Source organism: Pseudarthrobacter sp. MDT1-56 (assembly GCF_059383555.1).
Genome location: NZ_JBWZCK010000001.1, coordinates 623,496 through 666,627 on the forward strand (window position 1 = coordinate 623,496; position 43,132 = coordinate 666,627).

39 protein-coding genes and 4 pseudogenes (1 of these 43 running past the window's edge) are annotated in these 43,132 nt (G+C 66.9%); 26 read left to right on the top strand and 17 right to left on the bottom strand.

Going from position 1 to position 43,132, the window contains the following annotated elements:
- From AC50YC_RS03015 to AC50YC_RS03025, 3 genes are all read left to right on the top strand, one after another.
- Window positions 1-857, top strand: partial view of an ABC transporter family substrate-binding protein gene (locus tag AC50YC_RS03015; protein WP_494952122.1) — the 3' portion only. The gene continues 925 nt to the left of window position 1, outside the view; 857 of the gene's 1,782 nt are visible here — the last part of the coding sequence; its start codon lies beyond the left edge, outside the window; the stop codon is at window positions 855-857.
- 180 nt (window positions 858-1,037) lie between these two features.
- Entirely contained in the window at window positions 1,038-2,579 is a 1,542-nt protein-coding gene (locus tag AC50YC_RS03020; RefSeq protein WP_494952123.1) for an ABC transporter permease, read from the top strand.
- Entirely contained in the window at window positions 2,576-3,673 is a 1,098-nt protein-coding gene (locus AC50YC_RS03025) for an ABC transporter permease (protein WP_494952124.1), read from the top strand. The genes AC50YC_RS03020 and AC50YC_RS03025 overlap by 4 nt, the downstream gene beginning before the upstream one ends.
- Window positions 3,674-3,706: 33 nt before the next feature.
- Here the strand turns inward: AC50YC_RS03025 and AC50YC_RS03030 are convergent, their stop codons facing one another.
- The gene (locus AC50YC_RS03030; protein WP_494952125.1) at window positions 3,707-4,336 is read right to left on the bottom strand and encodes a PH domain-containing protein; all 630 of its coding nucleotides are present in this window, start codon (window positions 4,334-4,336) and stop codon (window positions 3,707-3,709) included.
- Between the two features lie 79 nt (window positions 4,337-4,415).
- Between AC50YC_RS03030 and AC50YC_RS03035 the strand changes: the two genes are divergently transcribed.
- Window positions 4,416-6,245, top strand: a complete 1,830-nt coding sequence (locus AC50YC_RS03035; protein WP_494952126.1) for an ABC transporter ATP-binding protein — start codon at window positions 4,416-4,418, stop codon at window positions 6,243-6,245.
- Between the two features lie 140 nt (window positions 6,246-6,385).
- Here the strand turns inward: AC50YC_RS03035 and AC50YC_RS03040 are convergent.
- Window positions 6,386-6,556, bottom strand: a pseudogene (locus tag AC50YC_RS03040) (ABC transporter substrate-binding protein); the annotation flags it as partial.
- Here AC50YC_RS03040 and AC50YC_RS03045 point away from each other — a divergent pair.
- The 4 genes and pseudogenes from AC50YC_RS03045 to AC50YC_RS03060 all read left to right on the top strand — a co-directional run bounded on the left by AC50YC_RS03045 (window position 6,540) and on the right by AC50YC_RS03060 (window position 11,820).
- Complete coding sequence (locus tag AC50YC_RS03045) at window positions 6,540-8,081, top strand: peptide ABC transporter substrate-binding protein (protein WP_494952127.1); 1,542 nt, start codon at window positions 6,540-6,542, stop codon at window positions 8,079-8,081. The pseudogene AC50YC_RS03040 and the gene AC50YC_RS03045 overlap by 17 nt on opposite strands.
- Window positions 8,082-8,220: 139 nt before the next feature.
- A pseudogene (locus tag AC50YC_RS03050) lies at window positions 8,221-9,150 on the top strand (ABC transporter permease).
- A complete protein-coding gene (locus AC50YC_RS03055) occupies window positions 9,140-10,090 on the top strand; it encodes an ABC transporter permease (RefSeq protein ID WP_494952128.1) in 951 nt (316 codons plus the stop codon). Before AC50YC_RS03050 ends, AC50YC_RS03055 begins: the two are co-directional and overlap by 11 nt.
- Before the next feature lie 11 nt (window positions 10,091-10,101).
- The gene (locus tag AC50YC_RS03060) at window positions 10,102-11,820 is read left to right on the top strand and encodes an ABC transporter ATP-binding protein (protein WP_494952129.1); all 1,719 of its coding nucleotides are present in this window, start codon (window positions 10,102-10,104) and stop codon (window positions 11,818-11,820) included.
- Between the two features lie 223 nt (window positions 11,821-12,043).
- On the opposite strand, the pseudogene AC50YC_RS03065 reads toward AC50YC_RS03060, so the two are convergent.
- A pseudogene (locus AC50YC_RS03065) lies at window positions 12,044-12,850 on the bottom strand (SGNH/GDSL hydrolase family protein); the annotation flags it as partial.
- Between the two features lie 279 nt (window positions 12,851-13,129).
- On the opposite strand from AC50YC_RS03065, the gene typA reads away from it, so the two are divergent.
- The 3 genes from typA to AC50YC_RS03080 all read left to right on the top strand — a co-directional run bounded on the left by typA (window position 13,130) and on the right by AC50YC_RS03080 (window position 16,621).
- Window positions 13,130-15,058, top strand: a complete 1,929-nt coding sequence (gene typA, locus AC50YC_RS03070) for a translational GTPase TypA (protein WP_354169547.1) — start codon at window positions 13,130-13,132, stop codon at window positions 15,056-15,058.
- 34 nt (window positions 15,059-15,092) lie between these two features.
- Entirely contained in the window at window positions 15,093-15,470 is a 378-nt protein-coding gene (locus AC50YC_RS03075) for a hypothetical protein (protein WP_494952130.1), read from the top strand.
- A gap of 341 nt (window positions 15,471-15,811) precedes the next feature.
- Window positions 15,812-16,621: a type IV toxin-antitoxin system AbiEi family antitoxin domain-containing protein gene (locus AC50YC_RS03080; RefSeq protein ID WP_494952131.1), complete on the top strand. Its 810-nt coding sequence runs from the start codon at window positions 15,812-15,814 to the stop codon at window positions 16,619-16,621.
- Between the two features lie 256 nt (window positions 16,622-16,877).
- Here the strand turns inward: AC50YC_RS03080 and AC50YC_RS03085 are convergent, their stop codons facing one another.
- On the bottom strand, window positions 16,878-17,123 hold the full coding sequence (locus tag AC50YC_RS03085; RefSeq protein WP_494952132.1) for a putative acetyltransferase: 246 nt from the start codon (window positions 17,121-17,123) through the stop codon (window positions 16,878-16,880).
- Window positions 17,124-17,290: 167 nt separating this feature from the next.
- Between AC50YC_RS03085 and fdxA the strand changes: the two genes are divergently transcribed.
- The 5 genes from fdxA to AC50YC_RS03110 all read left to right on the top strand — a co-directional run bounded on the left by fdxA (window position 17,291) and on the right by AC50YC_RS03110 (window position 21,804).
- Entirely contained in the window at window positions 17,291-17,617 is a 327-nt protein-coding gene (fdxA, locus tag AC50YC_RS03090) for a ferredoxin (RefSeq protein ID WP_282384023.1), read from the top strand.
- A gap of 11 nt (window positions 17,618-17,628) precedes the next feature.
- Window positions 17,629-18,777 carry a succinyldiaminopimelate transaminase gene (gene dapC / locus AC50YC_RS03095; RefSeq protein WP_494952133.1) on the top strand — a complete coding sequence of 383 codons (1,149 nt, stop codon included), beginning with the start codon at window positions 17,629-17,631 and terminating at the stop codon, window positions 18,775-18,777.
- 228 nt (window positions 18,778-19,005) lie between these two features.
- Window positions 19,006-20,289: a citrate synthase gene (locus tag AC50YC_RS03100; protein ID WP_494952134.1), complete on the top strand. Its 1,284-nt coding sequence runs from the start codon at window positions 19,006-19,008 to the stop codon at window positions 20,287-20,289.
- A 186-nt stretch (window positions 20,290-20,475) separates the two neighbouring features.
- Window positions 20,476-21,135: a TetR/AcrR family transcriptional regulator gene (locus tag AC50YC_RS03105; RefSeq protein WP_494952135.1), complete on the top strand. Its 660-nt coding sequence runs from the start codon at window positions 20,476-20,478 to the stop codon at window positions 21,133-21,135.
- Window positions 21,136-21,192: 57 nt separating this feature from the next.
- Window positions 21,193-21,804: a hypothetical protein gene (locus tag AC50YC_RS03110; RefSeq protein ID WP_494952136.1), complete on the top strand. Its 612-nt coding sequence runs from the start codon at window positions 21,193-21,195 to the stop codon at window positions 21,802-21,804.
- 39 nt (window positions 21,805-21,843) lie between these two features.
- Here AC50YC_RS03110 and AC50YC_RS03115 read toward each other — a convergent pair whose 3' ends face one another.
- Window positions 21,844-22,695: a hypothetical protein gene (locus tag AC50YC_RS03115; RefSeq protein ID WP_494952137.1), complete on the bottom strand. Its 852-nt coding sequence runs from the start codon at window positions 22,693-22,695 to the stop codon at window positions 21,844-21,846.
- Window positions 22,696-22,763: 68 nt separating this feature from the next.
- Window positions 22,764-23,774: a 2,3,4,5-tetrahydropyridine-2,6-dicarboxylate N-succinyltransferase gene (dapD, locus tag AC50YC_RS03120; RefSeq protein WP_494952138.1), complete on the bottom strand. Its 1,011-nt coding sequence runs from the start codon at window positions 23,772-23,774 to the stop codon at window positions 22,764-22,766.
- Window positions 23,775-23,856: 82 nt separating this feature from the next.
- Between dapD and dapE the strand changes: the two genes are divergently transcribed.
- Window positions 23,857-25,011 (top strand): succinyl-diaminopimelate desuccinylase, encoded by a 1,155-nt coding sequence (gene dapE / locus AC50YC_RS03125; RefSeq protein WP_494952139.1) that lies wholly within the window; start codon window positions 23,857-23,859, stop codon window positions 25,009-25,011.
- Between the two features lie 117 nt (window positions 25,012-25,128).
- Here the strand turns inward: dapE and AC50YC_RS03130 are convergent, their stop codons facing one another.
- From AC50YC_RS03130 to AC50YC_RS03145, 4 genes are all read right to left on the bottom strand, one after another.
- On the bottom strand, window positions 25,129-25,962 hold the full coding sequence (locus AC50YC_RS03130; protein WP_494952140.1) for an amino acid ABC transporter permease: 834 nt from the start codon (window positions 25,960-25,962) through the stop codon (window positions 25,129-25,131).
- Window positions 25,959-26,609, bottom strand: a complete 651-nt coding sequence (locus AC50YC_RS03135; protein ID WP_494952141.1) for an amino acid ABC transporter permease — start codon at window positions 26,607-26,609, stop codon at window positions 25,959-25,961. Before AC50YC_RS03135 ends, AC50YC_RS03130 begins: the two co-directional genes overlap by 4 nt.
- A gap of 98 nt (window positions 26,610-26,707) precedes the next feature.
- On the bottom strand, window positions 26,708-27,589 hold the full coding sequence (locus tag AC50YC_RS03140; RefSeq protein ID WP_494952142.1) for a glutamate ABC transporter substrate-binding protein: 882 nt from the start codon (window positions 27,587-27,589) through the stop codon (window positions 26,708-26,710).
- Between the two features lie 58 nt (window positions 27,590-27,647).
- On the bottom strand, window positions 27,648-28,403 hold the full coding sequence (locus AC50YC_RS03145) for an amino acid ABC transporter ATP-binding protein (RefSeq protein WP_494952143.1): 756 nt from the start codon (window positions 28,401-28,403) through the stop codon (window positions 27,648-27,650).
- A 204-nt stretch (window positions 28,404-28,607) separates the two neighbouring features.
- Here AC50YC_RS03145 and AC50YC_RS03150 point away from each other — a divergent pair, with 204 nt between their 5' ends.
- The 4 genes from AC50YC_RS03150 (at window position 28,608) to AC50YC_RS03165 (ending at window position 31,711) form a co-directional block, all read left to right on the top strand.
- A complete protein-coding gene (locus AC50YC_RS03150) occupies window positions 28,608-29,540 on the top strand; it encodes an LOG family protein (RefSeq protein WP_494952144.1) in 933 nt (310 codons plus the stop codon).
- A 44-nt stretch (window positions 29,541-29,584) separates the two neighbouring features.
- Window positions 29,585-29,947, top strand: coding sequence for a DivIVA domain-containing protein (locus AC50YC_RS03155; protein WP_494952145.1), 363 nt, complete (start codon window positions 29,585-29,587; stop codon window positions 29,945-29,947).
- Between the two features lie 95 nt (window positions 29,948-30,042).
- Entirely contained in the window at window positions 30,043-31,311 is a 1,269-nt protein-coding gene (locus tag AC50YC_RS03160) for a putative hexosyltransferase (RefSeq protein ID WP_494952176.1), read from the top strand.
- Between the two features lie 232 nt (window positions 31,312-31,543).
- The gene (locus tag AC50YC_RS03165) at window positions 31,544-31,711 is read left to right on the top strand and encodes a DUF3117 domain-containing protein (RefSeq protein WP_160664543.1); all 168 of its coding nucleotides are present in this window, start codon (window positions 31,544-31,546) and stop codon (window positions 31,709-31,711) included.
- Window positions 31,712-31,843: 132 nt separating this feature from the next.
- On the opposite strand, the gene AC50YC_RS03170 is transcribed toward AC50YC_RS03165, so the two are convergent.
- Window positions 31,844-32,476 (bottom strand): O-methyltransferase, encoded by a 633-nt coding sequence (locus AC50YC_RS03170; RefSeq protein WP_494952146.1) that lies wholly within the window; start codon window positions 32,474-32,476, stop codon window positions 31,844-31,846.
- Window positions 32,477-32,793: 317 nt separating this feature from the next.
- On the opposite strand from AC50YC_RS03170, the gene sigE reads away from it, so the two are divergent.
- From sigE to AC50YC_RS03185, 3 genes are all read left to right on the top strand, one after another.
- Window positions 32,794-33,429 carry an RNA polymerase sigma factor SigE gene (gene sigE, locus AC50YC_RS03175; protein WP_494952147.1) on the top strand — a complete coding sequence of 212 codons (636 nt, stop codon included), beginning with the start codon at window positions 32,794-32,796 and terminating at the stop codon, window positions 33,427-33,429.
- 8 nt (window positions 33,430-33,437) lie between these two features.
- Entirely contained in the window at window positions 33,438-34,517 is a 1,080-nt protein-coding gene (locus AC50YC_RS03180) for a hypothetical protein (RefSeq protein WP_494952148.1), read from the top strand.
- Window positions 34,518-34,599: 82 nt separating this feature from the next.
- Window positions 34,600-34,995 (top strand): twin-arginine translocase TatA/TatE family subunit, encoded by a 396-nt coding sequence (locus AC50YC_RS03185; RefSeq protein WP_494952149.1) that lies wholly within the window; start codon window positions 34,600-34,602, stop codon window positions 34,993-34,995.
- On the opposite strand, the gene AC50YC_RS03190 is transcribed toward AC50YC_RS03185, so the two are convergent.
- The 3 genes from AC50YC_RS03190 to AC50YC_RS03200 are packed head-to-tail and all read right to left on the bottom strand — an operon-like array spanning window position 34,992 to window position 38,222.
- Window positions 34,992-36,158: an Mrp/NBP35 family ATP-binding protein gene (locus AC50YC_RS03190; protein WP_494952150.1), complete on the bottom strand. Its 1,167-nt coding sequence runs from the start codon at window positions 36,156-36,158 to the stop codon at window positions 34,992-34,994. The genes AC50YC_RS03185 and AC50YC_RS03190 overlap by 4 nt on opposite strands.
- 11 nt (window positions 36,159-36,169) lie before the next feature.
- Window positions 36,170-36,958 carry a DUF1003 domain-containing protein gene (locus tag AC50YC_RS03195; RefSeq protein ID WP_494952151.1) on the bottom strand — a complete coding sequence of 263 codons (789 nt, stop codon included), beginning with the start codon at window positions 36,956-36,958 and terminating at the stop codon, window positions 36,170-36,172.
- Complete coding sequence (locus tag AC50YC_RS03200; protein ID WP_354169589.1) at window positions 36,939-38,222, bottom strand: magnesium transporter MgtE N-terminal domain-containing protein; 1,284 nt, start codon at window positions 38,220-38,222, stop codon at window positions 36,939-36,941. The genes AC50YC_RS03195 and AC50YC_RS03200 overlap by 20 nt, the downstream gene beginning before the upstream one ends.
- A 77-nt stretch (window positions 38,223-38,299) precedes the next feature.
- Between AC50YC_RS03200 and AC50YC_RS03205 the strand changes: the two genes are divergently transcribed.
- The gene (locus tag AC50YC_RS03205) at window positions 38,300-39,223 is read left to right on the top strand and encodes a YflT domain-containing protein (RefSeq protein ID WP_494952152.1); all 924 of its coding nucleotides are present in this window, start codon (window positions 38,300-38,302) and stop codon (window positions 39,221-39,223) included.
- A gap of 97 nt (window positions 39,224-39,320) precedes the next feature.
- Here AC50YC_RS03205 and AC50YC_RS03210 read toward each other — a convergent pair whose 3' ends face one another.
- Window positions 39,321-40,904, bottom strand: a complete 1,584-nt coding sequence (locus AC50YC_RS03210) for an aminopeptidase P family protein (RefSeq protein WP_494952153.1) — start codon at window positions 40,902-40,904, stop codon at window positions 39,321-39,323.
- Between the two features lie 92 nt (window positions 40,905-40,996).
- Here AC50YC_RS03210 and AC50YC_RS03215 point away from each other — a divergent pair, with 92 nt between their 5' ends.
- The gene (locus AC50YC_RS03215) at window positions 40,997-41,842 is read left to right on the top strand and encodes a PHP domain-containing protein (protein ID WP_494952154.1); all 846 of its coding nucleotides are present in this window, start codon (window positions 40,997-40,999) and stop codon (window positions 41,840-41,842) included.
- A gap of 109 nt (window positions 41,843-41,951) precedes the next feature.
- Here the strand turns inward: AC50YC_RS03215 and AC50YC_RS03220 are convergent, their stop codons facing one another.
- Together AC50YC_RS03220 and AC50YC_RS03225 are read right to left on the bottom strand one after the other, a co-directional pair.
- Complete coding sequence (locus AC50YC_RS03220; RefSeq protein WP_494952155.1) at window positions 41,952-42,821, bottom strand: DNA-methyltransferase; 870 nt, start codon at window positions 42,819-42,821, stop codon at window positions 41,952-41,954.
- Window positions 42,822-42,829: 8 nt separating this feature from the next.
- Window positions 42,830-43,132 (bottom strand): annotated as a pseudogene (locus AC50YC_RS03225) (DEAD/DEAH box helicase); the annotation flags it as partial.

Here is a 43,132-nt window from a genome sequence, read left to right on the forward strand (position 1 = left end):
TGCAGGCGCTCAAGAACGGCGAAGCCGACATCATTGCACCGCAGGCTTCGGCTGACACGGTGGAGCAGCTCAAGGCCCTCGAAAGCCAGGGCGTCACGGTCGAGGTCGGAAACCAGCTTTCCTACGACCACATCGACCTCAACTACAGCGGCGTATTTGCTGAGAAGAGTGTCCGCGAAGCGTTCATGAAGAGCGTTCCGCGCAAGGACATCGTCGACAAGATCGTCAAGAAGCTGGACCCCGAGGCTAAGCCGCTCGACTCGCAGCTGTTCGTGCCGGACCAGGCCCTCTACGCCGACTCTGTCAAGGCCAACGGATCCTCCGCCTACCAGGACGTTGACATCGAGGGTGCAAAGTCGCTCCTCGCCGGTGCCACGCCTGAAGTCCGCATCATGTACAACAAGGACAACCCCAACCGTGCGGACATGTTCGCCCTGATCAGCGAGTCGGCCACCAAGGCAGGCTTCAAGATCGTCGACGGCGGCCTCGGCAAGTCGGACTGGGGCAAGGCCCTGGGCGACGGCAGCTACGATGCCACCATCTTCGGCTGGATCAACTCGGGTGTCGGCGTCTCCGGCGTTCCGCAGATCTTCAAGTCGGGCAACGACTCCAACTTCAACCAGTTCAGCGATCCGGAAGCCGACAAGCTCATGGACGAACTGATTGTCACCACCGACAAGGGCAAGCAGGATGAGCTGATCAAGCAGATCGACCAGAAGATCTGGGCTTCTGCCTACGGCCTCCCGCTGTTCCAGGCAGTTGGCGTGGACGCGTACAGCGACCGCATCACCGGCGTGAAGTACATGCCGAACCAGACCGGTGTCTGGTGGAACTTCTGGGAGTGGGCACAGAAGTAGCCGACGACCGCAAGTGACACTTGCTAGCTAAAGGCGTCGGGACCGGGCATTTTGGTCCCGACGCCTTTCTAGCGAAACCCCCTGACGATGCCGGGTCCTGCCCCAACATCCGCGGGGAAACGGCCAAACTCTGCGACCGGTCCGGGCAACCCCTGGGCCCGAATACCGAGGTTCTATCCCATGGTGACCTACATAGTCCGGCGGCTCATCACTGCCGCCCTCATACTTCTCGGCGCATCCTTCCTGGTGTATCTCCTGACAGCGGCGTCAGGCGATCCCCTGGAGGAATTCCGCGCCAGCAGCGCCCCCAACAAACAGCAGCTCATGGACGCACGCACCGAGCTGCTGCAACTGGACACACCCGCCCCCATCCGGTACTTCCACTGGCTCGGCGGTGCGGCGCAGTGCCTCATCCCCTTCGCTAACTCCTGCGACCTGGGCAAGAACATCGCGGGCCAGCCCATCACCGATGCCCTGGGCCACGCGCTGGTCCAGACCCTGACCCTGGTCACCGGGGCCACCGTGCTGGCGATCCTGATCGGCATCACGCTCGGCATCATCACCGCCCTGCGCCAGTACAGCACACTGGACTACGGCGTGACGTTCATGGCCTTCCTGTTCTTCTCCCTCCCGATCTTCTGGGTCGCGGTGCTCCTGAAGGAGTACGGCGCCATCGGGTTCAACAACTTCCTTCGGAATCCTGATATACCGATACCGGCAGCCCTCGCCATCGGCGCCGTCCTGGGTGTCCTGACGGCCGTGACCGTCGGCGGCGAAATGAAACGCAGGCTGCTCATCGGCGGCGTCGCCTTCCTGTTCGCGGCCGCCGTGCTGATGTACTTCTCCGCCACCGAATGGTTCAAAACCCCGGGTCTGGGCCCGGTCGTCATCGCGATTGCCGGCGTCGGCATTGCGTTCGCCGTGACCCTGCTCTCGGCAGGGCTCAAGAACCGCAAGGCGCTGCAGTCAGCGCTGATCGCCGTAGGGGTCGGGCTGGTGGTCTACTTCGTCATCCAGCCGCTGCTCAACGAGGCAACCATCCTGATGATCGTGCTCCTCGCGGTCGCAGCGGTCCTCGTCGGGCTGGGCATCGGCTACCTGATGGGCGGCTACGACCGCGGACAGTCCATGCGGGCCGCAGCGCTCACCTCGTTCCTGGTCGGATTCCTGATCCTGCTGGACCGCTACATGCAGGCGTGGCCCACGTACTTCAACAACAGCCGGGTCCGGGGCCGCCCCATCGCCACCATCGGCGCCAGCACCCCGAACATCGAGGGCGACTTCTGGATCCTGAGCCTGGACTCCTTCACGCACCTGATCCTGCCCACCATGGCACTGATCCTGATTTCGCTGGCCGGCTACACGCGCTTCACCCGGGCCTCGATGCTGGAAATCATGAACATGGACTACATCCGGACCGCCCGGGCCAAGGGCCTGTCCGAACGGACCGTCGTCATGCGCCATGCCTTCCGCAACGCGCTGATCCCGATCGCCACCATTGTGGCTTTCGACATCGGCGGGCTGATCGGCGGCGCCGTCATCACCGAAACGGTCTTCTCCGTCCGCGGAATGGGATTCCTGTTCCTGGACGGCATCTCGCACGTCGATCCCAACCCCGTGATGGGCGTCTTCATCTGTGTCGCCATCACAGCCATGGGTTTCAACCTCATTGCGGACCTTGCGTACTCCGCACTTGATCCGCGCGTAAGGGTAAAAGCATGAGCCAGCCAAGTCAGCAGGACGAAATCATGGCAGAAGAGGCGGGGCTGCCGCCGGTCGGCATCGAGCCGGTGCTGGAGGCCAAGGGCCTGAGCCAGGGCCAGATCGTCCGGAAACGGTTCCTGGGCCACTCCGGCGCCATCATCGGGCTGGTCGTCTTCGCCATCATCTTTGTCACGGCCTTTACCTCCGTGGGTTACTGGGGCATTCCCGGCTGGTGGAAATACAGCCACGACCAGGTCACCCCCCTGGTCAACGACGGCGTGCCCACCGCCTCGCTCTGGCCGCTGGCCTGGGGCGAACACCCCTTCGGCCAGGACCGGATCGGCCGCGACCTCTTCGCCATGACCATGCGCGGCGCCCAGCAGTCCATCACCGTCATGTTGGTGATCGGCCTCATCGCCGGCCTGGTCGGCGTCGTGGTCGGGGCCCTGTCCGGCTACTTCCGCGGCTGGACGGAAGCGGTGCTGATGCGCCTCACAGACGTCATCATCATCATTCCGGGACTGCTGCTCGCCGCCGTGATGGCGCAGATGGCCGGCCGGCGGGACTCCGGAAGCTGGTTTGCCTCCTTCGCCAGCAGCAACGGTATCCTGGCTCTGGGTATCTTCCTCGGCCTGATCACCTGGGTGGGACTTGCCCGGTTGATGCGCGGGGAATTCCTCTCGCTGCGCGAACGCGAATTCGTCGACGCGGCCAGGATTTCCGGGGCCAGCAATGCCCGGATCATCTTCAAGCACATCCTGCCGAACGCCGTCGGTGTGCTGATCGTCAACGTCACGCTGACCATGTCCGCAGCGATCCTCACCGAGACCGCCCTGAGCTACCTCGGCGTCGGCGTCAAGGCGCCGGACACATCGCTTGGGCTGCTCATTTCGCAGAACCAGGAGGCTTTCGCCACCCGGCCATGGCTGTTCTGGTACCCCGGCCTGTTCATCGTGCTGATCTGCCTGAGCATCAACTTCATCGGCGACGGCCTGCGGGATGCGTTCGATCCGCGCCAGAAGAAGTTCAACGCCAAGAAGGCCAAAGACACAGGCCTGCATCCCCTCGAAGCTGCTCCCGTCACCGCGTTCAAAGAAACCAAGGGCGACTAGATGCCAGCACCCTGCAGTGCCCGCACGGCCCGGCTACCGGGCGGCGATCGACCAGTAGCTGGCCACCAGCAACAGGACGACGACGGCGGCCGCCGCCCAGCGGTAGGTCACTTTCACCGGTGTGGTGGCGGCATCGCCGGCGGCCAGTTCGCCGCTTTCCACCAGCTCATGCCAGCGCTCCCGCACCATCCGGGCAGCCTGGCCGGAGTCCGTGCTCTTCAGATCCCCGGGCCGCACGGACTGGCCGGGACCGTACGTAGTTGCCGGCAGGCCGCGGAGGTCCTCCGGGCGGGCATTGCGCCCGCCCCAGATGCCCGGCGCCGGTGCGGCCCAGGCCACGTAGCTCTTGCGGGCCGTGACCAGGGTGAGGGCAAAACGGGTGTCGACATGCACCAGGGCCTCCCACGGCACATGGATCGACCGGAACGGGTTCTCCAGGGTGACGCCGTCGTCGTGCACCACAACGGCGGGCATCCAGAACAGCTGCCAGCCCAGGAACGCGACCAGCAGCAGCGGCGCCGTTCCGGCCAGCGCCGCCGGGCCGGCGGTGAATGCCGTGACGGCGATGCCGAGAGCGGCAACCGTCCAGGACAGCCAGGCGAACCAGGCGTTCGTTCGGGCCTTGAAGATTTCAGCGGTACCGGCATGCGGCGCAGAGCTCATGCTCCCAATAATTCAGTATTCCGAGCCGCAGCACTAATCCCCGGTGGACCGGCGGCCCGGGTGGAAGGAAAGCCCCATCATGACTGACTTCATCACCCTCGATCCGGCCGTTACCCCGGCGCCGGGCAAGAGCGAACCCGTACTGGAGGTCCGCGGCCTCAGCGTCGACTTCGGTGTGGACAAGAAGTGGGTGCCTGCCGCCATTGGATTGAACTACGAGGTGCGCGCCGGTGAAGTGCTCGCGATCGTGGGGGAGTCCGGCTCGGGCAAGAGTGCCAGCTCGATGGCCCTGCTGGGTCTGCTGCCGACCAACAGCCGGGTGACCGGAAGCGTGAAGCTCGCCGGGAAGGAACTGCTGGGGACGGACGAGGCCAACATCCGGGCGGTCCGCGGCAAGGAGGTGGCCGTGATCTTCCAGGAGCCCATGACCGCCCTGAACCCGGTGTACACCGTGGGCGCCCAGATTGTGGAGACCGTCCGGCTGCACAGCGAGGTCTCACCCGACGAAGCCAGGCTGCGCGCCCTGCGCATGCTCGAGCTCGTGGAACTGCCGGACCCGGAGAAGGCGTTCCGGTCCTACCCCCACCAGCTTTCCGGTGGCCAGCGGCAGCGCGCCATGATCGCCCAGTCCCTGTCCTGCGATCCCAAGCTGCTGATCGCAGACGAGCCCACAACGGCGCTCGACGTGACAGTCCAGGCGGAAATCCTGGACCTTATGCGCAACCTGCGGAACAAGCTGGACAGCGCGATCGTCCTGATCACCCACGACATGGGGGTCGTTGCCGACCTGGCGGACCGGATCGCCGTAATGCGCCGCGGCGTGATCGTGGAGACGGGGACGGCCGCCGAGATCTTCCACAATCCCCAGCACGAATACACGAAGGCCCTGCTGGCCGCCGTTCCGCACCTCGGCCAGGGCGGCGCGGACGCGGCCGTTGAGGTAGACGTCACCGCAGCCCTTGCCGCCGCCACACACGCCGAGCTGAGCTCCATCCCGGAAGAGCAGCTGCTGCGGCGCGAGCGGGAAAACGCCGCGGCCCTGGCGGCCGCGGAAGCCGCCAAGCCGCAGGGACAGCCGGTGCTGGAGCTGACCGACGTGGCCATCGAATACCCCAAGCAGGGCCGCGTGCCCGCGTTCCGAGCCGTGGAAGGCGCCAACCTGGTGATCTATCCGGGCCAGGTTGTCGGGCTGGTGGGGGAGTCCGGTTCCGGCAAGACAACCATCGGCCGCGCCGCCGTCGGGCTGCTGCCGGTTGCGGCCGGCACCATGATGGTCGTCGGCCAGGACATTTCCGCCGCCAAGCGGAACGGCCGGCAGCTTCACGAGATGCGCCGCCATGTCGGCATGGTGTTCCAGGACCCGTCGTCGTCGCTGAACCCGAGGCTTCCGATTGGCGAGAGCATTGGTGAGCCGATGTTCCTGGCCGGGGTCGCGAAGGGCGCCGAGCTGCAGCAACGGATCGAGGCGCTGCTGGACCAGGTGGAGCTGCCGCGGAATTACCGCAACCGCTACCCGCACGAGCTCTCCGGCGGGCAGAAGCAGCGGGTGGGCATTGCCCGGGCGCTCTCGCTCAAGCCGAAACTGATGGTCGCCGATGAGCCCACCTCGGCCCTGGACGTGTCCGTGCAGGCCAAGGTGCTCGACCTGTTCCAGAACCTGCAGAAGGAACTCGGGTTCGCCTGCCTCTTCGTCACCCACGACCTCGCGGTCGTCGACGTGCTGGCGGACCGAATCTGCGTGATGCAGCGCGGCCGCATCGTCGAGCAGGGCTCCCGGGACCAGATCCTGCGTAATCCGCAGGAGCCCTATACCCAGCGGCTCCTGGCAGCGGTGCCGCTCCCGGATCCGGAAAAACAGCGGGAACGCCGCGAGTTGCGGGCCCAGTTGCTGGCCGCCGGACCGAGTTAACCTTCCGTAACCGGGATCGCCCGGCAGCGAATACTACCAGCCAGTAGGGTGTGACTTGAAATACATTGCACTTGACGCTTACGGTCACGCTTTTTGTCGGGTCACGGTTTGGCAACAGAGTTCCACCATCTGGACACTCTGGGGTTCAGGGGGTTCTGCGGTTCGTTGCTGTAAGCGGTGATGACCTTGTTGGGGTCGCCGGCAGCCTGGCTGGCACCGTTTGAGGTACCGCCTCCGGCGCCGCATCCGGTCAGGGCGAGAGCGGCGATGGCCACCATGCCCAGTGCTTTGGAAGTGCGCGAAAAACGCATTCCGCCGCCCGCCAACACCGGCGAAGTCTATGGCGGCCGCGTTGTCGAGCTCCTCTTCGAGGGTCTGACCAGCTACGACCCCAGCGGCAAGTCAGTCAACGCGCTGGCTGAGTCCATCGAATCCCCGGACGGCCAGAACTACACGATCAAGGTCAAGAAGGGCGCCAAGTTCACCAACGGCGAGGAAGTTACCGCCAAGAGCTTCGTTGATGCTTGGAACTTTGCCGCGCTGAGCACCAACGCGCAGGGCAACAGCAGCTTCTTTGAATCGGTCGAAGGCTACGACGCCGTCAGCGCCACGTCGAAGCAGATGGGAGCGGACGGCAAGGAAACCGAAGTTCCCGCCCCCACCGCCGAGACCCTCTCCGGCCTCGTGCTGACGGATGATTCCACGATCACGGTCAAGCTGACGCAGCCGGAAGCCGACTGGCCGCTGCGCCTGGGCTACTCGGCCTTCATGCCGCTGCCCGCCGACGCCATCAAGGACCCGAAGAAGTTCGGCGAGAACCCGATCGGCAACGGTCCGTACAAGATGGAGAAGGAAGGCGCCTGGCAGCACGACAGCCAGATCGCCCTGGTGAAGAACCCTGACTACAAGGGTTCGCGCGAAGCCAAGAACGGCGGCGTGACCTTCAAGTTCTACACCGATCCGGCCCCGGCCTACACGGACATCCAGGCCAACAACCTGGACGTCACGGACGTTCTGCCCACGAACGCCCTGACGACGTACACCATGGACTTCCCGGAGAACAACCTGAACAAGCCGTACGCCGGCAACTCCACCCTGAACATCCCGGGCTACCTGCCCGAGTTCCAGGGCGAAGCGGGCCAGCTGCGCCGCCAGGCTCTCTCCATGGCGATCAACCGCGAGGAAATCACCAAGGTCATCTTCTCCGGCACCCGCATCCCGGCCAAGGACTTCACCTCCCCGGCTGTTGACGGCTACAACGAAAACGTTCCCGGCTCCGAGGTCCTGAAGTTCGACGCCGCCAAGGCGAAGGACCTCTGGACCCAGGCTGACGCCATCAGCCCGTGGCCCGCCGACAAGACCCTGCAGCTCGCGTACAACACTGACGGCGGCAACAAGGAATGGATCGACGCCGTTGCCAACAACTTCAAGAACAACCTGGGAATCAAGGCCGAGGGCCAGCCGTTCGCCAAGTTCGCTGAAATCCTGAAGCTGCGTTCCTTCAAAGAGCTGCCGGGCCTGACCCGCGCCGGCTGGCAGGCAGACTACCCGTCGCTGTACAACTTCCTGGGCCCGCTCCTGAAGACCGGTTCCAGCGCCAACTACGAGGGCTACTCGAACCCTGAGTTCGACCAGCTCCTCACCGAAGGCCTGGGCGCCCAGTCCACCGACGACGCCAACAAGAAGTTCACCGAGGCGCAGGAGATCCTGTTCAAGGACCTCCCCAACCTGCCGCTGTGGTACTCCGCACGCCAGGCTGTCTGGAGCCAGAATGTCAGCAACGTTGATTCCGGCTGGAACGGCGTTCTGCAGTACTGGGCCATCACGGCCAAGTAGTTCCTGAGTTCTGCGGAACTCATTCACACATCACTAAAGCTTGGGGGTCCGGCCTAGCCGGGCCCCCACATGCTTGAAACCGGCAGGAAGCTGTCCCCATGATTCCCCTTCGTTCCACCATCTCACCGGAGGCGCTGCTGTGATCCAGTTCATCCTCCGGCGCCTGCTGCAGGTCATTCCGGTATTCCTCGGAACCACCCTGCTCGTCTACTTCATGGTCTTCGCCCTTCCGGGCGACCCCATCCGCGCGCTCTTCGGCGACCGTCCGCCGAGCGAGGCGGTCATCGCGCAGCTGCGCCAGCAGTACAACCTGGACCAGCCGTTCTGGGTCCAGTACGGGCTGTTCCTGAAAAACCTCTTCACCTTCAACCTCGGCGTCGACTTCACCGGCCAGCCCATTGCCGACACCCTGACGCGCGTCTTCCCCGTCACGGCGATGCTCGCCATCGAGGCCCTCATCATCCAGGGCATCTTCGGCATCGCCTTCGGCCTGGTCGCCGGCCTGCGCAAGGGCGGCATCTTCGACAGCACGGTCCTCGTGCTGTCGCTGGTTGTAATCGCCATTCCGACCTTCGTGCTCGGCTTCGCGCTGTAGCTGCTGGTCGGTGTCCAACTGGGGTGGGCCAAACCCACGGTCGGCTCGAATGTCACGTGGGGAAGCCTGGTCCTTCCCGCGGTGGTCCTCGGCATGGTGTCCTTCGCCTACGTCCTGCGCCTGACGCGTGCGTCCGTCATCGAGAACATGAACGCCGACTATGTCCGCACCGCCACCGCCAAGGGCCTGGCCCGCCGCCAGGTCGTGACCACCCACGTCCTGCGCAACTCACTGATCCCCGTCATCACGTACCTCGGCGCGAGCCTGGGCGGCCTGATGGGCGGCGCGATCGTGACCGAAGCCATCTTCAATGTCCCTGGCGTTGGCCAGAAGCTCTACCAGGCCATTCTCCGAAGTGAAGGCCCCACCGTGGTCGCCATTGTGAGCGTCCTGGTGCTGGTCTTCGTTCTCGCCAACCTGTTGGTCGATCTGCTGTGCGCCTGGCTTGACCCGAGGATCCGCTATGAAAACTAACCGAAATTATGAGCACTTTGTTGCCCCTGTCGAGGAAACCCCTCTGCTGGCAACGGATGCAGTCAAGGTCGACGACGCCCCGCTGAGCCTGTGGGCAGACGCCTGGCGCAAGCTCCGCCGTCGTCCGCTCTTCATCATTTCCGCGGTCATGATCGCGCTGATCATCGTGGTGGCGCTCTTCCCCGGGCTCTTCACCCAGGTGGCCCCGGACAACGGCTGCGTGCTGGCGAACTCCAACGGCGCGCCCACCGAAGGACACCCGCTGGGCTTCACCTTCCAGGGCTGCGACATCTACTCGCGCATCATCCACGGCACCCAGGCCTCGCTGATGGTCGGTGTGTTCTCCGTGATCTCCGTCCTGATCATCGGCGTCACCCTCGGCGCCCTGGCCGGCTTCTTCGGCGGCTGGGTGGATACCGTGATCGCCCGCCTCGGCGACATCTTCTTCGCCCTGCCGATCGTCCTCGGTGCCCTGGTCCTGACCCAGCTTCCGCTGATGCGCGAAAACCGCGGAGTCGGAACAGTGGTCCTGGTCCTCGTGGTGCTCGGCTGGCCGCAGATGGCCCGCATCACCCGCGGCGCCATCATCGAAGTCCGCAACGCCGACTTCGTGACCGCCGCCCGGTCGCTCGGTGTCTCCCGCCTGGGATCCCTGGTCAGCCATGTGCTCCCGAACGCGCTGGCACCGATCATTGTGCTCGCGACCATGGAACTCGGCGTCTTCATCGTCGCCGAGGCCACGCTCTCGTTCCTCGGAATTGGCATGCCCGGCTCCGTGATGTCCTGGGGCAACGACATTTCCGCCGCGCAGGCGTCCATCCGCACCAACCCGGCTGTCCTGCTCTACCCGGCAACAGCCCTGTCCATCACGGTTTTGAGCTTCATCATGCTGGGCGACGCCCTCCGTGATGCCCTCGACCCGAAGAGCCGTCAGCGATGAAGGAGGCACAAATGACAACTTCCGACGTCACGATTCTCGAGGCCGGAACCCCGGCCGACCGGCCCCTGCTGGAAATCCGCGATCTCGCGATCTCCTTCAAGACCGGCAGCGGCGAGGTCCAGGCCGTGCGCAACGCGCACCTGACCATCATGCCCGGCGAAACGGTCGCCATTGTGGGCGAGTCCGGATCCGGCAAGTCGACGACGGCGCTGGCCGCGATCGGCCTGCTGCCCGGGAACGGCCGTGTTGCCGGCGGGCAGATCCTGCTCGACGGCGAGGACATTTCGCACGCGTCCGAGAAGCGCATGATCGAACTGCGCGGCAACATCATCGGCATGGTCCCGCAGGACCCGATGTCCAACCTGAACCCGGTCTGGAAGATCGGCGACCAGGTCAAGGAGACGCTGAAGGCCAATGGCCGACCCAGCGGCCCGGACGACGTCGCCAAGGTCCTGGCGCAGGCCGGGCTGCCGGACGCCGCCCGGCGGGCCAAGCAGTACCCGCACGAGTTCTCCGGCGGCATGCGCCAGCGTGCGCTGATTGCCATCGGCCTGTCCTGCCAGCCGCGCCTGCTCATCGCCGATGAGCCGACGTCGGCCCTGGACGTCACCGTGCAGCGCCAGATCCTGGACCACCTGGAAAAGATGACCTCGGAACTGGGCACCTCCGTGCTGCTCATTACCCACGACCTCGGCCTGGCCGCCGAGCGTGCCGACAAGGTCGTGGTCATGTACCGCGGCAACGTCGTCGAGGCCGGCCCGTCCCTGGAGCTGCTGCAGAACCCGCAGCACCCCTACACGCAGCGGCTGGTGGCCTCGGCGCCGTCGCTGGCGTCACGGCGGATCCAGGTGGCCAAGGAACTCGGCGTCTCGACGAACGAGGTGCTGGTCCCCAGTGGAACTGCGGCGGTGGCGCCGACGCTGACCGAGGACGTGCTGCAGATCCAGAACCTGAGCAAGGTCTTCAAGCTGCGCTCCGGGTTCGGCGAGTCGACCGACTTCACCGCCGTCGACGACGTCTCCTTCAGCGTCAAGCGCGGAACCACAACGGCGATCGTGGGCGAGTCGGGTTCCGGCAAGTCCACCGTGGCGCAGATGGTGCTGAACCTGCTGGAGCCGACCTCCGGAAAGATCATCTTCGACGGCGTGGACACCTCCGCGCTGAACAGCAAGGAGATCTTCGCTTTCCGCCGCCGGGTGCAGCCGATCTTCCAGGACCCGTACGGCTCCCTCGACCCGATGTACAACATCTACCGGACCATCGAGGAGCCGCTGCGGGTCCACAAGATCGGGGACAAGGCCAGCCGCGAGAAGAAGGTCCGCGAGCTGCTGGACCAGGTGTCGCTGCCGCAGTCCACCATGCAGCGGTACCCGAACGAGCTCTCGGGCGGCCAGCGCCAGCGCGTCGCGATCGCGCGTGCCCTGGCTCTGGATCCTGAGGTGATCATCTGCGACGAGGCCGTGTCCGCCCTCGACGTCCTGGTGCAGGCGCAGGTGCTGAACCTGCTCGCGGAACTGCAGTCCCGGCTGGGCCTGACCTACTTGTTCATCACCCACGACCTCGCGGTGGTGCGGCAGATCGCCGACCACGTGTGTGTCATGGAGAAGGGCAAGCTGGTGGAGACCGGCTCGACCGACGACGTCTTTGACGCGCCGCGGCAGGACTATACCAAGGCGCTGCTGCATGCCATCCCGGGTGCGCGGCTGATGCTGCCGCCGGAAGTGGCCTGAGCTGATTGAACCTGGCTGACTGAACGCAGCCGAAATGACACCGGAGCCGGTGTCCGCCCCTCGGGGCGGACACCGGCTCCGGTCGCTTAATGCTGGGCCGCTCAGCGGGTTGAGATGGCCTCCGCCGGCCCGGGTGCCGGGGCCCGGAAGCCAAAATCGCCCAGCCGCCGGGCGAGCAGCTCGCCCAGGGCGGCATGCCCTTCGGNGCGAGCAGCTCGCCCAGGGCGGCATGCCCTTCGGGACCCATGTGCACGCCGTCGGCCATCAGGTTGGTGAGGTTGTGGCGCGTCAGCCAGTCGCCAACGCCCACAAAGGGAATCGAATGCCGGGCTGCGACCGTGCCCAGCAGCGCGTCCACCTCGGTGCGGCGCCCGCCGCCCTGGGCGGCACCGCGGGCGAGGGTCCCGACCATGGCCAGCCGGGCCTCGGGGTAGCGCTGCCGGACGCTGGCGATCAGCCGCTCGGCGTTGGCTGAGATCTGCTGGTCGGTGGCGCCGCGGGAGGCGTCGTTTCCGCCGCCTTCGATGACAACGAGGGGCGGCGAGCCGTAGGGGAGCAGCCAGTCGCCGCGCTGCAGGGCGTCGACGTAGTTGCCGGTGGTGCCGTTGGATGTGACAAAACCGGTGCCGCCCCGGCCGCAGAAGTGGACTTGATAGCCCAAGCTGGCCAGTGCCGTCCGGGGCCACGAAAAAGAAGGCTCCGACTGGGAATCGCCGATCAGCACGGCGGTCCGGGCGATGTCCTCCACGATCACTTCGTTGCGGCCATTGGCGGGATTCCGGTAAATGCTGCCCGCCGGCATGCCTTCCGGCGTCGCCTGGCTCACCTTCCGGTTGCCGGTCGCGCCCGCGGCCAGCGGCTCACCGGGGACCCCGCCGGGTGCGGGAACGGTCTGGCCGTAGAGACCGCCCACGGGGATGGCGCCGTCGTCGGCGGTGCGGGTGGGGGGTGTCTGTCCGCAGCCGGCAACCAGGATGCCTACGGCGATCATCGGTGCGACCAAGCGGGACAGAGCCGAGGTGCTGCGCATTGATGTCTCCGTGCTGGCTGCTGCTGTCAGAGCAATGATGGGGCATGGGAGCCGGAATATCCAGTGACTTTACTCACACCCGGCGCGCCGATTTCCCGCCCTGACTACTCCTGACTACCCGGCGGGTCCACCGGGAATGAGGGTTTTTAGGCCAATAAATGCCCTAGCGTTTAGAATGGATGAAGGTGCCCTGTGCCAAAGGGGCGCATCTGTCGTGCGTTCCGGTTGGAAATGTCGCGATACAACAGCTGACTTCACCACTGAATCGAGCAATAACGCATGTCTGAAACCACCACCAACACCGCGGTAGCCACTGCATCGCGCAGTGACCTGCGCAACGTCGCGATCGTGGCCCACGTTGACCACGGCAAGACCACCCTGGTCGACGCCATGCTCAAGCAGACCAACTCCTTTGCCGCCCACAACCACCTCGAAGACCGGGTCATGGACTCCGGTGACCTTGAGCGTGAAAAGGGCATCACCATCCTGGCCAAGAACACCACGGTGGCCTACAACGGACCGTCCTCCAAGGGCGAGACCATCACCATCAACGTCATCGACACCCCCGGCCACGCCGACTTCGGTGGCGAGGTCGAGCGCGGCCTGTCCATGGTCGACGGCGTCGTCCTCCTCGTTGACGCCTCTGAGGGCCCGCTGCCCCAGACCCGCTTCGTCCTCCGCAAGGCCCTCGCCGCGCACCTGCCGGTGATCCTCCTGGTCAACAAGACCGACCGTCCTGACGCCCGGATCGAAGAAGTTGTGCACGAGTCCATGGACCTGCTCCTGGGCCTGGCCTCCGACCTCGCCGACGAAGTTCCGGACCTCGACCTGGACAAGATCCTCAACGTCCCGGTAGTCTACGCCGCCGCGAAGGTGGGACGCGCGTCCCTCGAGCAGCCCGCTGACGGCTCCGCACCCGAGAACGAGGACCTGGAACCGCTGTTCCAGGCCATCATCGAGCACATCCCGGCGCCGACCTACAACCCGAACGGTGTCCTCCAGGCCCACGTCACCAACCTGGACGCCTCCCCGTTCCTCGGCCGCCTGGCGCTGCTGCGCATCTACAACGGCACCCTGCGCAAGGGCCAGACCGTTGCCTGGGCGCGCGCCAACGGTGAAATGAAGAACGTCAAGATCACCGAACTGCTGGCCACCAAGGCGCTGGACCGCGTCCCGACCGAGTCCGCCGGCCCCGGCGAGATCGTCGCCGTCGCCGGCATCGAGGAAATCACCATCGGTGAGACCCTGACCGATGTCGACAACCCGCAGCCGCTGCCGCTGATCACCGTTGACGATCCGGCCATCTCCATGACCATCGGTATCAACACCTCGCCGCTGGCCGGCCGGGTCAAGGGTGCCAAGGTCACGGCCCGCCAGGTCAAGGACCGCCTGGACAAGGAACTGATCGGTAACGTCTCCATCAAGGTGCTCCCGACCGAGCGCCCGGATGCCTGGGAAGTCCAGGGACGTGGCGAGCTCGCGCTGGCCATCCTGGTCGAGCAGATGCGCCGCGAAGGCTTCGAGCTGACCGTCGGCAAGCCGCAGGTTGTCACCAAGCTTGTTGACGGCAAGGTCCACGAGCCGATGGAGCACATGACCATCGACGTGCCGGAAGAGTACCTCGGCGCCGTCACGCAGCTCATGGCTGCCCGCAAGGGCCGCATGACCAACATGGCCAACCACGGCACCGGCTGGTGCCGCATGGAGTTCATCGTTCCGGCCCGTGGCCTGATCGGTTTCCGCACCAAGTTCCTCACGGACACCCGCGGCGCTGGCATTGCAGCGTCCATCTCCGAAGGCTACGAGCCGTGGGCCGGCCCGATCGAATACCGCACCAACGGTTCGATGATCGCCGACCGCGCCGGTGTTGTGACGCCGTTCGCCATGATCAACCTGCAGGAACGCGGATCCTTCTTCGTTCGCCCCACCTCCGAGGTCTACGAGGGCCAGATCGTCGGCGAGAACTCCCGCGCTGACGACATGGACGTCAACATCACCAAGGAAAAGAAGCTCACCAACATGCGTGCCGCTTCCTCCGACACCTTCGAGAACCTGACGCCCCCGCGCGACCTGACCCTCGAAGAGTCGCTCGAATTCGCCCGCGAAGACGAGTGCGTCGAGGTCACCCCGGAATCCATCCGCATCCGGAAGCTCATCCTGGACGTCAACCAGCGCGCCAAGTCCAACCGCGCCCGCGCGAAGGTCTAGTTTTCGCGTTCTGCGCTGAAACAACGGATCGTTTGTGAATAAGAGAGCTGCCGGTATGGCAGGCGGTATTGCCGCCGCCGTGCCGGCAGCTCTTTTTGCTGCCCTCGCAGGCACGATGCTGCACGGGCAGGACATCCTGGTCGCAGGTGTAGAGGTGCCGTGGGGTGCTGCCGCCGCGCTGGTGCTGCTGGCTGCGATCGAACTGTGGCTCGGCGCCACGTTCCGTTCCGCGCTCCCGACGGCGGTCTGCGGCGCGCTCTGCTACGCGCTGGCAGGCTGGTGGTCCACCCTGGAGAACGGAAAGCGCCTGATCATTGGTGACCTGGCCGGGAACCTCTGGATCTACGGCATCGCGGTGGTCACCATCGGCATGCTCGCCTGGTGCCGCCGCTACCGCCCAGCCCAGGCCTAGGCGCCCCGCCTCCGCGCATCCCCGCCCCGTGGGACATGCTCATTCTTCGCCCCCCGCCCCGTGGGACATGCCCATTCTTCGCGGCCAAGGGTGGGCATAACGGCGCTATGTCCTTCCGCTGCACCCGCCGCGGGACATACCCCTTCCTCGGTCTGCCCGCAGCCGGGGACATGTCCAGTCCTCGCGCGCAGCCCGCGGACATGTCCATCGCAGACCGCGGCCACGCCCCCTCCCGTCCTCGGAGCATGTGCCCAACCGGCCCGGTGCGCAGCGCATGTCCTTTTCCACATAGCCGGGCGAGGCACTGTTCCAGCGTGGGGCCTCGGCGCCACGCTGTCCGCATGGTCAATTTCACTGAAGTACTTTCAAACTATGACGGCGTCGCCCGCGCCAAACACCTCGCTGCCGCGGGCGTCTCGGACTTCCAGCTCAAGTCCGCCCTGGCCCGAGGCGCGGTGTCCCGGGTGGCCCGCGGCGTGTACGCCGTCCCCGGCGCCGATGCCCAGCTCATCGCCATCCGCTCACTTCCGGCCGAGCCCGCATGCGCCACCGCGGCGCAATTCCAGGGCCTCTGGGTGCTCGAAGCGCCCGTGCAACCCCATATTGCGATCACCCACAGCCGCAGCTATCCCGGCTTTATTTGCCACCGATCCGCCGCGCCGCCCACCCTGCTGGACACTGTCGTTCAAAGCCTGCGATGCCTGCCCGAACTCGACGGCCTCGTCATTGCCGAATCCGCCGTCGTCGTCAAAGGCCTAAGTCTCTCGGGGCTGCGGCAGCGGCTTTCCGGCCGCAACGACGCGAGGGAGCGCCGGCTGGTGGACAGGATCGTCCCGCAGTCCCAGTCCATCATTGTGTGCATGGCCCGGTACTGGCTGCGGAGGGCCGGGTTCCATGTGGAGTCCCAGGTCAACATCCCCGGCATGGGCCACATCGATCTCATGGTCGACGGCAGGCTCGGCATTGAGACCGACGGAGCAGGCTTCCACATGGACCGGCCAAGCTTCGAGGAGGACCGGCGGCGGTGGAACGTCACGACCCGGCTTGGCATCCCGACGCTTGTGGTCAGCTACCCGCTCCTGCTGAACCGGCCCCACGAGTTCATCGCCATGGTCCGCGACGCGCTCAACACGATCTCCGCTGCCGCCTAACCCTGGACATGTCCTCCCGGATTGCGGTTCACACGTTGCCCCAGCCCACCGTTCACAGTTGCGACTGGACAGGTCCAGCGTCGGCCGAGCAAACCCCGTGGACATGCCCAACGTGTGCGGCCGCGAATGAACATAGTGGCCATATGTCCAGTGGCAGAGGCCAGGGAGGGCATGTCCACCGGGCTCGTGCGTGCGAGGCGGGCGAGGCGGGCTGAGGCCGGGGGAGGGCATGTCCACCCGGGGCGGGGCGGGGTGCCTAGTGCTGCTGGCGCGGGGCGCGGCGTGGCGGTGGGGGCGGGACCTGCTTGGCGGCCACCACCAGCGGCAGCGGGATCACGACGTCGGAGCGCCGGGTGCGGATGGTGCAGCCGTCCTCGGTACGCGCCACCAGTTCGCCCAGGGCGTCCGTCAGCCCGCCCGCAATCCGGTACCTGACCACCACACGGGTGCCGGGCTCGGCGGCAGCCAGGAACTCTTGGGGCGAAGGTTTCGGGGAACTCACCCGTTCATACTAGGTCCCTTGGATTCCAGAGTGCGGACCCGTGTGACGCCCGGCTAGGTTCGCGGGAACCGGCTGGGAGATAATAGGCTCAGAAGTCAGCAGCCCGGCGCTCAGGCCGGGAGCAGTGATCCGGCACCCGCCGGAACCAACGTGGAGAGGCCAGGGACGTGACGTACGTAATCGCGCAGCCGTGTGTAGATGTCAAGGACAAGGCATGTATTGAAGAGTGCCCCGTCGATTGCATCTACGAGGGTGAGCGTTCCCTGTACATCCACCCCGACGAGTGTGTGGACTGCGGGGCCTGCGAGCCGGTCTGCCCCGTCGAAGCCATCTACTACGAAGATGACACCCCCGAGGAATGGGCCGACTACTACAAGGCCAATGTTGAATTCTTCGATGACCTGGGGTCCCCGGGCGGGGCCGCGAAGGTCGGCAACACCCACACCGACCACCCGATGATCGCCGCCCTGCCGCCGCAGAACCAAGAGAACTGAGGCGGGCGCCGGTGACTTCCGCGCTGCGCAGCTTCGGCCTCAGCCTGCCCGACTACCCGTGGGAAGCCCTGGCGCCGTATATCGCCCGGGCTGCCCAACACCCCGGGGGAGTCGCGAACCTGTCCATCGGCACCCCGGTGGACGCCACCCCCGCAGTGGTGCAGGATGCCCTGCGCGCAGCGGCGAACGCCCCTGGCTACCCTACGGTCCACGGTACGGCCGGGCTCCGGGAAGCCATCGCGGCCTGGTTTGAGCGCCGCCGTGGCGTGCCCGGGCTGGACCCGCAGGACATTATGCCCACCGTGGGTTCCAAGGAGCTCGTGGCCTGGCTCCCGTTCCTGCTCGGCCTCAAACCGGGCGACGTCGTCGTCCGGCCCACGGTCGCCTACCCCACCTACGACATCGGCGCCACGTTCGCCGGTGCCGAGCACATCGCCGCGGATGACCTGGACGAGCTCGACGCCGCCACCCGCGCCCGGGTGCGCTTGGTCTGGATCAACTCCCCGGCCAACCCCACCGGCAGTGTGCGCGACGCCGAATCACTGCGCCGGATCGTCCGGCAGGCCCGTGAGCTCGGCGCCGTCGTGGCCTCCGACGAGTGCTACGCCGAACTTGGCTGGGGCGAATGGGACCTCCAGCGCGGCGGCTCCCCGGTGCCCAGCATCCTGGACCCGCAGGTCGCGGAGGGCTCACATGAGGGCCTTCTGGCTGTGTACTCGCTGAGCAAGCAGTCCAACCTGGCCGGCTACCGCGCCGCCTTCGTCGCTGGTGACCCCGCCATCATGGCGAACCTGGTCAACAGCCGCAAACACGCGGGCATGATCGTTCCGTACCCGGTCCAGGAAGCCATGCGGGTTGCCCTCGGCGACGACGCCCACGTCCAGGCGCAGAAGGACCTGTACCGCGGTCGCCGGGAACGGATCGTGCCGGCGCTGGAGCGCTTCGGTCTGACCATCCACGAATCCCGGGCCGGGCTCTACCTCTGGGCCACCGCCGGCGAAGCCACCTGGGACACAGTCGGCCGGCTCGCGGACCGCGGAATCGTCGTTGGCCCGGGCGTGTTCTACGGCGACGCCGGCAACGGATTTATCCGCGTCGCGCTCACCGCCAGCGATGAGCGGATCGACGCCGCAGCCTCCCGCCTGGCCTCAGAGGCGTAACAATGCTGTGACACGTGCCACAACTGGCGCGTTTTGGGTGGTTCCGGATGGCCGCGGATTAGTGCCACCCGGAAACTGGCGGTAGTTTTTAACTGACTATCAATGGTGGCTTTCCACAAGAAGGCAGCGCAGCCGTTGGAATCCGTGGCTAAAACAGGTTCCGTGGGCGGCTTCACCAAAAGTTGGACCAGCTTTCTACAGAGGCCCTTACGCCTCAGAGGAGACTCCATGACTGAGACCACCAGCGCAACCCTGCGCCATGCCGGCGGCGAACTCGAACTCCCGCGCATCCAGGTTGTAGAAGGAAACGAAGGCTACGACGTTTCCAAGCTGCTCAAGCAGACCGGTGCCGTTGCCTTCGACCCCGGCTTTATGAACACCGCAGCAACCACCTCCGCCATCACCTACATCGACGGCGACGCCGGTGTCCTGCGGTACCGCGGCTACCCGATCGAGCAGCTCGCCCAGCACTCAAGCTTCCTGGAAGTTTCCTACCTGCTGATCTACGGCAACCTGCCGACCGCTACTGAGCTGGAAGCTTTCGACCAGCGGATCCGCCACCACACCCTGCTGCACGAGGAGCTCAAGGGCTTCTTCAGCGGCTTCCCGCGCGACGCCCACCCGATGCCGGTGCTGTCCTCGGCCGTGTCCGCGCTGTCCACGTTCTACCAGGACTCGCTGGATCCGTTCAACGCCGACCAGGTGGAGGTCTCCACCTACCGGCTGCTGGCCAAGATGCCGGTCATCGCGGCGTACGCCCTGAAGAAGAGCATCGGCCAGCCCATGCTCTACCCGGACAACTCCCACAACCTCGTGGAGAACTTCCTGCGCCTGAGCTTCGGCCTCCCGGCCGAGCAGTACGAGGTGGACCCGGTCGTCGCCAAGGCGCTGGACCTGCTCCTCATCCTGCACGCCGACCACGAGCAGAACTGCTCGACCTCCACGGTCCGGCTGGTTGGTTCCTCCAACGCGAACCTCTTCGCCTCCGTGTCCGCCGGCATCAATGCCCTGTTCGGCCCCGCCCACGGCGGCGCCAACGAGGCCGTGCTGAAGATGCTGCGCCAGATCCAGGCCGACGGCACCAAGCCCGAGGACTACATGGAGAAGGTCAAGAACAAGGAGGACGGCGTCCGGCTCATGGGCTTCGGACACCGCGTCTACAAGAATTACGATCCGCGCGCCAAGATCGTCAAGGCAACGGCCCACGAGATCCTCACGAAGCTCGGCGGCAACGACGAACTCCTGGAGATCGCCCTGCGCCTCGAGGAGAAGGCCCTGAATGATGACTACTTCATCCAGCGCAAGCTCTACCCGAACGTGGACTTCTACACCGGCCTGATCTACAAGGCGATGGGCTTCCCGGAGAAGATGTTCACCGTGCTCTTCGCGATCGGCCGCCTTCCGGGCTGGATCGCGCAGTGGCGCGAGATGATCAGCGACCCGAACACCAAGATCGGCCGCCCGCGGCAGCTCTACATCGGCGAGCCGGAGCGCAACTACCCTTCGGTGTAGTTCACCAGGACCACAGCCGTACGACGCCGGCCGCTCACCTCACGGGGTGCGCGGCCGGCGTCGTTTGCTTTCCGGGGCGTGCCCGGACGGACGGATGGCCGGGCAGCCGGTCGGTCGCCGTGGCGGGGGAGATGGCCGCCGGTGTGGCCCGCCGCCGTTCGGGCACATCTGTGCTAAAAAAGACGAATGCCCAAATTTGTCGACGCCACTTTGCGGCGCCAGGAAGTGGTCGAAGCGGTCTTCCGGATCGTCGCAGCAGACGGCCTCGAAAGGGCCTCGCTCCGCGAGGTCGCCGACGAAGCCGAGCTGGCGGTCGGATCGGTCCGGCACTACTTCGCCAGCAGCGACGAGCTCCTGGCCCACTCCTTCGGGGTCGTCGTGGACCGGATCGTCCGCCGGCTGACGGCAGCCGACGAGCGCCTCTCGGAGGTCCAGCCGGGCACCCCCGAACACCACCAGGGCGTGTTAACCCTGCTGGGTGAGTTTCTCCCTCTGGATGAGGAGCGCGCCGTCGACGCCTGCGTCTGGATGGCCTTCAAGAGCGCGGCCAGGACCAAGCCGTTCCTCGCCCCGGAAGCGGACCGGAGCCACCGCGCCGTGGCCGCGATCGTCGGGCGGCTAGTGATGGAACTGTCCTCCGGGGCCGGCACCGACGCCGCCAACGCAGCCGCCGACGCGGCCCTGGATCAGCAGCGCCTGGTCACCGAGGCGGAACGGCTGCTGGCCACCCTGGACGGGCTCACCCTGCACGCCCTGCTGCAGCCCGAATGGATGACCGCGGAGATGTGCAGCGACGTGTTGGAGTCCCACCTCAACGGACTGGGCAGCTACGCTGGCAGACATTAACGTGCGTTAACTTGAGGAATACACTGGAAACGTACGTCTTGCCAAGGAGGCAATTGGATGCACCACACAGGCGGGCCGGGCTGGCGGATCACCATGGACACTTCGGGTCCCATGCTCATTGCACTGTACGTTCGCGACGCCGCCGGCCTGGACAGCGCGGGACACCCTGCCCTATGCCACGCCGCACCCAAGATCCGGCCCGCGGAGCACACCCACCTCATTGCGGAAGTGGGCGGACTCAGCGCGCTGAAGACCGAATGGGAAGCCTGGTGGGAGCAGCTCCTCAAGGCGCATCCCGAGATGTCGCCGGAACTGGGTCCGCCCGGCTTCCGCGCCTTCAGTAACTCGCCGGCCCTGCGGCGCGTGCTGCAGGCCCATTTCGGTGCGGCGCTGTCCTGGGCCCGGGAACGCCGGGGCGAGTACCTGGCCCTGGAGGCGGAGCGCGAAGCTGCCGGCGGCGTGCAACTGCTGCAGGACATGGTGGACGACCGGCTGCTGGAGGTGGGCCGAGCCGCCAATGATTTCAGCTTGACCATCATCGAACTGCCGTTGGCTGAGCCGCGGGCCTGGTACCTGGAGCCGGACAAGATCATCATGAGCTCCGATTTGCTGTCCCAGCCGGAATTGTTCCGCAGCTATGTGCAGCCGGTGGTGGACCTGCTGGTCTGAGTCCGTCCGGAAACCAGCCGGGAAACGTCCGGGGACCGTCTACTGCGCCGGGGCCTCGGCGACGGTGACCCTGACCTGTCCCGCCGGCACCTCGGAGGGTTGCCAGCCATTGCGGTCCTGCCGGGTCCAGCTGCGACCCTCCGCCTGGACCTCCGTGATGGAGAGGGCCTTGGCATTGGCAACCGCCCATTGCGCCACGGCCCACGCCCGGTCGCCCTCGGCTTCCAGCACGAGGGTGCCGCCCTCCGTGGACGCCGTTACGGCGCCGAAGTCCAGGGTGAGGCGCTCCTGCACGGCCGCCGGGTCGCCGGCTGCGTCAGGGTCGCGCAGCGTGCAATCGAGTCCCGCGGCCGTCTGGCCGGTCAGCGATGAGGCGAAGGCGCGCCCCATCACCTCGTGCTGTGCGTAGGCATCCGGGTAAGCGGAACGCTGGACCCGCTGCGCGGCGTCTGTGATTTCCAGGGTCTGGTAGCCCGGGATTTTCACGAGGGCATCGTAGAAGGCGTTGCTCGCGTGGTACGGGTCCATCACCTGCTCCGTGGTGCCCCAGCCCTGCGAGGGGCGCTGCTGGAAGAGCCCGCGCGAGTCCGGGCCGGCCTTGTCCCCGTGGCCGATGTTCCGGATCTTGGACTCCTGCATGGCCGTGGCCAGCGCGATGCTGGCGGCTCGGGCCGGGAGTCCGCGGCGGACCGCGACGGCCGTAATGAGGCCGGCATTTGCCGCCTGGTCCGTGGCAAGCTGGGCGCTGCCGCCGCCCGCCGCCGTGCAGCGTTCGGTGATGAGGACTTCCGAGCGCTGTACGAACGCCACGGCCGTGTAAATACCGCCCGCCACCATGACCAGGGTCAGCAGCAGCACAATCCAACGGCGTAAGCTGCCTCTGCGTGCCACGAAACTACTCCCTCAGGCCCGTTCGGGGCCGGTACATGCGACTAAAGGTTGGCTGTCCGCACCCAACCTTAGTTGGCGTGCAGGGCCTCGTTGAGTTCGACGGTCTGGCCCTTGCGCGGCAGGACCTCAACCTCGCCGGTGGAGGAGTTGCGGCGGAAGAGCAGGTTGGGGACGCCGGAGAGCTCCACGGCCTTGACGATCCGGCTCGTGTCCTCGCCGTCTGCGTCTTTGGCCCCGACCACGCGGACGCGGGTTCCGGCCGTGACGTAGAGGCCGGCCTCGACGACGGAGTCGTCGCCGATGCTGATGCCCACTCCGGAGTTGGCACCCAGCAGCACACGCTCGCCCAGGGAGATCTTTTCCTTGCCGCCCCCGGACAGGGTCCCCATGATTGAGGCGCCACCGCCGACGTCGGACCCGTCACCGGCAACGACACCGGCGGAGATGCGGCCTTCCACCATGGACGTGCCCAGGGTGCCGGCGTTGAAGTTGACGAAGCCCTCGTGCATGACTGTGGTGCCCTCGGCCAGGTGCGCGCCGAGGCGGACCCGGTCGGCGTCGGCGATGCGCACGCCGGAGGGGATGACGTAGTCGACCATGCGGGGGAACTTGTCCACGCCGTAGACGGTGACGGCGCCGCGTTTGCGCAGCCGGGCACGGGTGAGTTCGAAGCCCTCGACGGCGGCGGGCCCGAAGTTGGTCCACACCACGTTGGGGAGTTTGCCGAAGATGCCGTCGAGGTTGATGCTGTTCGGCTGGACCAGGCGGTGCGAGAGCAGGTGCAGGCGCAGGTAGGCGTCGGCGGTGTCGGCCGGGGCCTCGTCGAGGTGGATCTGGGCGAAGACGACCTTCTGCTCGGTACCGCGGTCAGCGTCGGACCCGGTCGCGGCGATGTCCAGCAGCGACTGGTCCGCGTTGGCCACGTCGCGGAGGCTCTCCGTCGCGGTGCCAAGGGCCGGTGCCGGGAACCAGACGTCCAGCACGGTGGCGGCACCGTTGCCGGTGGCGATCGTGGCGACGCCGTAACCATAGGCGGAGCGGGCGTCTGCGGGCACAGCGGAAGAAGCGGTTTCAGTCATGCCCCCAAGTCTATAGACGGCGCCCGCCCTCCCCGAAACCCGTGACAGTCCAGCTGACGCGCACAGCAGATAAAGTGGGACGGTGACTGCCCCGGACCTGAACTCACGCCCGAACGCCCGCCCCCACGCCGCTGCCCGCCTGGACCTGCGCCAGGACGTGGCGCTGTTGACCGCCAGGCTCATCGACATCTACTCCGTCTCCGGTGAGGAGAAGGAACTGGCCGACGCCGTGGAGCATGCCCTCCGCTCCATCCCGCAGCTGGAGCTGGTCCGCGACGGCGACTCGATCATTGCCCGCACCAACCTCGGCCGCACCGAACGGGTCATCCTGGCCGGGCACCTGGACACGGTGCCCCTGCCGACCACGGAGGGCTCCCTCGGGACCGTCCCGTCCTACTGGCCCTCCGGGTCGCCCGGTGAGGGCATCCTGTACGGCCGAGGTGCCACCGACATGAAGGGCGGCGTCGCGGTCCAGCTGGCGCTGGCAGCAGGGCTGTTCGACGGCGGCGCGGAGCCGGAGAAGGACGTCACCTTTGTCTTCTACGACCACGAGGAAGTCGAGGCCGTCAAGAGCGGGCTCGGCCGGCTGGTGCGGAACCACGGCCACCTGCTGGGCGGGGACTTCGCGATCTTGCTTGAGCCCACGGACGGGACCGTGGAGGGCGGGTGCAACGGCACCATCCGCTTCGAGGCGACTACGGTCGGCGAGGCCGCGCATTCCGCCCGGGCCTGGATGGGGAGCAACGCGATCCACGCCGCCGCGCCGATCCTGGCCCGGCTCGCGGCCTACGAGCCCCGGACCATCACCGTGGACGGACTGGCCTACCGGGAAAGCCTCAACGCCGTAAAGGTCAAGGGCGGGACTGCCGGCAACGTCATTCCGGACCGGTGCGTCGTGGAGATCAACTACCGCTTCGCCCCGGACAAGACTCCGGACGCGGCGGAGCAGCATGTGCGGGACCTGCTGGAGGGATTCGACGTCGTCCGTACGGACAGCGCTGCCGGCGCCCGGCCGGGCCTCAACCACCCCGCCGCCGCGTCCTTTGTTGCCGCTGTCGGTGCCGCGCCGAAGCCCAAGTACGGCTGGACCGACGTCGCGCGCTTCAGCGAACTGGGCATCCCGGCGGTCAACTTCGGGCCTGGCGACCCGCTGCTGGCGCACAAGGACAACGAACATGTCGAGGCCGACGCGATCCGCGAATGCCTGCGGGCACTGCGGAGCTGGCTCACGGACTAACGCGGCAGGCGGTGCCGCAGGCAAAAGACAGGCAACACAAAAGGTCCGGAACCCCTCGCGGGGTTCCGGACCTTTCTTCGTGCGGGGCGGCCAGGAGCAGGCCGCGGGCCGGGGGAGCTACTTGGCCGGGATGCCTGCGACCGGCACGTGCACGACGCCGCCGGCGGCCTTCTTGGAACCGCGCTTCTCGATCCAGATCGCGAGCCGGGAAACGGAGAAGTTGATGGCGATGTAGATGGCTGCCGCCACGAAGAACACCGGGAACAGGTAGTCCGGGCCGAGGAAGTCGGCCATGATCTGCACTTTGCGCAGCAGTTCCTCGTAGGACACGATGTAGCCCAGCGAGGTGTCCTTCAGCAGCACCACGAGCTGCGCCACGAGGGACGGCAGCATGCGCCGGATCGCCTGGGGCAGTTCGATGCTGCGCCGGGAGGCGAAGCTGGTGAGACCGATCGCCAGACCGGCTTCACGCTGGCCCTTCGGCAGGGACTGGATGCCGGCGCGGATGATCTCGGCGAAAATGGCCGCGTTGTAGAGCACCAGGCCGGCGACGACGGCGACGAAGGAACCGGTCGCGAACACCAGTAGCACGAAGAACATCATCAGGACCACGGGCATGCCGCGCAGGAATTCCAGCACGATCCGGGTGGGGATGCGGATCCAGGCGACATCGGAGATTCGCATGAGGCACAGCACGAGCCCCAGCGGGAACGCGATGACCGCAGCGACCGCCGCGGCGGTGAGGGTGGCCACGATACCGTTGCCGATCAGCGCCCAGACATCGGGTATCTGGAAAACGGCCCAGCGTTCGGCTTCGAAAATGCCCTGCTGCGCGAGGATGGAGATGGCCCACCAAAGCAGCCCGGCAATCGCCACGGCGCCGATGACGGAACCGATCAGGGAGACGCGGCGGGCCTTGGGGCCGGGGACGTCGTAAAGGACCGAGCTCATCGGGCGATCGCCACCTTTCGTTCAACCAGGTTGGCGAGGTAGCCAAGCGGGACGGTTATCAGCAGGTAGAAGAAGGCGACGCCGATGAGGACCCACAGCACGGCGTCGCCGTTGGCGTTGGCGAGCTGACGGCCGTAGCCGAAGAGCTCCAGGACGTAGAACGCGCCGGCCACGGAGGAGTTCTTCACCAGGGCGATGAGGATGTTGATCATGGGCGGGATCACCGTGCGCAGGGCCTGCGGCAGGATGATCAGGGTGAGGACCTGGCTGAATTTCATGCCGATGCTGCGGGCGGCCTCGGCCTGGCCGACCGGGACGCTGTTGACGCCGGAGCGCACCGCTTCGGCGATGAAGGCCGAGGTGTAGGCGCTCAGGGCGATGATGGCGGCGACCTCGAACTGCTGGAACGTCACGCCTAGCCGGGGCAGGACCACGGCGGCGAAGAAGAACGCGATGGTCAGCGGGGTGTTCCGGACGATCTCCACGTACGTCATGCTGAAGCCGCGCAGGGCGGCGATGGGCGAGACGCGGGCCGCTGCGAGCAGGGTGCCGAAAATCAGTGCAAAGATCCCCGAGACCACGGACAGGAAGAGGGTTCTGAGAAAACCGTCCACATATGCTGGAAGGTTTTCAATGATGACGTCCATAGGTTCCTTAGGCTGCCTTGAGGGAAGTGGGGCGGGAGACAGGAATGGCGGTTACCGGAGCCGCGACGGGCGCGCGCCCCGGCAACCGCCACACCGGACTAGTAACGGTCGATCGTGGGGAGTGCAGGAGCGGTCTTGATGACCGTTCCGGCGGTGTCTTCCCAGGCCTTCTTGTAGGAACCGTCCTTGTCGAAGGCTTCCAGCTGGTCGTTGATCCACGTGCGGAAGGCGGCGTCGTCCTTCTTCAGGCCGATGCCGTAGGGCTCCTTGGTGAAGGTCTCATCCGAGGCCAGCTTGAAGACTTCCGGCTCCTTGGCCACGAAACCGGCCAGGATGACGTTGTCGGTGGTGATCGCTTCAACCTGCTTGTTGCGCAGCGGTTCAAGGCAGGCGGAGTAGGTGGCAGCCGGGACGAGGACTGCTCCGTACTTTTCGACGATCGTGCCGGCCGGCGTTGAACCGGTGACCGAGCAGACGTTCTTGCCCTTGACGTCTTCGGGTTTGGTGATGGACGTGTTGTCCTTGTTCACCATCAGTGCCTGGCCGGCTTCGTAGTACGGTCCGGCGAAGTCGACTTCGGCCTTGCGCTTGTCGTTGATCGTGTAGGTGGCGACGATGATGTCGACGTCGCCGTTCTTGATGAATTGCTCGCGGTTGGCGGAAACCGTTTCTTTCCACTCAATCTTGTCGGCAGGGATGCCGAGCTTGCCGGCGATCAGCTTGCCCATTTCGACGTCGAACCCGACCGGCTTGCCGTCGAGGCCCTTCTGGCCGAACAGCGGCTGGTCGAACTTGGTGCCGATGACGATCTTGCCGGCGGATGAAAGCTTGGCCATGGTGGTATCGGCAGCGAAGCTCGGCTTCTCGGCAACAGGCGGGTTGGAAGTGGAGGTGCTGCCACCGCAGGCGCTCAGGCTGAGGGCCAGAGCTGCTGATGCGGCAACCAGAAGGGATTTCCTTCGGGTCAAAAATGCCATCATGACATTCCTTTCATTGGACGGCCGCCTCGCGGCGGCCAGGGTGAGAACTCGTCAGGGATCAGTGGGTGAGCAGCTTGGAGAGGAAGTCCTTGGCGCGGCTGCTCTTGGGGTTGGTGAAGAACTCTTCGGGGGTGGCGTCCTCGACGATCTGGCCGCCGTCCATGAAGACCACACGGTCCGCGGCCTTGCGGGCAAAGCCCATCTCGTGAGTGACCACGATCATGGTCATGCCCTCCTTGGCCAGCTGGATCATGACATCGAGGACTTCATTGATCATTTCCGGGTCCAGCGCGGAGGTGGGCTCGTCAAAGAGCATGACCTTCGGCTTCATGGCCAGGGCGCGGGCGATCGCGACGCGCTGCTGCTGGCCACCGGAGAGCTGGGCCGGAAGCTTGGGCGCCTGGTGCCCGACGCCGACGCGCTCCAGCAGGGCCATGGCCTCCTTGTCGGCTTCGGCCTTCGAGAGGCCCTTGACCTTGATCGGGCCGAGGGTGACGTTCTCAAGAATCGTCTTGTGGGCGAAGAGGTTGAACGACTGGAAGACCATGCCGACGTCGGCGCGCAGCTTGGCGAGTTCCTTGCCCTCTTCGGGCAGCACCTTGCCATCGATCTTGATGACGCCGTCGTCGATCGTCTCGAGGCGGTTGATGGCACGGCAAAGCGTTGACTTGCCGGAACCCGACGGTCCGATGACGACAACAACCTCGCCCTTGTGGACATTCAGGTTGATGTCCTTCAGGACGTGCAACTGGCCGTAGTGCTTATTGACGGCATTCAGGGAGACGAGGGCATCGCCGGGCACTTGAGTAGTCATAAGAAGAATCTAGCGAACATCGGCGGATTATGACTGCAATCACTCCGACTTCCTACAGATCGTGATTCAAGAGATACCTGCAGGTCAGGCTGCCAGCGGCGTCGTCCGGTACTCTGCGGGGCCGGCCGGGGGCTTTTGCGCGGGCGCCACGCGTCCGTACCGTGCCGGACTGGCGCGGGCGGGTATCCGCGCTAACCTGTGGGCATGAGTACCGATCCGCAGCACGTGGAAGAGCCGGCCGTGGCCGGAAAGACAGCCGGAAAAACAGCCGGGAAGGCAACCGGGAAGGCAGCCGGTAACACCGCGGCGAAGGCCGCCGGCGAAGCCCGCGACGTTCCGGCCCCGGCCGGGATACGGCACAAGGGTCCGCTGGAGCTGCGGCGCAAAGCCGCCAAGGTCACGATGTCGGACCGGACCCTGCTGGACACGAAGGGACCCGGCCAGTTCGTCCACACCGACCCGTGGCGCGTGCTCCGGATCCAGAGCGAGTTCGTGGAAGGCTTCGGAGCGCTGGCCGACCTGGGCCCGGCGGTCAGCGTCTTCGGCTCGGCGCGGACAGTGCCCGGCAGCCCCAACTATGAACTCGCCGTCGAGGTCGGACGCCAACTGGCCGAAGCCGGGCTGGCAGTGATCACCGGCGGCGGTCCCGGCTCAATGGAGGCAGCCAACAAGGGCGCCGTCCAGGGCAACGGGGTGTCCGTGGGACTGGGCATCGAACTGCCCTTCGAGCAGGGGATGAACCAGTGGGTGGACCTGGGCATCAACTTCCGCTATTTCTTCGCCCGCAAGACCATGTTCGTGAAGTACGCCCAGGGGTTCATCGTGCTGCCGGGCGGCCTCGGCACGCTGGACGAACTCTTCGAAGCGATGGTCCTGGTCCAGACCCGGAAGGTGACCTCCTTCCCGATTGTCCTGATCGGAACAGCGTTCTGGAGCCCCATGGTGGAGTGGATCCAGACGACGCTGGTGGCCGAGGGAATGATGTCCGAGGAGGACCTGGACCTGCTGCAGGTCGTGGACGATCCGGCGCTCGCCGTGGAGCTCGTGGTGGAAGGTGCCGCCCGGCACCGGAACCCCAACGGCAGCACCACCGGCAACGGTTCCGGTACCGGGGGCGCCGGCGGCACGCGGGGCTGACAGGCCCACCCGTCGGACCCGCCACCGTCTGGCACGATGGGGGAGTGAGCTACTTCCTGGTCTTCCTTGCGATTGCGCTCGTCGGCGCCGCGTTTCTCCTCGGCACCGGCCGGGCGTCCAGCATCTTCCGCGGCCACCGCGGGGAGGATGCGGGCGCACCGCGCGCCCTCGACGACGGCTTCGACCAGCCCGTCGCCAACCTCCCGCCGGTGCTGCTGCCGGCCGAGGCGGAACCGGCCGACGTCGACCGTCTCCGATTCGCCGTGGGCCTGCGGGGCTACCGGATGGACCAGGTGGACCAGGTGTTGGACGAGCTGCGGGACCAGCTCGCCACGAAGGACCGGAAAATCGCGGACCTCGGGGCCCAACTGGGACGCCGCCGGCAGGAACCGGAGCGGGCCCCGTGAGCAGCGACCCCCCACAGGCGCAGAGTCCGGCGGCGGAGCAGCGGCACAGCCGCGAGGATACCGCGGGCGGAACCGGGGTCCGCGGGCCGCGGGACCTGACCGCCGCGGCCTGGAGCGGCGTCGTAGCAGCGGCGGCCCGGGCGGCGCGCTGGCCCTGGTGGGTCCAGGTCGGCGGCCTTTACGTCGCGGCGCGGCTTGTCAGTGCCTGCATTTTCATGGCCGCCGCCCTGCACCAGGGCGTCAACCCCTGGTTTCCGGCCAAGCCGGACTATTGGTCCTTCGTCAATATCTGGGATGCCCGATGGTACGGCGAAATCCTCCGGAACGGCTACCCGGAAGTCCTCCCGACCGACGATGCCGGAAACGTCCAGGAGAACGCCTGGGCATTCTATGCGCTCTTCCCCGTGCTGGGCAGGGTGGTCGCGGGGATGACCGGACTGCCCCCGGCATTCAGCCTGACGCTCATCGCCATGGTGTGCGGGCTGGGTGCGGCACTGGTCATCTACAGGCTGTTCCGGCACAAGGCCTCGCACCGGACTGCCCTCTGGGGAACGGTGTTCGTGTCCACCTTTCCGGTATCCCCGGTGCTCCAGGTGCCCTACGCGGAGTCGCTGAACCTGCTCCTGCTGGCTACGGCGCTGCTGCTGGTGGTATCACGCCGCTACCTGTGGGCCATGCCCGTCGTCGTGCTGATGTGCCTGTCCCGGCCTACCGGCGTGCCGTTCGCGGCGATGGTGGGGCTGCTGTTCCTGCAACGGGGGTGGCAGCTCTACACAGCGTCCCGCCGCCTGGCACGCGGGGACGACCCGGGTGCGGAGGGCGGCGGCCAGCCCTGCGCCGTGCCGCATACCGGCAGCCAGGGTTGGGCCCTCGCCGGTCTGGCGGCGGTAAGCGGAATGGCCGCCCTGATGTGGCCGGGGATCGCCTGGGCTGTCACCGGGGACATCCGGGCCTACACCAAGACCGAAACCGTCTGGCGCGGCCACGATCTGGTGCCGTTCAAACCCTGGTTCGACACGGGCATCCTGCTCTTCGGGCCGGTGCTGGGGGTGCTGGCGCCTTTCATGTTCGTGGCGCTGTTCGCCCTGCTCATGATGAGCCGCCCGGTGCGGGCGCTGGGCACGGAACTGCGGTTGTGGTGCGCCTGCTACATGGGCTATCTGCTGCTGTTCCTGCACCCTCAGACGAGCACTTTCCGGATGCTGCTTCCGCTGTTCCCGCTGGCCCTCAGCGCGGCCCTCATCTCCCGGTCCCGCGCCTACCGCGGCACGGTGGTGGTTATGTTCGTGCTGCTGCAGATTGTTTGGATCGTGTGGCTGTGGGCCTGGGCTCCGCTGCCCGGCGGAGGGGACTATCCGCCGTGACGCACAGCACCTTTGGCGGCTGCCGGCCCGGCAGGACGCGGCGCGTCGGAAAGTCCAACGATTAGCTACAGCCGCGTTGTTACGCGATAATAGTTGGTAAGCAAGGACAAGAAGCAAACTGAGTATATGGCCCTGATGTCACCCATCACGGCCTCCGGGCAGCTTGATTGACTAAGCGGACGCAGCCCGGCCGGGCTGGTATGTCACTGGACTAATGGAGGGGATATTCCTTATGGCGGCAATGAAACCACGCACCGGCGACGGCCCGATGGAAGTTACCAAAGAAGGACGAAGCTTGATCATGCGTGTTCCGCTCGAAGGCGGCGGACGGCTCGTGGTCGAACTCAATTCCGCCGAAGCTGCCAACCTGAAGGAATGCCTCGTCGGCGTTACCGAATAGCTTCACAGAACTCTTAGACAGCGGGCGGGGTCCGCAGCCGAATGGCTGCGGACCCGGCCCGCTTCTTGCTGTCCGTTGGGGGAGTTACGCTCTGCCCGGGACCGGGAGTTCCCGACGGCTACTTTTGGAGGGCTACTTTTTGACGGCGACCAGCAGGCCGTCGCCGGTGGGCAGCATGGCCGACGCGAGGCGGTCGTCGTCGCGGATGGCCCTGCCCACCTGGCGCAGGATCACGGTGGTGGCCTCCCGCGCGGCCGGGTTGGCGACACGGTCCTTGTCCAGCGCGTCGTTGACGACCAGCAGGCCGCCGGACTTGAGCAGGCGGATGGCCTGTTCCACGTAGTCGGGGTAGCTCGGCTTGTCCGCGTCGATGAAGACCAGGTCGTAGGCGGTGTCCGTCAGCCGGGGGAGGACGTCGCGGGCGCGGCCGGAAATGGTCCGTGTGCGGTTGGCCGGGCTGCCGGCTTCCTGGAACGCTTCCCGTGCGGCTTTGAGGTGTTCGACGTCGACGTCGATGGTGGTCAGTACGGCGTGCGGACCCAGGCCGCGCAGGATGCAGACACCGGAGACGCCCGCGCCGGTGCCGATTTCGACGGCGGTTTGGGCCTTTGAAGCGGCGGCCAGCACGGTCAGCACCGCTCCGACACCCGGGCCGACCGGGGTGACGCCCAGCTCGAAGGACCGTTCGCGCGCGTGCAACAGGACCTCATCCTCGGCAGGCAGATCTTCTGCGTAGGACCAGCTCGTGGACTTATCGGCGCTCATGGATTTCGCTTTCTGGGCGGCAGGGGGATTGTTCCCTCCAGCGTACTGTGTCAGGCGGTGACCCGCCGGGAGGCGCCCCTGCTGCGGCGGTCACAGTGCGGCCCGCGCCGGGCCTCGCCCGCGGCGTGATGCCACGGCATCGGCGGCCGGTTCTGCCTTGGGCGGAAGGCCCCCCGGCGTCAGGAAATTCCCAGCTTGTTTTGAAATGATGGATATCCGCTCATCCGCGAGGTGATCGGCGCCGAATCAAGGATGCAGGAGCTTGCAGCCGCAAGCACCGTCCACGGCGTAAGCACCATCCACGAGGGGAGCGGACAATGTCGGTAGTGGCAGCTGTCCCTGCAACTGAAGAGTCCCAGCCCGCGGCGGAGGCCGAGTGGGTCCGGCCCACCTGGGAGGACGTGGTGACCAACCACTCCGCGAAGGTGTACCGCCTCGCGTACCGGCTTACCGGCAACAAGTACGACGCCGAGGACCTCACCCAGGAAGTGTTCGTCCGTGTCTTCCGTTCGCTCGAGAACTTCAAGCCGGGAACGCTCGACGGGTGGCTGCACCGGATCACCACCAATCTTTTTTTGGACCAGGCGCGGCGCAAGAGCCGGATCCGCTTCGACGCACTGGCCGATGACGCCGAATCCCGTCTGCCCGGACGCGAACCTGGCCCGGAACAGAGTTTCGAATTCAACAACCTTGACATCGACGTGCAGGCCGCCCTGGAGGAACTTCCCCCGGACTTCCGCGCCGCCGTCGTCCTCTGCGACCTCGAAGGGCTCTCGTACGACGAGGTCGCCGTCGCACTGGGCATCAAGCTCGGCACCGTCCGCTCGAGGATCCACCGCGGCCGCACCATGCTGCGGGAGAAGCTTGCACACCGCGACCCGCGGCCGCAGCAACCCGCCAAGGCCTCACTGAAACCGCGGTTGACGATGCCGCGCATCGCCGGTCTCCTCTGAACCAGGCGATGCGTCTGCTGAAACGACTGCTCGGCGGCCGCCACGAACGGCGGCGCCGGCACCTGGAATCGTGTGCGGAATGCCGGCTGCAGCAGCGCCGGGAACGCCGGTACCTGGAGCGGCTCCGCGGTGCTGAGGTGCCCGTGGCCAGCACTGACCTGACCGCCCGGCTGCTGGCCCGCACCGCGGAACTGGCCCGCACTGAACAGCCGGCACCCCGCCCGCCCACGGCCCGCGGAGTCCGTCCGGCCTTCCGGGCAGCCGTGCTCGTGGCAGGTACGGCAGCCGCCGCCACCGCGCTGCTCGGCGGATCGGCCTACCTGATGGGAGCAGACCCCGCCCCCACGGCCGGCGGGGCGCCGGCCTCCGTTTTCCTGCAGCGGGACCTCGCTGCCTCTGGGGCTGCTGCCGCCGTCGAGGCGGGAGCCGGCACGCCCACCGGCTGGAGCCTCACCGGCGAACCCGATTTCACCCCGGACGGAGCCCTCACGGCAGCGCAGCTCGCCTCCCTGCGCTCCGAAGGCTGGACCTGCCCCGAGCTCCGCGAACTCGGCTACCACCTCGTCTGGGCCAGGGCCGGGGTCCTGGCCGCCGGCGACGTCCTGGAACTGCGGCTCACCGACGGCCGGCATTTCGCCACCGTCTTCGAACAGCGCAACGGCGCACAGGATCGTGGCGCACAGCACGGGGGTGAACCCGTGCAGACCGGCAACCCGGGCGGCGGGCCGCACACCGCCCCGCCCGTCCCGGTCAACGTGCTCACCGGCCGCCCGGCAACGTCGGACGGCTTCACCTCCGCACCGCTGCCGGCGGGGAGCGCTGCGACGGGCGACGGCCCGGGCCGCGGGACCCTGTGGGTCAAAAATGCTGCACCCTTCGCCGCCATCTACCAGGCAGGCGATGTCACTTTCACGTACGTTTCGGACCAGCCGGCGGAGCAGGACGACGACGGCGTGGCCGCCCTGGTGCGTGCCCGCACCGCGGCAGCCTCCGGGGCAGGGGCAGGGGCAGGGGCCGGCGTCGGGGACAATGTCACCGCGCGGCTGGAACGCGGCCTGGGCAGGATTCTGGAGCTGCTGGCCCCGTGACGGACGGATCAGCCGGGGGGGGCGGGGCCGTATGTCACGGCCGAATCGTCCCAGCTCCGATTGAGAGGGTAATCTTCCTACAGTGCTTGGAATCAATGGACCGGAGTTCTTACTTCTGCTGATCATCGGCCTTCTGGTGATTGGTCCCAGTAGGCTGCCTGAATACACCCAGAAACTTGCCAACATCGTCAAGGAAGTCCGCCGGATGGCGTCGGGTGCGCGGGAACAGATCAAGGAAGAAGTCGGCATCGACATCGATGACGTCGACTGGAAGAAGTACGACCCACGGCAGTACGATCCGCGCCGGATCATCAAGGAAGCACTCCTGGACGATGACACCAAGCCGGTCAGCGCCGGTGCTCCGGCGGTAGCCACCGTGGCGGCGGCCTCCGCGGCCGCCGCGGGACGCGCGCCGGCCCGCACGGTCGAACGGCTGCCGGACGGCGAGCCGGCGCCCTTCGACTCCGAAGCGACCTAACGGGGCTGCAGGCCCAGCGGCTTTCCGCTTAGCCCGCGCGGGACCGAGGTGAGCCTCCCGGCAATGTCCAGCAATGCTACAGCTGCCGGGGTTTCGGGACGGCCCAGCACCAGGGGAACCCCGGAGTCGCCGCCCTCCCGCAGCAAAATATCCAGCGGGATCTGACCCAGCAGCGGAACGTCGGTGCCCACCGTGGCGGATAGCCGCTCGGCGAGCACAGCGCCGCCGCCACTTCCGAACAGTTCCATGCGTCCGCCGTCGGGCATTTCCAGGTACGACATATTTTCCACGACGCCGGCGACGCTCTGGCCGGTCTGGGTCGCGATGGCACCCGCCCGCTCGGCCACATCCGCGGCAGCAGCCTGGGGGGTGGTCACGACGAGGATCTGGGCCTTGGGCAGCAGCTGGGCCACGGAGATGGCGATGTCGCCGGTACCGGGCGGAAGGTCCAGGAACAGGGCGTCGAGATCGCCGAAGTAGACGTCGGTGAGGAACTGCTCCAGGGCACGGTGCAGCATGGGCCCGCGCCACGCGACCGGCTGGTTGCCGGTGACGAACATGCCGATCGAGATGACTTTGACCCCGTACGCCACTGGCGGCAGGATCATGTCATCCACCCGGGTGGGGGCCTGGGTGATGCCCATCAGCGCCGGGACGGAGAAACCGTAAACGTCCGCGTCCACGATCCCCACGCGCAACCCCTGGGCGGCCAGCGCGCAGGCGAGGTTCACTGTCACGGAGGACTTGCCCACTCCGCCCTTGCCGCTCGCGACGGCGTAGACCTTGGTCAGCGAACCGGGGTCGTTGAAGGGGATCCCACGCTGCCCGCCGGGGCCGCGCAGCTGCTCCTTGAGGGCGTCGCGCTGCTCCTGCGTCATGACGTTCAGTTCGACCTCGACGCCGGTGACTCCGGGCACGGCGGACAGCGCCGCCTCGCAGTCGGCGGTGATGGTTCCGCGCAGCGGGCAGCCAGCAATCGTCAGGAGCACCGAGACCCGCACCCGGCCGCCGTCGGAAACCGCCACGGCGTCCACCATGCCGAGCTCGGTGATGGGACGGCGGAGCTCTGGATCGATCACGGTGGCGAGGGCGGCATGCACGGCCCCGTCCAGAGGGGAGGCCGGGGCGAGGCCCTGGGTGGTGCTGTCCTGGCTGGGGTTCATGCGGTGAAGGCTCAGTTCTCGGGGGTGGCGGGGTGCGCCGGCGCGCCGGCGTTGTCCGGTCCGGCACCTTGCAGCGTGTCCGGTGCGGTGTCGGGATTCTTGGCGGGTTTGGGCTCGTGCCTGCTGCCGGACTTGACCCGGGGGATTTGCTGGGTCCGGGGGCTGCGCTGCTTGTCGCGGCGTTCCTTCAGCTTTTCCTTGACCTTGTCCCGCGGCGACTCGTGGACCCCGGCGGAGGGATCGTGGGTGCGCAATTCCTCCTGCGCTTCCAGCATGTCCTCGAGCAGGCTGCGCAGTTCGGCCCGGACGTAGTCGCGGGTGGCGACTTCCCGCAGGGCGATCCGCAGCGAGGCGAGTTCCCGGGTCAGGTATTCGGTGTCGGAGAGGTTACGTTCAGCGCGCTGGCGGTCCTGCTGGAGGGAGACCCTGTCACGGTCGTCCTGCCGGTTCTGGGCCAGGAGCAGCAGCGGCGCGGCGTAGGAGGCCTGCAGCGAGAGCATCAGGGTCAGCAGGGTGTAGCCGAGCGCCCGGGAGTCGAACTGCCACTCCACCGGTGCGAAGGTGTTCCAGGCCAGCCAGACGACGACAAACACCGTCATGTAGACCAGGAACTGCGGCGTGCCCATAAAACGGGCAAAGCCTTCCGTGGTCTGGCCGAAAGCGTCCGGGTTGGGGGAGAACTTCGGCAGGATCCGCTGGCGGCCGCTCAGGGGTGTATCGAGGCTTCCCTTGGCCGCTTTGCTGCCCGGCCGGACATGGGGGTTCCGTGATGTGCTGTTATCAGCCAATGCGGCCTCCAAGCTTCCTTATCGGGACATCGTCCTCGTGGGCGCGCCAGTCATCGGGCAGCAGATGATCCAGCACATCGTCAACAGTCACCGCCCCCACAAGCCGACCGTCGCTGTTGACGACAGGGAGCGAGTTGAGGTTGTAGGTAGCCAGCGTGCGGGCCACCTCGCTGATATGGGCCTGGTCCGACACCGGCTCCAGGGTCTTGTCCACCAGGTTGCCCAGCGGCTCGGGCGGCGGGAAGCGCAGCAGCTGCTGGATGTGGACCACGCCGAGGAACCGGCCCGTGGGCGTCTCCAGCGGCGGCCGGGCAATGAAAATCGAGGACGCGAGGGCGGGGGAGAGCTCCTCACGGCGGACATGGGCCAGGGCTTCGGCGACGGTGGCCTCCGGAGGCAGGATGACCGGGACCGGGGTCATCAGGCCACCGGCGGTGTCCTCGTCATATTCCAGCAGCCGGCGGACGTCGTCAGCGCCTTCGGGTTCCATCAGCTGGAGCAGTTCCTCGGCCTGGGCGCTGGGCAGTTCCGCGAGGAGGTCGGCGGCGTCGTCCGGGTCCATTTCCTCCAGCACGTCCGCGGCGCGGTTCACGTCGAGGGCGGACAGGATCTCCACCTGGTCACCTTCCGGCATTTCCTGCAGCACGTCGGCAAGGCGTTCGTCCTGCAGCTCGCTCGCGACCTCGAAGCGGCGCTTGTCGCTCATTTCCTGCAGGGCCTCGGCGAAGTCCGCCGGCTTGAGGTCCTCGTGGGTCGCGACGAACTGGGTGGCGGCCTGGGGCTCCGTGCGCGCGCCCTGCTGCGCGTCCGCCCAGTCAATGATCAGGGTCTCGTTGCGGCGCAGCCGGCTCAGCGGGGAGAGGGAATGGCCGCGGCGGACGAAGAGCTTGCTGACAAACCAGTCGCCGGAGCGGTGCTTGTCCATCGCAATGTCCTCGATCGTGGCGTCGCCGCTGCCGTCGGCGAGCGTGACGCGGCGGTCGAACATCTCGGCCACCACGAGGGTTTCCGCGCCGCGCTGTTCGAAGCGGCGCAGGTTCACCAGCCCGGTGCAGATGATCTGGGTCTGGTCGATCGAGGTGATCCGGGTCATCGGCACGAATACGCGCTTCTTCCCGGGAACCTCGACGACGATGCCCACCACGTGCGGGGCGCCCCGGGTTCCGCGGGAGAGCACGACGACGTCGCGCAGCCGGCCCAGACGGTCGCCCAGTGGGTCAAAGACGTCAAGTCCGAGGAGGCGCGCAACAAACACCCGCGAAAGATTTGTGCTCACGTGTACAGGCTACCGAGTCCGCTCTCTTTTAGCTGAATTTACAGCCGGTGCCCAGCCGGATAGGTAAGAATAGGCGTATGTCAAACATTTTTGGTGCTCCCAGGGCTGGCGCCCCCAACGGCCCGGACGAGGCCCGCACTGTCCCCAAGGGCGACACTGTTGGTTCCTATAACTCCTACCTGGATGCCCAGAAGGCGGTGGACTACCTCGCGGACCAGCAGTTTCCCGTGCAGATGGTCTCGATCGTCGGTAACGAGCTGAAGATGGTGGAGCGGGTCACCGGCCGGCTGACCTACCCCCGGGTTGCCCTGTCGGGTGCGCTCAGCGGCATGTGGTTCGGCCTGTTCGTGGGCATCATGCTCTCCTTCTTCTCCACGACCGACGGTGCCTTCTCGATTGTGACGTCGGTGCTGATGGGCGCGGCGTTCTTTATGCTGTTCGGCATCGTCACCTATGCCATGCAGAAGGGCAAGCGCGACTTCACGTCCACGAGCCAGGTGGTGGCCACCAACTATGACGTCGTGGTGTCCTTTGAGGCGGCGAACGAGGCGCGGCGGCTGCTCCACCAGCTTCCGATGACCCAGCATGACGCTTCGGCGTCCGCCGGATCGGCCGGTTACTCCCAGCGCGACTACCAGCACCAGCCGTATCAGCCGGGTCCCGGGCAGGATGCCCAGCAGCCGGGCCCGCAGGGCCACGCCCCGCAGCGCCCCGCGGCGTGGAACGACCCTTACGGCCAGCGGACCCCCGACGCCGCCGGCCAGCAGCCCGGCGGACAGCAGCCCGGCGGACAGCAGCCCGGCGGACAGCCGGCCGCCGGTCAGTATGCCGAACCGTCCCAGCAGCTGGCAGCGTCTGCCGATGCCGAGACGGGCCCGGAAGAGGCCCCCAAGTCCCCCGGGTTCGCCTACCCGGACCTTCCGGACGGCCGCCCGCAATACGGGGTCCGCGTCAACGATGCGCCCAAGCAGGGCCCCGACGAGGGCGGTTCGCAGCACTAACCGGCAACGCAGAAGGCCTCCGCCCCGAAATGATCCGGGCGGAGGCCTTCTTCGTGTCAGTGGCGGTACGTGTCAGTAACTGCCGGCCAGCGGGGAATTACGCCGCCGGGCCGTCAACTTCCTGGTAGATCCCCGCCATCCAGGACTCAACGTCGTCGGCCTTGCGGGGCAGGGCCGCGCTGAGGTTAACCGGGCCGTCGGCGGTCATCAGGATGTCGTCCTCGATGCGGACGCCGATTCCGCGGTATTCCGCCGGGATCGCGAGATCCTCGTCCTTGAAGTACAGCCCGGGTTCGATCGTGAAGACCATGCCGGGGGTGAGGACGCCGTCGAGGTACAGTTCGCGCTTGGCCTGGGCGCAGTCGTGCACGTCGAGGCCGAGGTGGTGGCTGGTGCCGTGCGGCATCCAGCGGCGGTGCTGCTGGCCCTCGGCGCTGATGGCTTCCTCCACGGAGACCGGCAGCAGGCCCCAGGCGGCCAGCCGTTCCGCCAGCACGGTCGTGGCGGCGGTGTGGATATCGCGGAACCGGGTGCCGGGCTGGGCGGCGGCAAAACCGGCGTCGGCGGCGTCCAGCACAGCCTCGTAGACCTTGCGCTGGACCTCGGAGAAGGTGCCGTTGGCGGGCAGGGTGCGCGTGATGTCCGCCGTGTAGAGCGAATCCGCCTCGACCCCGGCGTCGAGCAGCAGCAGTTCGCCGGCGTTGACCTTGCCGGTGTTCCGGGTCCAGTGCAGCACCGTGGCGTTGTTGCCGGAGGCCGCGATGGTGTCGTAGCCGAGCTCGTTGCCTTCCTCCCGGGCACGGGCGAAGAACGCGCCTTCCACGACCCGCTCGCCGCGCTGGTGGGTGAGTGCCCGCGGCAGGACTTTGACGACCTCGGTGAAGCCCTGCACGGTGGCGGCAACGGCGGTCTTCATCTGTTCGATTTCCCACTCATCCTTGAGCAGGCGCAGTTCGGAGAGGGCCTCGGAGAGCTTCTCGTCCAAGGCGTCCAGAATGCCCAGGTCCAGGTTCTCCGGGTCCTTGGCGGTGTTGTAGCGGGCCGTATCCACCAGGGCGTCGATGTTCTCGTCCACCTTCCGGACCAGCCGGATGGAGATCCCGCCGATCTCGGGGGCGCCCACGTTCTTGGTGATACCAAGTTCGAGTTCGCTGATGTCCGCGGTGTCCAGGCCGAGGCGGGCCTTGAACTCGGCCAGGCTGGGACGGGCGCCGATCCAAAATTCGCCGGAACGGGAGTCGGCGTAGAACTGCTCGGTGTCGCGGCCGGCCAGCGGGCGGAAGTACAGCGTCGCGTGATGGTGGCCGCCGTCGTCGCCCTTGCCTGCCTCCACGGGTTCCATGATGAGCACGGCGTCGGGCTCGTGGTCCAGGCCCAGTCCGGTGAGGTGCGCGAAGCCGGAGTGCGGGCGGAAGCGGTAGTCGCAGTCGTTCGAGCGGACCTTCAGCGGACCGGCGGGGATGACCAGGCGTTCGCCTTTGAACTGCTCTGAGATGGCGCGCCGGCGGGTGGCGGCGTGGCCGGCGACGGCGTCGCGTTCCGGGAGTTGCTCGCGGGACGGGGCCCAGTTGCTGGCCATAAACGCCTTGAAGGCGTCGGAACTGGGCCGCTGCGAGCGGTTGTTGACGCGCTCATCGAGGGGCTGGGAAGCGGAGACTTGGGTGTTATCTGCATCTTTCACCGTCCCATAGTCTCACCAGCGGAGCGGCTTAGACCAACAGGCCGGCGGCGTCCACCCGGGGCTCCGCGGCGGCGATCTACTAGGCTGGTGAGGTGAGGATCGACCTGCATACCCACTCGAATGTATCCGACGGCACCCAAGCGCCCGGCGCGGTGATGGCTTCAGCGGCGGAGGCGGGGCTCGACGTCGTCGCCCTGACCGACCATGACTCCACCGACGGCTGGGCCGAGGCCACCCTCGCTGCCCGCGGGCACGGCGTTGCGCTGGTTCCCGGGATGGAGATTTCCTGCCGGACGATGGAGGGGATCAGTGTGCACCTCCTTTGCTACCTGCACGACCCGGCGCACCCCGGACTGCTGGAGGAGATCACCAAGGCCAAGGACGCCCGCTTCACCCGGGCCGAGCGGATGGTCAGCCTGCTGGCCGAGGATTACCCGCTGAGCTGGGACGACGTCATCCATCATGTGGCTCCCGGCGCGACCCTGGGCCGCCCGCACATTGCCGACGCCCTCGTCGCCGCGGGCGTGGTGGCGGACCGCACCGAGGCGTTCGAATCCATCCTGACCTCGCGCTCACGCTACTTCGTGCAGCACTACGCGCCGGACCCGGCGTTCGCCGTCGAACTGGTCCACGCCGCCGGCGGCGTGCCGGTGTTCGCCCACCCGGTGGCATCAGCCCGCGGGCGGATCGTGGGGGAGCGCATCTACCAGGAGATGATCGACGCCGGCCTGGCCGGGCTGGAAATCAACCACCGCGACAATCCCGAGGAGGGCCGGGCGTTCCTGCGCAAACTCGCGGACCGGCATGGGCTGCTGGTCACGGGCTCCTCCGACTACCACGGGGCCGGGAAGCCGAACCGGCTGGGCGAGAACCTGACCTCGCCCGAAGTGTTTGCCCGGATCGAGGAACTGGGAACCGGGACCCCGGTGGTGCGCTGACTCAGCGGATCCCCCGCCCGTCCCGGCCCGGCCTAACCCGGCCCGTTGACCTATCAGTTTTGGTCCCCATCAGGCCGGAATGACCTCCAAAAGTGATAGGGCAACGGGGCTACCGTGGGAAAACAGTAAAGGCGGCGTGCGGGGCGAGCCGCTTGGCCATAACGTCGATGGCCGGCTGGTTCTGGTCCACGCAGACAAACCTGCGCTCGAGCTTCGCGGCGACGGCGCCGAGGGTGCCCGAGCCGGCGAAGAAGTCCAGGCACCAGTCTCCGGGGCGGCTGGAGGCTGCCACCACACGGCGGACCAGCCCTTCGGGCTTCTGCGTCGGGTAACCGGTCTTTTCCTTGCCGGTGGGGGAGACGATGGTGTGCCACCAGACGTCGGTGGGCAGCTTGCCGAGTTCGCGTTTGGCCGGAGTCACGAGTCCGGGCGCCATGTAGGGCTCCCGGTCCACTTCGGCGCTGTCGAAGTGGTATTTCGCCGGGTTCTTGACGTACACGAGGATGTTGTCGTGCTTGGTGGGCCAGCGGTACTTGGCGCGGGCGCCGTAGTCGTAGGCCCAGATGATCTCGTTCAGGAAGCACTCGCGGCCGAAGATGGCGTCGAGCATGACCTTGGCGTAGTGCACCTCACGGTAGTCCAGGTGCAAGTAGAGGGTGCCGTCATCGGCGAGCAGCCGCCAGGCCTCGACGAGGCGCGGTTCCAGGAAAGTCCAGTAGTCGCTGAACGCGTCGTCGTATTTGTGCAGCGCGCCCTTGATCGTGTCATAGGAGCGTCCCTTGAAGCCCACCCGGTCGCCGTCGCCGCCGGTGTTGAGCACCATCTTGGTTTCCTGGCGCTTCTGGACCCGGCCGGTGTTGAAGGGCGGATCCACGTAAATGAGTGTGAAGGCGCCGTCCGGCAGCGTCGGGAGGTACGCCGCGTTGTCCGCGTGTACCACCAGATTGCTGCCGTCCGGCGCCCAGACGGTGTCAGTCATGAGGGGGTTTAGGCCTCGGTGCTGCCTGCCGGAGCCCCGGCCTGTGCCTCGCCTGCAACCACTTCGCCGTTGTGGCGGCGGGTGCGGGTGCGACGGCGTGCGCGGGTCGCGCGGTCGACTTCGGTCGGCGCGGCCGCGGCGGACCTGGCCGGTGCCTCGGCGGCGGGGCCGGTGCTGGCTTCAGCCTCGGCCGGACGACGACGGCGGTCGCCGGAGCGTCCGCTGTCCTTGCCGGCGGTGGCGCCGCCGCTGCGGCGGGTGTCGCGGCTGCCGTCGCGGCTGCCGCCGGTGGTGCGGCCGCCGTCACGACC

Excerpts from the sequence above, each read along its gene's own strand:
- AC50YC_RS03020 (WP_494952123.1), top strand. The coding sequence starts at position 1,038 with ATGGTGACCTACATAGTCCGGCGGCTCATCACTGCCGCCCTCATACTT.
- AC50YC_RS03025 (WP_494952124.1), top strand. The coding sequence starts at position 2,576 with ATGAGCCAGCCAAGTCAGCAGGACGAAATCATGGCAGAAGAGGCGGGG.
- AC50YC_RS03030 (WP_494952125.1), bottom strand. The coding sequence starts at position 4,336 with ATGAGCTCTGCGCCGCATGCCGGTACCGCTGAAATCTTCAAGGCCCGA.
- AC50YC_RS03035 (WP_494952126.1), top strand. The coding sequence starts at position 4,416 with ATGACTGACTTCATCACCCTCGATCCGGCCGTTACCCCGGCGCCGGGC.
- AC50YC_RS03055 (WP_494952128.1), top strand. The coding sequence starts at position 9,140 with ATGAAAACTAACCGAAATTATGAGCACTTTGTTGCCCCTGTCGAGGAA.
- AC50YC_RS03060 (WP_494952129.1), top strand. The coding sequence starts at position 10,102 with ATGACAACTTCCGACGTCACGATTCTCGAGGCCGGAACCCCGGCCGAC.
- typA (WP_354169547.1), top strand. The coding sequence starts at position 13,130 with ATGTCTGAAACCACCACCAACACCGCGGTAGCCACTGCATCGCGCAGT.
- AC50YC_RS03080 (WP_494952131.1), top strand. The coding sequence starts at position 15,812 with ATGGTCAATTTCACTGAAGTACTTTCAAACTATGACGGCGTCGCCCGC.
- AC50YC_RS03100 (WP_494952134.1), top strand. The coding sequence starts at position 19,006 with ATGACTGAGACCACCAGCGCAACCCTGCGCCATGCCGGCGGCGAACTC.
- AC50YC_RS03105 (WP_494952135.1), top strand. The coding sequence starts at position 20,476 with ATGCCCAAATTTGTCGACGCCACTTTGCGGCGCCAGGAAGTGGTCGAA.
- AC50YC_RS03110 (WP_494952136.1), top strand. The coding sequence starts at position 21,193 with ATGCACCACACAGGCGGGCCGGGCTGGCGGATCACCATGGACACTTCG.
- dapD (WP_494952138.1), bottom strand. The coding sequence starts at position 23,774 with ATGACTGAAACCGCTTCTTCCGCTGTGCCCGCAGACGCCCGCTCCGCC.
- AC50YC_RS03130 (WP_494952140.1), bottom strand. The coding sequence starts at position 25,962 with ATGAGCTCGGTCCTTTACGACGTCCCCGGCCCCAAGGCCCGCCGCGTC.
- AC50YC_RS03135 (WP_494952141.1), bottom strand. The coding sequence starts at position 26,609 with ATGGACGTCATCATTGAAAACCTTCCAGCATATGTGGACGGTTTTCTC.
- AC50YC_RS03140 (WP_494952142.1), bottom strand. The coding sequence starts at position 27,589 with ATGATGGCATTTTTGACCCGAAGGAAATCCCTTCTGGTTGCCGCATCA.
- AC50YC_RS03145 (WP_494952143.1), bottom strand. The coding sequence starts at position 28,403 with ATGACTACTCAAGTGCCCGGCGATGCCCTCGTCTCCCTGAATGCCGTC.
- AC50YC_RS03150 (WP_494952144.1), top strand. The coding sequence starts at position 28,608 with ATGAGTACCGATCCGCAGCACGTGGAAGAGCCGGCCGTGGCCGGAAAG.
- AC50YC_RS03165 (WP_160664543.1), top strand. The coding sequence starts at position 31,544 with ATGGCGGCAATGAAACCACGCACCGGCGACGGCCCGATGGAAGTTACC.
- AC50YC_RS03170 (WP_494952146.1), bottom strand. The coding sequence starts at position 32,476 with ATGAGCGCCGATAAGTCCACGAGCTGGTCCTACGCAGAAGATCTGCCT.
- sigE (WP_494952147.1), top strand. The coding sequence starts at position 32,794 with ATGTCGGTAGTGGCAGCTGTCCCTGCAACTGAAGAGTCCCAGCCCGCG.
- AC50YC_RS03180 (WP_494952148.1), top strand. The coding sequence starts at position 33,438 with ATGCGTCTGCTGAAACGACTGCTCGGCGGCCGCCACGAACGGCGGCGC.
- AC50YC_RS03190 (WP_494952150.1), bottom strand. The coding sequence starts at position 36,158 with ATGAACCCCAGCCAGGACAGCACCACCCAGGGCCTCGCCCCGGCCTCC.
- AC50YC_RS03205 (WP_494952152.1), top strand. The coding sequence starts at position 38,300 with ATGTCAAACATTTTTGGTGCTCCCAGGGCTGGCGCCCCCAACGGCCCG.
- AC50YC_RS03220 (WP_494952155.1), bottom strand. The coding sequence starts at position 42,821 with ATGACTGACACCGTCTGGGCGCCGGACGGCAGCAATCTGGTGGTACAC.